The organism is Pseudoalteromonas sp. APC 3893, from assembly GCF_030408095.1.
GTDB lineage: Bacteria > Pseudomonadota > Gammaproteobacteria > Enterobacterales > Alteromonadaceae > Pseudoalteromonas.
On sequence record NZ_JASDCD010000009.1, the window covers coordinates 57,672 to 115,342 of the forward strand.

General features: G+C 43.6%; 13 protein-coding genes (2 of these 13 cut by a window edge). All 13 read left to right on the plus strand.

Annotation, left to right across the window (positions count from 1 at the left end):
* A protein-coding gene (locus QMA12_RS12115) for an SDR family NAD(P)-dependent oxidoreductase (RefSeq protein ID WP_290210252.1) crosses the window boundary here: on the plus strand, window positions 1–7,557 show its 3' portion. It extends 5,679 nt beyond the left edge of the window; only the last 7,557 of its 13,236 coding nucleotides appear in the window; the start codon falls outside the window, past its left edge; its stop codon occupies window positions 7,555–7,557.
* A 4-nt stretch (window positions 7,558–7,561) separates the two neighbouring features.
* Window positions 7,562–24,016: an SDR family NAD(P)-dependent oxidoreductase gene (locus tag QMA12_RS12120; RefSeq protein ID WP_290210253.1), complete on the plus strand. Its 16,455-nt coding sequence runs from the start codon at window positions 7,562–7,564 to the stop codon at window positions 24,014–24,016.
* 49 nt (window positions 24,017–24,065) lie between these two features.
* Window positions 24,066–24,332, plus strand: a complete 267-nt coding sequence (locus QMA12_RS12125; protein ID WP_290210254.1) for an acyl carrier protein — start codon at window positions 24,066–24,068, stop codon at window positions 24,330–24,332.
* Window positions 24,333–24,344: 12 nt separating this feature from the next.
* Window positions 24,345–25,511: a cupin-like domain-containing protein gene (locus QMA12_RS12130; RefSeq protein ID WP_290210255.1), complete on the plus strand. Its 1,167-nt coding sequence runs from the start codon at window positions 24,345–24,347 to the stop codon at window positions 25,509–25,511.
* Window positions 25,512–25,523: 12 nt separating this feature from the next.
* Window positions 25,524–25,880, plus strand: coding sequence for a hypothetical protein (locus QMA12_RS12135; protein ID WP_290210256.1), 357 nt, complete (start codon window positions 25,524–25,526; stop codon window positions 25,878–25,880).
* A gap of 44 nt (window positions 25,881–25,924) precedes the next feature.
* A complete protein-coding gene (locus tag QMA12_RS12140) occupies window positions 25,925–29,506 on the plus strand; it encodes a hypothetical protein (RefSeq protein WP_290210257.1) in 3,582 nt (1,193 codons plus the stop codon).
* 9 nt (window positions 29,507–29,515) lie between these two features.
* Window positions 29,516–30,913, plus strand: a complete 1,398-nt coding sequence (locus QMA12_RS12145; RefSeq protein ID WP_290210258.1) for a PfaD family polyunsaturated fatty acid/polyketide biosynthesis protein — start codon at window positions 29,516–29,518, stop codon at window positions 30,911–30,913.
* A 98-nt stretch (window positions 30,914–31,011) separates the two neighbouring features.
* Complete coding sequence (locus tag QMA12_RS12150; protein ID WP_290210259.1) at window positions 31,012–32,001, plus strand: acyltransferase domain-containing protein; 990 nt, start codon at window positions 31,012–31,014, stop codon at window positions 31,999–32,001.
* 369 nt (window positions 32,002–32,370) lie between these two features.
* The gene (locus QMA12_RS12155) at window positions 32,371–33,078 is read left to right on the plus strand and encodes an ABC transporter ATP-binding protein (RefSeq protein ID WP_290210260.1); all 708 of its coding nucleotides are present in this window, start codon (window positions 32,371–32,373) and stop codon (window positions 33,076–33,078) included.
* Window positions 33,075–34,238 carry an FtsX-like permease family protein gene (locus tag QMA12_RS12160; protein ID WP_290210261.1) on the plus strand — a complete coding sequence of 388 codons (1,164 nt, stop codon included), beginning with the start codon at window positions 33,075–33,077 and terminating at the stop codon, window positions 34,236–34,238. The genes QMA12_RS12155 and QMA12_RS12160 overlap by 4 nt, the downstream gene beginning before the upstream one ends.
* 1 nt (window position 34,239) lies before the next feature.
* Window positions 34,240–35,427: an ABC transporter permease gene (locus tag QMA12_RS12165; RefSeq protein ID WP_290210262.1), complete on the plus strand. Its 1,188-nt coding sequence runs from the start codon at window positions 34,240–34,242 to the stop codon at window positions 35,425–35,427.
* Between the two features lie 451 nt (window positions 35,428–35,878).
* A complete protein-coding gene (locus tag QMA12_RS12170) occupies window positions 35,879–47,134 on the plus strand; it encodes an SDR family NAD(P)-dependent oxidoreductase (protein WP_290210263.1) in 11,256 nt (3,751 codons plus the stop codon).
* On the plus strand, window positions 47,106–57,671 hold the start of the coding sequence (locus QMA12_RS12175) for an amino acid adenylation domain-containing protein (RefSeq protein WP_290210264.1). Its footprint extends 10,659 nt past the window's final position; 10,566 of the gene's 21,225 nt are visible here — the first part of the coding sequence; it begins with the start codon at window positions 47,106–47,108; the stop codon falls past the right edge of the window. Before QMA12_RS12170 ends, QMA12_RS12175 begins: the two co-directional genes overlap by 29 nt.

Below are 57,671 nucleotides of genomic sequence, written 5' to 3' on the forward strand. Positions count from 1 at the left end.
ACCGGCTATGAACTTTACTTGCCTGAACTTTGGAGATCTGGATCAGACTCGATCCCAAGAACCTCGTTTAGCTCAGTTGCAAATCGAGTTTCTTACTTGTTTAACTTGAATGGTCCAAGTTTTAGTGTTGACACTATGTGTTCCTCGTCGCTACTCGCGATACATTTAGCCGTTCAAAGTATTCGCAGTAACGAATGCGATATGGCCCTTGCCGGCGGTGTGAACTTGTATTTACATCCTTCTTGCTATGCGGTGATGAGTGCACAGCAAATGTTATCCAGTGACGGTCGATGCCATACCTTTGCTGATAGTGCCAATGGTTTTGTTCCAGGAGAGGGGGTAGGCAGTTTATTGCTGAAGCCAAAACAGCAGGCCATTCAAGATAATGACAATATCTATGGGATCATTGTTGGTTCGGCCACCAGTCATAATGGCAAAACCAATGGTTACACGGTACCCAGCCCAACAGCGCAAGCGGCGTTGGTCAGTGAAGCATTAAGGCAAGCGAGTTTAGCACCCTCAGACATCTCTTATATTGAAGCTCATGGTACGGGTACTCGATTGGGCGATCCGATCGAAGTGAATGGTCTGAAGCAATCATTTAGACAGTTTGCTAAACAATCGTCAGAAAGAAGATTGTCTGATAACCGAACACAGTTACATGCGTGCGCCTTAGGCAGTGTAAAATCCAATATTGGGCATTTAGAAGCCGCCGCTGGCATTGCTGGAATCACTAAAGTGTTGTTGCAGTTGAAGCACCAGAAATTAGTGCCTAGCGTTGGAGCAGAACCGCTGAATAGTCATATTGATTTTGCTGATAGTCCTTTTTATGTGCAAACTCATTTGAGTGACTGGCAGGTGCATCAAGGACAGCCTTTGCGGGCAGGTATTTCGTCGTTTGGTGCCGGTGGTAGCAATGTACATATGATCATTGAGCAATGGTCACCTGCAACACAAGCTTTGTCGGCCAGCTTTGAAATGCCGCCAAGCAAGACAGAAAATCTATTTGTCCTATCGGCGAAATCAGAATCACAATTGAAAGAATTAGTTCAATCTCTGCTGGTTGCGCTGGAATCCTTACCAGATACTCCTGACATGCTCGACCGAGTGGCCTTCACGCTTCAAGTAGGACGTCAACATCAAGTTTGGCGGCTTGCTGTTACCGCTTCGAGTTTAACCGAATTATCGGATAAAATGAGCCGGGTGAGCGGTGACCGTGAATGGAAGCAGCAGATTTTTTGGCTTAACCAATCGTTAGAAGCCATTGATGAGCTAACGAAACAGATTGGTGCTGAACAAATAAAGCAACACTTAACTCAGCAAAATTTCCAAGCTTTGAGTCGTTTTTGGTGCCAAGGTGTTGAACTAGATTGGCAAAAACTTTATGCCTATAGAGGATCGACACGAGTACCTCAAGTTATCAGTTTACCACTTTACCCATTTAGTAAAGAAAAATACAGGATTAAGACTGAAGGTATTACAAACAACGAATTAGAAAAAAAGGAACAAGAGTCTGACCGACTGAGCACTTACTTAGTGACGGACGATTGGGTGGATGTTCCCGCTACAACTCACTCGGAAGTCTCGTCAGTAAAATTTCAGGTTTTGGCGCTCGGTCTGGGCGAGTTAGAAATACAAAAATTAGAAGCTAAAAACACCGGCAATTCTATTGTAGTTCAGTCTCTCTGCAATAATAAGTTTAGTCAAGAGGTGTTGCCAGAAGAATGGTTTAGCGAAATATTTATTCGTTGCTTTAGACTCATTAAATCACTTGCGGAAAATAATCAACCACAACTTGATAGTGTGCTCTTGCTACATAAGTATCCTGAGGGCAGTTTACAACGCTTAGGCGTTCAAGCGGTTACTGCGTTACTTCGTTCTGCAAGCTTAGAAACTGGCTCACTTCAATTTCGCAGTGTCGAGCTGGATGATAAATCACAGCTTTCAATAGAGCAGCAGATTCATGAAAATCTGTTTGACTTGAATAATGATGAAGTCAGATACACTCATGGTAAACGTCAAGTAAGACAGTTTTTTCAACAAAACCTACCCACTAAAAATCGCGATATCACTTATCCTTGGCAAGATAGCGGCGTCTATTTAATTACCGGTGGTTCAGGTCAAATTGCGCAGCATTTTGCACGAGAGATTGCTAAGCAATGTCATGATGCAAAAATTATTCTGGCCTCTCGAAGCACACCTGAAAATACTGAGCGGTTAGCGAAAGAGTGTCAAGGATGTCAATTAATCTTTGAAACTCTGGACGTCGGCGACGAAGCACAGGTATTTCAAACCATCCGAAAAATTGTGCAGAACTTAGGGAAGCTTACTGGAATTATTCACTGTGCTGGTACCTTAAATGACAGCTACGCGATTAAAAAGAGCGAGCAAGAGTTTTTAACGACCCTAAAACCCAAAGTTCATGGGTTAACTTTTTTGGACAATGCGACTTGGAATTTGCCTTTAGAGCTTTTTGTGACTTGCTCATCAATTTCTGCAACTTTAGGTAACGTCGGTCAAACGGATTACGCTACCGCAAATGCTTTTATGGATCAGTTTTGTAGTTATCGGCAAAACTTAACCGCGCGCGGATTGCGTTCCGGTCGTACCTTGTCATTGGCGTGGCCGTTATGGGAATCCGGTGGCATGTCAGTGGATTATTCAGTTCAGTCGCAATTGCAAGATGCTGGACTAGGAATGTTGTCGCTTAAATCAGCTTGGCAATTCTTTTATCATGCGTGGACCCAGGACAAACCTGTGTGTCGTGCACTGGTGGCAAGAGACGAGGTGCTTGAAACTCTGATGAATCAGCAGCCAGGTTTAAAACTTGATGCTGCCATTGATTCTGACTTAACCTCGATGACCGAGTTTCAAGATCATTTGGTTGACCTATTTTGTGAAGAAACAGGGATAAACCCAGCGGACTTTTCCGTTGACCATGACTTCTCTCAAATCGGTTTAGACTCAATTGTCATCAACCTATTGAACAGCAAGCTCGAAGCCTGGTTAGGCGTTACCGATAAAACACTATTTTACAAACATAAAACCTTGGCTTCATTAGTCAGTGCTTTGTGGCCTAACTATTCTGAAAACCATCGAGAAAAAGTGGCCGGTCGCTTGAGTCAAAGTATGAGTCACAAAATTCGCCAAGATCACCGGAAAGACCCTGCGGTCAACTCCAAACAAAGCGGCTCTAAGATTGCAGTTATTGGTATGACTGGACGATTTCCCGGTGCGAAGAATATTGAGGAATACTGGAATAATCTACTTAATGCTAGGAATTCCATTGGCGAAATCCCCGTATCACGGTGGGACGTCGCAGCATTCTTTAATTCTGATCGAGACAAGGCGGTATTAGAAAGAAAAAGTTATTCCAAATGGGGAGGCTTTTTAGAGGGCTTTGCTCAGTTTGACACCGAGTTTTTTGGCATTTCTCCTTGGGAAGCTGAAAATATGGATCCCCAGGAACGATTATTTATCGAATGTTGTTGGAATGTTTTAGAAGACGCTGGTTATACTCCAAGCTCATTAAATCAGTCATGCGATCATCGCGTTGCTGTGTTTGCCGGTATCACTAAAACTGGATTCAATCTTTATTGCAATGATTATTGGGCCAAGGGTGAAGACGCGCGCTTCTATACCTCCTTTAGTTCGGTCGCCAATCGGATTTCTTATCTGTTCGATTTTCATGGCACCAGTATGCCGATTGACACCATGTGTTCATCTTCGTTGGTTGCCATTCATATGGCAGCGGATCAATTGCGTGCAAGAGAGTGTAACGCCGCCATTGCGGGAGGTGTGAATTTATATTTGCATCCATCGAGTTACGTGTTGTTAAGTGCGCAGCAAATGTTATCCAGTGATGGCATTTGTCGTAGCTTTGGTGTCGGCGGTGATGGTTTTGTTCCAGGTGAAGGTTGTGGCGCTATTTTATTGAAGCGACTCACTGACGCTGAGGCCGATAATGATGCCATCCTAGGTACTATTTTAGGGAGTCATGTCAATCATGGCGGTCGAACGCACGGTTATACTGTTCCTGATCCGGTCGCCCAATCGAAACTCATGGTGGAGGCCATTCGCAAAGCCAAGGTTCCGGCCAGTTCAATTTCCTACATAGAAGCCCATGGTACCGGTACCGATTTGGGCGATCCCATCGAAATTGAGGGAATAAACCTCGCATTTGCCGAGTTTGAAACTCAAGGCGACAAACGCAAGAGACCTTGTGTTATAGGATCCGTCAAAGCTAATATCGGACACTTAGAGTCAGCTGCGGGGATCGCTTCCGTCATCAAAGTATTATGTCAATTCCAAAATAGAATGTTGGTGCCGAGTATTAATAGCCAACAGCTAAATCCTAAAATTGATTTTAAAGCGGGTAACTTGATTGTCCAACAAAATTCTGAGCCTTGGTTTGGCACCGTGGAGGGGGGCAGTTCAACCCCATTAAGAGCCGGTGTATCGTCTTTTGGGGCGGCTGGGGTTAATGCGCATCTTATTTTAGAAGAGTATAGTCAACCAGAACTCTCTAGTAATCCAAACACTGCGGGTCTAAACATAATTGATCAAGACACAATTTATCGTAAGCAAATTGATCGGAACCAAACTGATCGAAATACCGAGGAAGCAACCACTCGCTTGATTATTTTATCGGCTAAGACTTTATCCGACTTATTTAGCCGAGTTAACAACTTGCAGCAGTGGATCTCGGAAAATAATCCAAGCGATCAGCAATTGGCTCGTTTGGCATACACCTTACAAACTGGCCGCGAGTCTTTTGATTATCGCCTGGTGTGTCAAGCGGCTACCTTTGCCCAATTGAATAAACGGTTATTCGACATAGTGACGGCTGGAGAAGATTCTCTTGTCGATAATCCTAATGTTTCTCGGACGCGTCAAGCAAAACAACAAACGGTCGCTATGGATAAATTATCCAGCGAGCTCACCATCACTGACCTTAATAAGTTAGCAGAGTATTGGCTGTCTGGAGGGCAAGTTGCGTGGCACAATTTATATAGTGCTCCTCAACAAAAGATAAGATTGCCAAGTTATCCATTTGCTGGCGATTCCTACTGGGTGAGTGATTTATCGTCAGCAGGCGTTGAAAACGATAACGTTAAGTTGTTTCAGGATGTTGGATTTAAAGTGAAAAAATCCAACCCGTTAGCGGACAATTCTCTGATACCAATGTCACTCAATCCTAATGCTTTTTATCTCAGAGATCACCTAGTCAATGGTACTCCAGTACTACCTGGTGTGGCTCATTTGGAAATTGCCGTACAAGCAACATTCGCAGAGTTTAATCGAGATTCGAGAAGCTCTACTCAAGTGATCCTCAATGATTTGGTTTGGGCTAGAGCGGTAGCAGTCAATGACGAAAAAGTTATCGGATTAACCTGTGAATTAACCAACGATAAACTGCAGGTTTCGATTAATGATTTAGGGCAAAGCGATATTTATTTTCAGTGCAAGACGCAGCTTGAAGCAAGTTCGTCAGCACCGGTTTTAGCGCTCGATAAACTGAAAGCTCATATTAATCAATTGACTCTGAAACAAGCGGAGTTGTACCCGCTTTATGAGCAATATTTAATTCAGTACGGAACCAGTATGCGTGCCATTCAACGAATGCATTTGGGAGCCGATGCTAGGCAACAACCTCAGGTGTTGGCGCAACTGTCATTGCCGGAATGTGTTCAACTCAGCAAAGAGGAGTTTCATCAGCATCCTAGTTTGTTAGATGGTGCGTTACAAACCACACTCGGATTGGTTTATCACGAACTGCAAAGTGATGAGATCAGTGCTGTGCTACCCTTTGCCGTTGATCAAGTGCGCGTGTTGAAGCCACTTGAATCAGAACTTTGGGTGTGGACACGATACGCTCAAAGTCAATTGTCGGAAGGTGAAACACGTAAAGTGAATATGGATATTTGTGACTCTTCCGGTGAAGTGTTAGTGCAATTGATTGGATTGGCGATGCGTGCCCATCGACTCGACTTGCAACCGCCGAATTTCGATCAAGATATCAATGAAAATAATAAGCGGCCGAGTTTATTAGCGACGCGAGAATTGAACATGGTGCCCGTTTGGGAGCGAGTCGATCGATTACCCTCTGAGGTAGGCAGCAACACAAATATATCTGCGCTTGAGAGTGATTCTGGTATTAAGGCTTTTTGTATCGCATCTTCGATCGAAGTTCTTGATGAACTTAGCGACACATTTAAAACTGACAAAGGTATTTTGCTCAATCCTGAACAGACGGTTGAAGAGTTAACGCAGATATTAACTCAGTTGTTAGCTGGTAAGTCTATTGAACAACTCGTTTGGGCTTTAGAACCTGCCCGAGGTACAGAAGCTAAGACTGACGCAATGAGTCAATCATCCGACGCTTACTATGGGTTTAAACTGGTCAAAGCGTTATTGTCTTTAGGTTATGAGAATAAGCCAATGCAATGGTTGGTTTATAGTCGACACGCTTTCTCATACAAAAGCGATTTGACTAACGGAGACTCGCGCAGATTTATACGTCCGCCAGCAACGCCGGCTTTCCACGCTGCCCTGAGTGGATTTTTAGGTAGCGTTGCAAAAGAGTATCCTCGTTGGGATATAGTGCATTTAGATAGCGATGGTGATAACCCCTTGTCTTCGTTGAGTCGCGACTGGTCACTGAGCCGAACCGTTGCTTCGCAAACAGAAAACTATCGAATGTTTGCGATTAGAAAAGGTCATTGGTACCAACAAGAACTTAATCACTTTGAACCACCAGTTTCGGATTCATCGGTGGTCGTTGCTAACCCAGGATTCAAAGAAAACGGCGTATACCTGATTGTCGGAGGTGCCGGTGGCATAGGGATGGAATTTAGCCAATATTTGGTAGCGACGTATCGAGCTAAAATCATTTGGTTTGGCCGCCGACCAATGGATGCAGATATCAACCATCGACTCGATAAGTTAGCGGCTCTCGGCAGACGACCAACTTATTACTCGGTGGATGTTACCGATTTTCACGCTGCCGAAATTGCGGTACATCAAATGTTAGCGCACTATCCGTCGATTAACGGCATTATCCATAGTGCAGGGGTCATCAAAGATAAAAGTCTCGCGCGCATGACCGATGAAGAGTTTCTGTCGGTACTTGCCAGCAAATCCGATATCGCGATCAATATCGACCGATTGCTGCATGGAAAAGTCACCGATTTTGTGTTGTTTTTTTCTTCCATTCAAAGCTTTGGTAAAGAAGCGGGGCAAGCCAACTACGCAGCGGGTTGCCAGTTTCAAGATAACTTTGCTGCTCAAATAGCACCTTATTACCCATGCCCAGTGCGAGTGATTAACTGGGGGTTTTGGAGTGGTGTCGGTATGGGAGCTGACGAATACTTAAAAGATCGAATGGCTCAATTGGGCCTCGCATCCGTGACCATTGAGGATGCTGTTAAGGTTATTGAGCAGGCGCTGAGTCAACCTGCCAAACAAACCATTTATCTAAAAATTAACCGTGAAGATTTACACGCTGAATTAGTTAAGGCTAAGAAGTCGAGCTTGCCTGCACAAGTAGAGGAATAACAAGTTGGAAAATACAATTATTAACCATAATGAGCGACTTGAAAACGTCCTAGGGATGGTTGCAACAACCGCAGCAAAAATTTTGAAATTGCCCATACAACGATTGGATTTAGATACGCCACTGACTGAATATGGTATGGACTCCATTATCGTTGTTCGACTGACCAATGCGCTCAGTGAAGATTTTGATAGCGTGTCCAGTCCGATGATTTTTGAACATAAAACAGTAAGAGCGTTAGCTAACTATTTATCCGCTCACTTCAAAACAACCACAACTCAAGAAAATACGCCAGCGGTTACACCTGTATCGCGCTCAGAGGTTGATAATAGTGAAAATGAGGTGCCTGATGAGTCGGAGTTTTATTTAGATCAAGGTGATGGATTAGATCTTGCTGCCGAAAGCCAAACACCCACTTATCAAATCATCGATCAGCAGGCGGCGTCTCAGGATATGGCAATTGTTGGTGTCTCCGGTCGATTTCCAGGTGCAAACAATTTAGAGGAATTCTGGGATAATCTCAGTCGTGGTCAAAGCAGTATTACTCAAATACCGGAACAACGTTGGGATTGGCGGGACTATCATTCAGATAAGAAAGGGGAAAATGAAAAAATCTACACCAATGTCGGTGGGTTTATTGACGATGCGGATAAGTTTGATCCTCTGTTTTTTAAACTCTCGCCAAAAGAAGCGGCGTTTATGGATCCGCAAGAAAGATTATTTCTTGAAACCGCTTATCATACTTTAGAAGATGCAGGTTATACCGCTGAAAGACTCAACAAAAATCATCGGGTGGGGGTTTTTGTTGGCATGATGAACAGCACTTACTCTTTATTAACTAATTATTGGTGTACCGCGAATCGAGTTTCCTTTTACTTTGATTTTAAAGGGCCTAGTGTTGCCATTGACTCCGCTTGTTCTTCATCCTTAACGGCACTTCACTTAGCCATCGCAAGTATCGAAAAAGACGATTGTGATTGTGCAATCGTCGGGGGCGTGAGTATTATTGCTCGGCCCGTTCACATGCAAGGTTTGTGCGCCATGTTAATGCTGAGCGAAGACAATAAGTGCAAATCGTTTGGTGAGAACGCCGGTGGTACTATTGTTGGCGAAGGGGTCGCGGCTATTTTAATTCGTCCATTGGCAGACGCTCGCCGTCAGGGCGATCAAATTTACGGATTAATCAAAAGCACTGCGATTAATGCTGGCGGTCGAACTCAAGGATTTACTGCGCCAGATCCTGGCGCGCAAAAAACATTAGTAAGCCACGCGTTACAAAAATCCAATATTCCTGTAGAAACCATCAGTTATGTGGAGGCCCATGGTACCGGCACTTCATTAGGCGACCCAATAGAAATCACTGGATTAACCTCGGCATTCTTCGAGCAAGCGACATCGAAACGACTAAAGTCTGCCGATCAAAAGAAAGTAAAACACGCTTGTGCTATCGGTTCGGTTAAATCAAATATTGGACATCTTGAGTCTGCCGCTGGATTAGCAGGCATCATCAAAGTTTTGTTACAGTTCCAACATCGAATGCTGGTTCCTAGTTTACATTCAGAAAGAACTAATCCGGTGATAGACTTTTCTGACACCCCATTTACTGTTCAGCGAGAATTGACAGAATGGGTTTCGGATTATCCCCGTCGAGCGGCGGTCTCGTCGTTTGGTGCCGGCGGTGCGAATGGTCATGCGATTTTAGAAGAGTATGTTCATACGTCTTCACCTAAAATTGAATCTAAACCTTTACTATTTATTCTTTCAGCGAGAACGCCAGAGCAATTGAAAGCTTTGGCAGAAGGTTACGCAAGTTATTTACCTGAGGTTAGCTCTGATATCTTGCCGAACATTATGTTCACCTTACAAGTCGGCAGACCGGCGATGAAATGGCGCATGGCGATTGTCGCAGAAAACAAACAGTCACTCTGTGATTCGTTGAATGCCTACTTGCATGGGGATGATACCCAGAACCAAATATTTTTCAGCGATAAAAAACCCGATACCGAGTTCGTGTCCTTACTGAATAGTGTCGATGAACTTCATGCCGTTGCAATGCAACTGTTTCAAGCTGGACATTATGCCAAGTTACTTAACTTGTGGATGAGTGGACTCGACATAGATTGGCAAGGATTTTACCCCGAACCCAATCACAATCAACGTGTTGGCAGGTTGCCGAAATACCCGTTCCAGAGACAATCCTATTGGGTTCCCCAAGATCAACGATTTGGTTCTGACAAACTCGCTCTTCCAGCAACGGATCGGTTTAAGGCTTCCTTTGATCAATCGGGTATTTGTATACAAACGGTACTCTCACATTCAGAGTCGGCCATTGCGCAACATAAAGTGGCCGGCAAATATTTAGTCGCTGCTGCTTTCCAAGCGGAATTAATTGTTAAGGCATGTCTCAGTCACTTTAGTGCTATCGATGTCAAGAGGATTGCATTAAAGAACTTTGTGTTGTTACAAACCTTGGTTGTTGGGCAAGATAAGTTGCCGGTCGGTATTGCGGTGACCATAAAGTCAAACGATGAGTTATCCGTCGCGTTGCAATCTGCTGATGGTAAAACCATTTATAGTAGGGGAGTACTAAATTTACGGACGATACAAGGAGAGTCACAGCAAGCGGCGCAGATTGATATTATGCAACTAAGTGAGCGGCATCATCAAAGTCTTTTACAGCATAAAGAAATATATGAAGGTTATGGTAAAGCTGGTGTTGAATATGGCCAGTCTTATCAGTTGCTTAAGGAGATCAAAGGGGGAGATCGTCAGGAGCAAAGTTTATTCGCGTCTTTAAGCGATGCCGATTCATTCCAAGCAGATAAAACTCAAAAAAAATCTGTTAACAGCGATCATTTAGGAGATAGTTTTACTGACTTTGCTTTCGTGCTGGATGCTGCTTTACATAGCGCAATCGGCCTGTTAGCGGGCAGCCGTGAATCAAGTGAGTTGATGGTGCCTTTCTCTTGGCATGAGTTGATGATGGGGGCGGTGGAGGCTAAACCAGCTTATGTTTGGTTCCGAGCACTCAATCAACAAGAATACGATATTTCTTTGCTTGCTGAAAACGGTTTGGAAATTGCCAAGATTTCCCGATTTCGTTTTAGAGCAATAGAGAGTGTAACCACAGAAAGATCAAATTCAGTAGGATCGTTCTCAGAACATCAAAGTCTAGAAAAATCAAACAAAGCGTTAGTCACATTTTCTCGTCAATGGCGTCCTTTTGAGCTTACCACTAGTTTGGCAGGAGCTAACCAAAATACAACACAAGGCCGTTTAGAAGGTCATCTAGAAGATCGTGTAGATAATTCTAGAAGCAGTGCTGAACAACTCATATTGGTTGCGGCTCACGAAGTCAATTTATTTAAAGACGAGTTAGGTGTTTCCGGTATTTATCCGCTACCACTTTTCGGTCAGGATAACCAAAGCAATCGATTGCCTAATATTGCAACACTTAAACGCTTAACCATCATCCTCCCATTTGCCAGTCGCTCGGCGATATCCGACGATTTGATACAACAACAAAAGGACGGCGTTAGTGCGTTGTTTAAAGTTGTTAAAATCTTACTCGATCACGGCATCGACAAATTACCGCTAGAGCTGCGAGTTATCACGACGGGTAGCCAAAGTATTCACTCCCGCGACACGAATGACTCAACCCACAGCAGTGCGCATGGATTTTTAGGTGCACTGGCGCAAGAAATGACGAGTTGGCGTATCGGAATTTATGATGTCACAGCAGAAGCTAAGCCGCGACTGGCTGCCATTCATCAAGCTTTGACCAACGATATACCCAAGTCATTCGGATTATTGATTAACCGGCATCATCAATGGTATCGCTCGGTATTACAACCGATGGAGTTAAATAACCATTTACCCAGCGCGTTTAAACAGCAAGGCGTTTACCTAATTGTTGGCGGCGCGGGTGGCATTGGTGAGACACTCACAGAGCATTTACTACGTCATTACAATGCACAAGTTGTCTGGGTTGGTCGACGCCAGAAAGATGCCCCGATCCAGCAAAAAATTAATCGGCTGTCAGAATTGGGACCGGCGCCGGTTTATTTATCTGCTGATGCAACCAGTGTCGCAGCGATGGCTGAGGTAAGAACTCAAGTTATCGCGAAGTTTTCTAAGATCAATGGAGTAGTGAACTCCGCGTTGATTATGCACGATGCTCTTGTGAAAAATATGTCGCAACCAGACTTCGACCGGGTATTGCACGGCAAAGTCAATGCCTGTGTGGCTTTGGGCATGGTGTTTGCTCAAGATCCGTTAGATTTTATGCTGATGTTCTCATCAACTCAGAGTTTTTCACCTGCAGCAGGTTCATCCAATTACGCCGCCGGTTGTTCATTTAAAGATGCCTTTGCAGCGCAGCTCCAACAACAAGTTAACTTCCCAGTTAAAGTAGTTAACTGGGGCTATTGGGGAAGTGTGGGGATTGTGAGCGGCGACCAAACTACAAAGCGTATGGAAAGCCTTGGCCTGGGATCAATTCAGCCAAGTGAAGGTATGGCATTTTTAGAAACTTTCTTACCGTCTTCTCAACAACAGCTGAGCTTTTTAAAGCTACACGGAAAACAGCCTGACGAAATGGGGTTTGAAAATTCTAGGCTAGAGGAACAATTAAATGGTGTGATTTATAGTTTAGAGACGTTGCAAAAGTCTGCTAGCAATTGGTTTCAGCAAGTCGATAAAAAGGCTCTGAAACTCGACATTGAAGAGCGACTAGAACTCACCTTAGCGAAACGCTTGTATTTTACTTTGCTTCGTTCCGAACAACTTTATCCGTCGTCAACTCAGCTCGCCGGTTATCTACAACAATGGTTGCAAACGACTCGTCATGTATTAGCCAACTTAGGTTTAATTCACGCAACGACTCAAGCCAAGTTGTTTGCACAAAGTGAAGCAGAGGTTGCTGCAGAGTGGCAGTCACTGATCGAGTCTTCGGAAGGCTTTGCTAGCTTTTGTCATTTAATTGATCAGTTACTAACGAAGTTACCATCTATCTTAGAAGGCAAAGCGAACGCGGCTCAAGTTCTGTTCAGTAACAATGATTCAGCCAATTTATATAAGGGTAATGAAAAGTCGGATCTCTACAATGCGTTGTTAGTCAATAGTTTAGAGAACAGTATAAAACAACTTTTGCGACAATTTCCTGAACGCAAACTTCGATTTTTGGAGATTGGTGCGGGTACCGGAGGAACCAGCGAGGCGGTGTTGGCGAAACTTGCCGAGTACTCGGAGCATATTGAGTTATATCATTTTACCGATATATCTCCGGCGTTCACTGCGGCCGCAAACAAAAAATACCGCGCGCAATATCCGTTTGTGAAAACTCAGTTGTTGAATATTGAGAAAGAGTTAAGCGAACAGGATTTTCAACTGGCATCCTACGACTTTGTATTAGCAGCCAATGTGTTGCACGCCACAGCAAATATTCACACAACATTACAACAGGTGCGCGCAGCGTTAAAACCAGGCGGCGTATTGTTACTGAATGAGATTTCACAGTTTTCGCTATTGAATCATATTATTTTTGGTTTGTTTGAAGGTTGGTGGCTGCATAACGATACCGATCTAAGAATCGAAGGCACTCCTGCACTAACGGCGGATACTTGGTGTCGCTTATTAGAGCTAACCGGATTTGAACACCTTGTTCCTCTAGCAGATGACTCGGCAGCGATAGGTCAGCAGGTTTTTTGGGCGCAAGGAAATAACCAATTAACCCGAAATAATCGAGCGTCAGATCCATTGGCTGCCGAGAAAAAACAATTCCAGGCGAGTCAAAAGCAAATCTCCCGATCAATAACAAATGAAACGACTGAGACGCAAGCAAACCATAAAACCCGAAATTACACCGCTGCAGGACAAGATCTCTTAACCAAAAAATCCTCCGAAATACTGGACCTATCACAAATTGAATTGGCACTAGTGGAAGTATTATGCGAATCCTTGCATCTTGAAGAAGCGTCCTTTGAACTGGATGACCACTTTATCGATCTGGGTGTTGATTCTATTAATAGTGTAAACTTGATCGAAAAATTAAACGAACAACTGCACATTGAGTTGGAAGTTGCTGACGTATTTAGCCACACCACACCCACTGAACTTGCTCATCATATTCATTCTTTATCCCCAAAGGTTGTTGCTTCAATCAATTCTGAGCTAACACCTGAGACGGTCGATCACCACTTACAAAACACCGAGACTCTGTCAGATGATAGTGTTGAATTAGACAAGCGTGAATTAGAAAACCGTGAATTATTAGTGTCGGAATACTCAGCTTTAGTGTTGCAGGTATTAGCTGAAGACTTGGCACTACCACGACATGAAATCGAAGCTGACATCAGCTTTATGGATCTGGGTGTCGATTCGATCAATAGCGTGCAAATCGTTGAGCGACTGAATCAAGAATTATCGGCGGATTTACCGGCAACCTTGCTGTTCGACTTTGCTAACCTTGAACAATTGATTGATCACTTAGTCGATGAGTTAGGTAACACAATAATTAGTCAATCTGGCCGAGAAACTCAGGTTGCGGAACCTCAAGTTACCAAACCTCAAGTTGCCGAACCTTATAATGTGGAACCTCAGGTTGAGCTTGATGCTCCTGTTAGCCAAGACGTGGACTCATTGTTAAAAGTTGAACCGCTACCGGTATCTAACGAAATTGGGATACCTAATATTACAGATAGGGTACTAGCTGATGAAGCTCTGTCAGAAGGTAGTCGATCGAAAGATATCAGACCAAAACCAGATACTAGCCAAAACAATCATCAACCAATCGATGAAATTGCTGTCATAGGTATGTCCGGTCGTTTTGGCGGTACGGCAAACTATAACGATCTTTGGCAACAGTTAATCGCCGGAAACAGTTTAATAGAACCCGTCAGTCGCTGGGACTTAGCCAGTGTAGATAGTGGTTTTGCTCAACAAGCTGAAGGCTATTGTCGCTTTGGCAGTTTCGTCTCTGATATTAAAAGTTTTGATCCTTTGTTCTTTAATATTTCAGTTTCTGAAGCAACTTACATGGATCCACAACAAAGATTATTTTTGGAAGAGTGTTGGCATGCGTTAGAAGATGCGGGGTATGCTGGAGAAAATAATCGACAAAGCAAATGCGGCGTATTTGTGGGTAACGGCGGTAGTCAATATGTTAACTTATTCGATGGCAACCAACCGCCGCAAGCATTCTGGGGAAATTCAGCGGCGGTGCTTGCCTCTCGAATTTCCTACTATTTGGATCTGCAAGGTCCGGCGATAACCATTGATACGGCTTGCTCTAGTTCTCTCGTGGCAACCCACTTGGCCTGTCAAGCGATCCGTAATGGTGAAATCCAGTACGCGTTAGCCGGCGGTGCTTCGTTACATACCACAACGGATTTTTATGAGGTTGCTGCGAAAGCGAAAATGATGTCTAAAACTGGCCGCTGCAGTACTTTTGATGCGGCGGCTGATGGTTTTGTACCTGGAGAGGGGGTTGGTGTTCTGCTGTTAAAGGGATATCACCAAGCCGTGGCCGATGGCGATCGAATCCATGCAGTGATCACCGCTTCGGGCCTTAACCAAGACGGGGCCAGCAACGGCATCACGGCACCCAGTGCAAAAGCGCAAGAACAGTTGCTTGCCGATATATATCAGCGCTCAGGGGTTGATGTTGAGCGGATCAAATTTGTTGAAGCCCATGGTACCGGAACAGTGTTGGGCGATCCAATTGAGTTCTCTGCACTGAAAAAAGCATTTGGACAATTTACCGAGAAACAAAATTATTGTGCCTTAGGATCGGTTAAAACTAATATTGGCCATGCATTGGCTGCAGCGGGTGTTGCTGGCTTGATAAAGGCCATCATGGTGCTTGAGAAAAAGCAGATTCCAGGTAATTTAAACTTCAATCAAGTGAATCCAGCCATTCAACTCGATCGCAGCCCATTTTATATCAACAGAGCAGCGGTTGACTTACCTTATGAAACCGAAGCCAGTTATGCTGCGGTAAGTTCCTTTGGGTTTAGCGGCACTAACGCTCACGTTTTGTTACGCCAACATCGACCTGAAACTCACGAGCCAAACGAATCATTAGCGACGAATGTTAATCAAGCTTATCCAATATTTGTCAGTGCGCGCAGTGTTGGGCAATTGCAGCAAATCGTTGAAAGCTATTTAGTTCAACTCCGCCAAACACCAACATTGAATATTGCGCATGTGAGTTATACGCTTGCGGTTGGTCGACGATATATGGATTGTCGCTTGGCATTGGTCAGTTCTTCCATTGAACAGCTTTGTATCCAATTGGAAAGTTGGTTAGCCGATCCGCAAGCGACGGAGCATACATCGAATAATTATTTGTTCCGAAAAGTCGCGAAAAAGCAAGTCGGTGATGCCCAAATAAAGAGTGATAAAGTGTCGGAATTTAAAGCCGCTTATCACCTTCAAGGCCACGATTTATCAAAACGAACTGAGTTAATGTGGCGAGCAGCGGAATTATTCTGTGAAGGTATTAAAGAGGACTTTACATTTCTATTCGACCGTAAAGAACGACATCGAGTGGGCTTACCTGGGTATTCGTTTGAAAAGAAGAATTTTTGGATTGCAAGTGATGAGAATGATTTTACTCAAAATTCTGCGACTATTGTTGTGAATCACAGAACGAATGTTAAATCGACTGACGGTACAAGCCCTTCTAAAGGTTTTACTGACCAACCAACCTTTAAGCCATCGATTCAAGTGAACCAAGCGGATAGCTTGCTGAGAGATCATAAGGTTGGGGGACACCACTTATTACCTGGTGTTGCTCAGTTTGAAATCATTCGACAACTGGCTTCTCAATCTCAATTGATTAGCTCTTTTAGTTTGCGAAATTTTGTTTGGCGAAAGCCGGTTGAAGCGGGCGCTGAGTTAACGCTGAATCAACAAAAGATTTCAGAGATAACAAAGTTTGAATTAGTCGATCAGTCTAGAGATGTCACTGTTTCCACCGGTTCCCTTGAACAAGTGGCTATGGTTAAACCAGGCAATCTAAATCTTGAACTGTTGAAAAATCGTTGTGTGGCGACAACACTCGATCGCGATACCCTGTATCAGCATTTCTTAGCGTCTGGGTTAGAGTTTGGTCCTTCGTTACGGGGAATTGTTCAATTACATTGTGGTCACAATAGTCAAGTCGGATCCTTGGCACAAGTCGTTCTTCCTACTGAGCGTAATTCAGATTGGTTACTGGCACCGGCTATTTTAGATAGCGCAATTCAATCAATTTTGGGTTGTCACTATCACTCAAATGAGCAAAGTAAAGCGTCGGGATCGGTGCAATTTATTCAAGCGGGAATACCGTTCCAGCTAAAGCGCCTCAATGTGTTTTCTACTTGCCCTGAAAGTGTTTATTGTTGGGTGAGGCAAAAGCCAAAAACGAAGGTGGCTCAGCCGGATGAGTACGACATTGATATTTGCTCAGAAGCAGGAGAGATTTGCATCAGTTTGCGAGGACTAGTGCTCCTTCCCGTACCCAAAAAAGACCCGGGCAGTCAACTTTCGACGCCTGATAATACTCATGGCCCGTTACTTAAAACCTCTGGAAAAAATGATTCACTCAAAAATATTCAGGTGTTTCGACCTGAATGGCAGTTAGCTGAACGAAGCGAAGTAACGGCTCCTGCGATTACTGACTCGGTAGCCGCAGAAACTACAGCATTGCATTACATCATTTTAGCGGGAGATGCGACACAAAATGATATTGTTCATTTCCAGCGGGCAATGCCTGACTCGGTGATATTTCAGTTAAGCCAACCAGAAGCGAACATTGCCGCGACTTATGAACAAAACTGCGTTGAATTAGCCAGTGTTTGTCAGCAATTGATGAAACTCAATCGTCATTGCCATATCCAGCTATTGATCCTCAATCATGAAACGATGGCGTTAGAGTTGCTGCATGGTTTATCTGCATTTTTGAAAACCGCTGGTCAAGAAACATTAGGTTTACTGTCCTGCCAAGTTGCACTAATACAAGACGGTATCAGCGACACACTGGTTCAGAATATTGCGACCGATGCCAAACATCGTGAAGACACAGATATTTTTTATCAACACGGTAAGCGATATGTTCGACGGATTAATCCGGTTGGTATCGAACCACTCGTCACAACTCGTGCAACAGAAACCGCGCCTGCTAAGGTATATGTGATTACCGGTGGTTTAGGCAGTGTCGGTCAACAGGTGGCAAAAGGGTTACGGGAACAGTGCGATGACGCGGTGATCGTCTTGTGTGGTCGAAGTACTGCTGATGAGGACGTTAACAGTCATCAACAGCATGCCGAGTTTTTGCAGCAAATCAATGGTCATTACTGCCAATTAACCTTGACGTCCGAAGCAAGGGTGGATGATGTGTTTGCAGACATTCATCAGCGATTTGGTTCGATTGATACTGTGATGCACGTCGCGGGAATGGTAGACGATGGCTTACTTTTGAATAAGCAAAATGACTCAATCAAAGCCGTGCTACAGCCCAAGGTTTGGGGTTTAATTCATCTTGATACAGTACTGACAAAATGGAATGTGGGTCAGTTAATCTTATTTTCTTCACTGAGCGCGATCGATGGCAATCCTGGCCAGTCTGATTATGCGGCAGCGAATGCCTTTATGGACGCCTACTCCGATTATAGAAATGCCAGAGAACAGAAGAATGGTCGGCTAGGTAGTACCATTTCGATAAACTGGCCAGTGTGGGAGTTATCGGGTATGCCAGTGCCAGCAAAAACATTGCAGGCATTAGCAAATAATGGTTTAAGGCCAATCACGCAATTAGAAGCAACGGCATTGTTGCGACTGGCCACTGAAAACGCAAATGCGTCTGACAATATGGCTGGGCAGCGTTTGGTGTTTGCAATGCTACCCAAGACCATCGATGCTGAGATCATCGACGATCAAGATGAGGTGACTCAATCCAACATCGGAGAGTCTGATCTATCGGCATCGCCCAGTAATGAAGCATTGAATGATGATACACAATCCTCAGCTCGCCGCGTATTAGATGAGACTCAAATCCAGGTGATGTTACTTAACTTGGTCGCTGAAGTGCTTAAGTTTGATCCCGACGATTTGGATGTGTTTTCAGAGTTTACGGAGTTTGGCTTCGATTCACTGTCGTTTGCCGAATTTGCCCATGTGTTGTCGGCGAAAGTCGGCACCGAGGTATTACCGACCTTGTTTTTTGAGTATTCATCTATTAAAGCTTTGGCAAAATATCTGGCGCTCGAACACCCGGTTTATGTAGACGACTTAAATCATAAAGACGACTTAAATCACAAAGCCGAGTTAGAAAATAAGATCGAAGAAAATAAGACTGAAGAAAATTTCGAGCAACACAATAGGGCGGAAGTAAATACTTTGGAAATGCCGAATGAAGCAGATAACTTACCTGGGGCCGCAAAACGGTCAAGGGATCATCTTCAAACCGACAATCGTGCCACGACTGAAGTCAGTCATCGAGACATTGCCATTATTGGTGTGAGTGGCAGTTTTCCAAATGCCGAGGATCTTGACGCATTTTGGGAAAACCTAGTCAATGGCAAATTATGCAGCGAGGAAATTCCAGCCGATAGATGGGATTGGCAAGCAATCTTTGGTGATCCTCAAACGGAAAAAAATAAAACCAACATTAAGTGGATGGGAGTGCTTTCCCATGCCGATCGGTTTGATCCCTTTTACTTTGGCATTTCGCCTGCCGAAGCTCGGCGAATGGACCCTCAGCATCGACTCATTATGATGCATACCATCAGCGCAATAGAAAGTGCTGGCTATGCACCGCAGAGTTTGTCAGGAACCGACACCGGGGTGTTTTTCGGTGTCGGTATTGGCGGTTACAGCCAATTGTTGGCAGACGATAGCAATGCGATTGAAGGTAACAGCTCGACCGGGATCACTGCGTCAATGTGTCCAAACCGCATCAGTTATTTTCTAAATCTTACGGGTCCAAGTGAACCCATAGAAACCGCTTGTTCCAGTTCGTTAGTTTCGGTTCATAAAGGTGTCGAAGCGATTCGCAGCGGACGTTGTCAGCTAGTCATTGCCGGAGGCGTCAATTTAATAGTGACGCCCGAACTTCATGTCAGCTTTAATAAAGCGGGCATGTTGGCAGAAGATGGTCAGTGCAAAACTTTTTCTGAGCGAGCCGATGGCTATCTTAGAGGCGAAGGGGTCGGCGTTATTTTAATGAAACCTTTGCAAACGGCATTGCGTGATGGTGATCCAGTCTTAGCCCATATAATTGGCAGTGCCATTAATCATGGTGGAAAAGCCAGTTCTTTGACCGCTCCAAGCCCTATCGCACAAGCGCAAGTGATCGCTGCTGCGCTTAAGGATGCGGATATCACTAGTGACCTTATTACTTATATTGAAGCTCACGGTACGGGAACATCATTAGGAGACCCCATTGAAATAAAAGGCATCATGGCAGCATTCGCTGAAACCAGCCGTGTGGAAGAACATGAAGGGATATTGGCTGACACAAAAATTGCGCCAGCAACCTGCTACATAGGCACTGCCAAATCAAATATAGGACACTTGGAGCTGGCTGCAGGTATCGCTGGTATTATTAAAGTTATGTTGCAATTTAAACACAACAAATTACCGAGAAGCGTCAATAGCCAACCGTTAAATCCTTACATAAAACTGCAAGATACGCGCTTTAAAATATTATCAGAAACGGAACATTGGCCTGACTTACCAGACGAAGATGGTCGGATGCAACCCAAGTATGCAGGCGTCAGTTCATTCGGCTATGGTGGTGTGAATGCCCATTTAATTTTGCGCAGTTGTTTGCCAGAAGTTAATGCGCCATTGACACAATCGATGAGGGATTTCCCTAGTAAACAAATGTTGATCCTATCAGCGAAAAATAAATCTCAATTGAAAACAATCGCTGAACAACTTCTTGGGTTTATTCGTCAAGTAGCAGTCACTAACGCGGTTAAGTTGAGAGATTTAATTTACACATTGCTAACCGGTCGAGATCAACTCTCTCACAGGTTTGTTTCGCAAGTGAGTTCTATGCAAGAAGCCGGCCTTGCCTTAGAGAGCTTTATATCTGATCAGTCATCGCCCAGCTATCAATATTCAGCAGTGAATGTTCGCGTTGAGGAAGATTATCAACAGGAGCAGCAACAAGCTATCACTTTGGCTAAGCAGGGCAATTGGGACAAGCTCGAAAACTTATGGTTAAGTAAACGCACCCTTGCTTTTGCTGCTTTATATGATGGCCCACAACGGCCTCAAAGATTATCGCTGCCTACTTATCCGTTTTCCCAAGACAGTTATTGGTTAACTGTGGCGGCTAATTCGGCAACGGATTCAATAGCAGATTCAGCAAAGGAACAAAAAACAAAAAAGCACGGGCTAAATCTGGTTGATCATTCCATCGGCAAGATGACATTTAACTGTACACCAGAGCCAAGTTATGGCATGGGTGGGTACGCGTTTGTGCTGGATTACCTAATTGCGTCACTATTAGAATCAAGCAAGCAGAGATCAAAATTCTTGGTGGAGAACCTGTCATTCGATAATCTGTCCGAGATGTCAGCACAACCGCTGACGATAGACCTAACAGCTCATGGTGAAGGCCAGGGCGTGGAAGTGTTTCTTGACCAGACCGAATCAAATTCTAGTGCTGCTAAAGTATGTATTGCTAATGGTTGGTTTAAACCATTGGACGAAAATTGGGTCAAGCGTCGAGTCAGTTCTAGTCACCACACTAATCGAACCAATCTGCCTGCTGAAAATTTATCAGGCAGTGAAAGCATTGCAAATGTTGAACTAGGTAAGAGCGAAATTATCCTTACATTTAAAGACAGTCAGTCTTTATCGTCTTCTTCAATCCATTCCCCAATTAACCGAGCAATGATTGCTGAAGCCTTACAAAGTGCTTGTTGGTTGCTCGATGAACAAGCGCCATTTTCTGCGCAGTGTTTATCAATGACTAGTGTGGACAAAATGGAATGTGGCTTGATGAATGTGGCGGAGCAAAGGTATCACAGTGCCAGTTTAGTTGCTCGCCAAACCCAAGGAAATTTCTTATTGTTTGATCTGATCTTGTTTAGTGATTCAGAGCAGCCTGCCATGAGCTTTTATGGAATAACAGGTGAGGTTAAGCCATCGTTTCCCGCTAATACGACGCTCCAAGCAACAGAAGAACAATCGATTGCAAGATTAGTTCGAGATAATATCGAAAAAGTGTTAGAGGTAGAGCCGGGTGTCATTGCCGATAGTGATGAGCTAGAACCTTATGGTATCGACTCTATTACCTCTAAAGCAGTCTTCGCAGAACTCCAAAAACATTTCCCTGAGATTAAATCGAGCCTGTTTTTAGAATGTCGCACCATGGATGAGATTGTTCAACATATTTTATCGGCCACGCCTAGCCATATTGTTGCGCAACCGATCCTTGGGATTGACAAGCTCCAAGCCACACCACCAAAAGCCATTGCAAAAGATGGGCGTTGTTCGGTTATCGGACTGGCCGGTCGCTTCCCTAATGCTGACTCGGTCGAGGACTTTTGGCAACAACTGGCGGTTGGCGAACCTGTGTCGGCACCTTTGTCAGACAAAAGAAAGCAACTGATGGGGCTGAATGGTGAACAATTATTACCCAGAAATTATTTAGATAATGTCGAACTATTTGACCATACATTGTTTAAAATGACTCATGAAGAAGCCTGCGTTACGGATCCTCAGTTAAGAATATTATTGGAGGTTTGCTGGGAAGCGATTCAAAATGCAGGTTACAACTTAACCGATTTCAATCGGGTGAAAACTGGCGTGTTCGTTGCGACCAAAGGCAGCTCCGGATTTAATACTCTCATCGGAAATAACGACAAGCGCTCTGAAACGGCTGGATATTACCCTAATCGCATTTCTAATATTTTAAATTTACAGGGGCCTAGTGAGGCTAGAGAGACCGGTTGCTCGGGGTTTTTAATTGCGATAAAGTCGGCGATGGAAGCCATTTATGCTGGACGTTGCGCGCAAGCCATTGTTGCAACGGCGGAAATGTCTTTCTCTAAGGATGAGTTGTTGCAAACTGATGCAATGGGGTTGTTGTCAAGCAAGGGAGAAACTAAGAGTTTTGATCAAGCTTCAGATGGGTATTTAGCGTCTGAATGTGTTGGTGCTGTCATCATAAAGTCGAAACAACTTGCCACCGAACAAGGTGATAATCGTTATATTGATATTCTTTCCGTTGGTGGTTGTCATGGCGGTAAAGCACCGCTTAAATGGTACAGCCCAAATATAAAAGGACAAAAGTTAGCCATTTCAGAAGCTTTGGACATGGCCGGGATTGAAGATCTCAGTAGCGTCAGTTACATTGAGCCAGAGGCCAATGGATCTCTATTGGGTGATGTGTCAGAATTGATTGCGCTACAAGAAATGTATGCTGGAAAAGAGCAAACAGCGAATGATTCTGCTGCTTTTCTAAGTAATGCTTCGAGCAATGTTTCGAGTAATGGTTCAAGTACTAGTTCTAATAAAGGTTTTAATATAGCTGCTAGCAAGACTGCCAATCTTTTCATTGGCTCAATAAAGCCAATCGTGGGCCATGCGGATTGCGCTTCGACCTTTACAGTACTAATGCACATTATTTATGCGCTTCAAAATGATAAGCTAATGCCGGTTTATGGGTTGAAAGATTTAAATGAAGGAATTGAACTAAAAGAAGGTGTGGAACTGTTAAGAAAAAGCAAACCTTGGCCGGTCAAGCGTAATGAATCAAGCGAGCTTCCCCTTCCACGCAGAGCAGCGATCAACTCCCTGGCGATTGGTGGTATGAACGCACATATGATTGTTGAAGAAGCTATCCGAAACGAGTTGCTAGATAACCGGGTTAGGCGATACAATCGGGTTGGAGATAGCTGGGTGGGACAAGATAATTCGGTAGCACGAGGCGTTTCGGTGAATTCCGGTCGAGCGAGACTGTTTGTTTTCTCAGAAGACTCAGTCGAACAACTCATAACGCTATTAAATGAAAATTTGAATTACTTAAACGATTTACTAAAACAGCGAGGGGAGGCTGTCGCTTCTGCAGTAGAATACACTTTGAAGTTTGGACGTATGAATAGGCGCTGTAAGCTCGCTATCATTGCTCATTCGGTGTTTGAATTAGTTGACCAAATGAATTGCTGGTTAAGAAAACAGCAAAACACGGCGCAGGTGTTCTCTAATCTTTCAAGTAACACTAATCTTTCAGGTAACATTAATCTTTCAGATAAAGAAACGGTTGAAGTCAATGAAGGAGCTATTAATCCAGTGAAAGAAACCCTGGCGCCAGAAATTGAAACATTAAGAATACAGGCTATCCAGTGGCTGCAAAAGCCAAAAATGAAATGGGAGCCTTTAATGGAACCTGCGTCAAGAGTTCGGTTAGCGCACAACCGATTTAATCAAGTCAGCTGTTGGCCGAATGAAACGAAACATTAGAAATATTTTAAATTACTAATAATTTAAAAAGTCAAAAGGAAGTCAAGGCATGAATGAAATTAATGAATCTGTCATGGAGTTTTTACTGGAAATGACGGCAATTATTTTAGAGGTAGATAAGGATGATATAGACGAAGAGGCTGACTTAGATGAAATAGGATACGAGTCTATGTCGGTTAATCGTCTGTGTTTGGCTATTAATGAAAAACTAGATATTTCTTTGACGCCAGCTTTATTTCTTAGTGTGACTTCTTTATCGGCTCTTGCCGAGTACTTACTTGACAACCATTTCCAAAATGTCGACCAAAAACTATAAAGGTGATGGGATATGTACAATATCAATGAGGAAAAGTTAACTCAGGAACAGAGACAAGTACTCGAAGCCACCTCACTATTGTTGCTGGATGACAGCGAGATGGCAGACTTTTATTTTATGATGCACATGCGACTCAAACATAAGTCGAAAGATTTTATGTGGGAGTTTGAACAAGATTTGATAGCAAGCAAACTTGATAAGCTAAAAAAACACTTGGGTGATTTTTTTGAAGAAATGCATCAGCACTCATTTGTCCCCTTGCCGGAGTTTGACGGCTCCGATTGGACCAGCACCAGTTTTCAGAATTTCTTATGTCAGGACTCGACTCTGCCGGTGGTGGCAAAAGGCCTGATTGATGACTCCTCTGCGGTAAATCATTGGGACCATCAATATCTTATAGACCATTGTGGTGATGTCGAAATAGTCGCCATGGATTACAATCAAAAAAATAGTGATATTTTTGCTAGAATGCCGCTTAAGGAAATACTAGAGTCACAACTTGATCAAAAGAATAAGCAAAAGTTTTATATCAATAATTCGGCAGAAATTTTCAAAGACTACCCCGAAATTATTAATGAAGTCGGTGCACAAAAAATTCTAGAACTCTTCTCCGGCCAATGTGTGAATACCTTCAGCCAAATATTCGTCGGTAACCAAAATACTTGGGGAACTAACTGGCATCAGGGCAATGATATATCCTGTGCTTTAATGATAAATGGCATCAAGCGTTGGTATTTTCTTGACCCTCGACTGACCTATATCCTGACTCCCTTGATGAATGGCCCCAATGGCATGGTTAGTCCAATTGATGCGCGTTTTGATATTGAGTATCACAGAATTAACCATCCGTTATATGCCTGCGTCCCTAAGTTCTTTATCGATATACATCCAGGCGATGTTCTGTTTTTCACTAAGTATTGGCCGCACGCTGTTTTCAATCGCTCACCTTATCAAATTATGGTGAACATGCGTATGACAGAGGTCGATCTAGAAAATATGGCCAAAGAAGAAACGGTACCTTGTTTGTTGCCAGTTTACGATAATATCCTTAATTCAGATCCTGACTTTATCAATTTTAAGTTCTCAATTTTTAACAGTTTGAGTTCTGGCGGCGGGAAGATTAATGATGAATCCTATTTTTCTGGGATTAACACGGCTAAAGATGAACTTAGTGCTTAATAGGGAGCAAATATGAATTCCTTTATTATCAATTCTGGGGCATTTAACCTACTTATAACTGAATTAACTGGGCAGTATTATCTTCTGAGACAAGATCAGGTGTCACAGGATGTGGTTAAGCAATTTTTATCGGGTGAACCACTCGAAATCAATCGATTAGAACCCGGTAAGTTTTCGTTTACAGAAACAATGGAGTGGCATGATATGGATGACAACCGTCAGTCTTTGAGTGGCTCACAGGATGTCAGTGGTATGATGAAGTTGTTTACTCAGAAAGCTGAAAATTTTGGTGGCATTGTTGCCACCAGAAATGAAAGCAATGGCAAGGTGAAAGTATTTAAAAAACAAAAGTTGCCTGTCAGCGTATAGCGGCTGGTCGATATTTTTTTAGTTAGAAATAGAATGGAGTATTAATGTTGTTACGAATAGTGGATGCGGCTGCCAAAATTGATAATCCTCAAGACGAGGAAGTTTTTTACGTTCATGTGATTTATCAAGATGACGAACGGCAAGAGTCTTATCAAACGGAAGTTGATAAAGAATTCACTAAAAAGTGGACTTTAGACTCGGTATCTCAGTATGCCGGCGCTTATTTAAACGAGCAAGAAACCGCAACACCTAAAAATATCCTTCCCGCCTTAATCTGTTATGGTCAATCACTCGGTGAAGCCTTGCTCGGAGAAAACTACCGTCTAGAGAAATATATTCAATGGATAGAAGAAGCTGGCATTGAAAAACTGGATGTGCAAATTGAGTCGAGTAATCCAGAGTTTTTTACCATTTGCTGGGAAGCATTAATACTGCCAGAGTCAAAGTACACTTTGGCGACTCAATGTCGAACTTATAATCGATGTCGAATTGACAACTTAGAGCAATTAGCGGATGCATTTTCAGAGCCGGTATCCGATCCTTTCGCAAAGCGACGAGCCAAGCCGTTGGTTTATGATCTTTCAGTGCCAGTCAATGATCCCTTGGCTGCGTTACAGGTGGATACTGAGGCGCAAAGCCAGAACGAAAATCAGAGTTTGAACCAGAGCTCGAACCAAAATCTCAAAGAGCATCGACCGCTTCGGGTATTGCATATTCTTGCTCCGTTACAAAGTCTGCCTCAGGAATATCTATATGATACTCTGCGACAGCATGGGGCGGTGGTGCATGAGTTATTTATATCAGGTGAGTACCATAAACTAGAACAGCGATTAAATCAGCCTGACGATACCATTCATATCGTTCACTTTCACGGTCAATGTCGTCAATCGGGTGAACAACTTACCCTCGAAGTAGGGCAGCAGAGCTTTTTTCTGGAAGAGTTAGTGATTCTATTGGCAGAGTATAACATTCGCTTGTTGTGCGCCGATTTTCCGCCTGCATCAATTAACGATGGTTCGTCAGTTTTGTCAGCGAATCAAAAATTAGCAGAGCTAATGGCTGAGCAACGAAAAGTGAACTTGGTAGCGATGAGTTATGCAACCGATCACTACACAAGCATGAGATGTTTTCGACATCTCTATCAACAGTTGGCCAGTGGACGAACATTATTTGAAGCGCTGGTTCAAGTACGCGGGATCGCTCAAGCAGAAAGTGAATTTCAGCGTTATCGATTTACCCCGTCTGCTTTTCACTATTGGTTCCTTCCGGTCATTTACGCTGCGCAAGACGTGCTTTATTTTAAACAAAGTATTACACCCGTGGCGTTACATGAATCTCCTCAATTAGGTCAATTACGAGAACGACTGTTTGGCTTTAATGGCCGTCACCTTCCGCCAGAATTAGAAGCCATAAGTGGCCAGCAACTCTTGTCCATTTACGCCCTGTTAGAGTCGTCAGAATCATTAAAGTCGTCAACTATTGCCATCACTGGTGCCCGTCATGTGGGGAAAACTCAGCTAATGCATCAGGTCACATTACTGTCTTGTTACACTAATATCGTTGATAAAGCATTTTATTATGATTTAAGGCGAGAAGAACTCTCTATCGATGATATGAAGTCAATGTTGTTCCCTGTGCTGGGAATCGACTCTCCGAATCAAATTACTGAAGCATTATCCAAACCAATATCCAAGAAAAATTATTTATTTGTCTTTGACCATGTCGGTGCAAACTCTAATACTCAAGTCAGACAGTTTGCAACGGAATTGCTCAGTTTGGGACAGAAGGTACTGGTGAATTTTGATGGTGACTTGCCAGATGATGTGACTCACTTTGAAGTCTCTGGTCTTGCTACTCAAGCGCTAACAGCAATCACTGTCGAATTCATGCGGAAACAGGCTCAATTGCCTTCACAGGTGAGCGGGGAGTTACCGACAGCTCAACAAGAAAAGCTGGGGGAACTAGATAGCGTGGTCGAAAATTTACTGAGCCACACTCGCAGCCCTCTGCTGCTGAAGTATCTTGGCGGGTTTTGCGCTGAATTAGGCACTGACGAACTGCCTGCATTATGTCACTACCTATTTTCTGAAGCTAATGAAAACCATGAAGTGGCTTTCTTTCAATGGTGCTGGCAACGAATGTCTTCTCTTGAACAAGGATTGCTGTCGATCGTTTCTTCCTTTCAAGATCTTTATCTCGAAACCTTTATGGTAGGAACTAAACCTGCAGCCCAAGACGCTGGACTCAATGGCCCCAGTGCTCAGCAAAATGACGGGAAGACGACTTACGATAAGTTGTGTGCCCAATTGAGAGGTAAAGAGCTAGAAGGTGATGAGCTAGGGAAAGACCGGACAGAAGAAGAGGATAAACAAAGTGCTAGCCCCGACTTTGCTCAATTCTTAAAAAATTGGCGGGCCTGTGGTTTTATTTCGATAGTCAAGCAAGGACATTTGCTTACCGAGCGCGCGCGTCAGTTCTTAGCTGACCAGTCTGTAGAGCAACACCTTGAGCGGCAAGAAATAGAGCTGAAAAAGCTAGCACGGCAAGCGAGTGTCAGTAACGACAATAAAACCTCGACAATGGTCAGTGACATTTTGCTCAATGGGTTTGCGCGCATCAGCGCTAGTCTAAACAGCCAACCTAATCCGCATCTTTCCTACCATTTTTTGCTAAATCGCAAGGCGTTAGTTCCTCATTTGGAACGCGTTTGGTTCGATCGTGCTTTTAGTACTTTTTTTACCGCCAAGGCAGCGCTTGAGCAATTGATGTTACAAGAAGGACTGGGTGAAGAAATGGCTCAGTGGTCACTGGCGCTATTAGAGAAAACTGACACAAGTTGGTCATTTGCCACGCAACCTAAAGAAAATCAATACGCTTGGTTAACTCTTGCTGAAAGTTCGCTGACTCACGCGTCTGTCGAAAAGTTATCCGCAGCTCAAGCAGCCATTTTGGCGAAAGTTGCAAGTCTCTGGCTAACCTGGTTTGACGAGCTTGACAGCCTCGTATTAGAGCGCGATTCTGCGGTACACAAAGTGGGTCACTTTTTAGAGCTGTATTTCTTGTCGAATAAAAAATGGCAGGAGGTAATTAAAGTATCAACGGCGTTATTGGAGAGTTTTCAGTTAGCGGGCGCCTGGATGCATTATATCAAGTCAGCTAAATTTCTTGCGTCAGCTTACCGGGGGAACGGACAGGCGAATTTAGCCATTGCCACAGAAGACAAATTATTACTCGATGTTCCATTTGAAAAGGCTCCTCCTGGTTTCGAGCAAAAAGAATCGCTAGATATATTAGCAAATCGTTTGGCTCATGGTCAGCCAGAGGAAGCACTGAGATTGATCGAAAGCCTGGAGCAGAAAGATTGGGCAAATCAGACCACTGAATTGTTAAGCAACTTGAAGGCTGAGGCATTGTACGGTGCTAAGAACTATTTAAAGGCTTTGCCTCGATATTGCGAGTTATGGTCACAAGCAATTCAAACTGAACAAGTCGAATTCAAAAGAAGTATCGAGCAGGTGCTAGTCGATATTCGAGACAAAGTTACTGACGAAGAATTTGAACAAGTCTATCAGTCTTATGTACCAGCGAATTTACCGACTCCAGAAGCTAAGATGATTACTCATTAAGGAAACGATATGCTTAACGCGGCTCAAGCAACGGAATCAAACCAATGGTGGCACAGAATAACGGCAGAGAGTTTAGGCTCAGCAAGTTTTCGTAACAGCTATCACATAAAGTATGCCTATGTAGCGGGGGCTATGTACAAAGGGATAGCTTCTAAAGAAATGGTCGTTGCCTTAGGTAAAGCCAATTTACTGGGTTATCTTGGTACTGGCGGTATGTCTTTTGAAGAAATTTCTGACAGTATCGACTTTATCCGTTCAGAATTATCTGAGGGGCAAAGCTTCGGTCTGAACTTTTTAACCAACCAAGGCAGTGACTTAGAAACACAATTGGTGGATTTATATCTGCGCAAATCGGTTCGCTTTATCGAAGCATCATCATTTATGCAGTTAACGGAAAGCATCGTACGTTATCGTTTAAGTGGCGTTCATATTGTCAATGGGCGAGTTGTAGCGCCGAATAAAGTCATGGCTAAAATTTCTCGCCCTGAAGTGGCGAAAATGTTTATGTCTCCAGCCCCAATAAAAATTCTTAATAGCTTGGTCGCTAAAGGATTATTGAGTGAGCAAGAAGCTGACCTGGGTAAGTCGTTACCCGTGGCCAACGAGCTGGTTGTTGAAGGTGATTCAGGCGGTCATACTGACCGAGGTGTGTTATTAGCTCAGTTGCCAGCAATTTTAAGTCTGCGAGATCAGTTGGCTACTCAGTACGGTTTTCAGGACTCAATTCATATCGGAGCTGCCGGTGGTATCGGCAGCCCACAATCTGCGGTTGCCGCCTTTTTTATGGGCGCAGACTTCGTGATGACAGGTTCCATCAACCAATGCACTGTCGAGGCTGATACCAGTGATGCGGTTAAAGATATTTTACAAGGGCTAGATATTCAGGATACCGCCCATGCACCGGCCGGTGATTTATTTGAGTTAGGTTCCCAAGTTCAAGTCGTGCGTAAAGGTGGATTTTTTGCCACTCGGGCCAATAAACTGTTTGAGTTATATGCCCAATACGAGTCGATTGATGACATCCCACCAGTCATGTTAAAACAGCTCGAAGAAAAGTATTTTGGCCGAACCATCGAACAAGTATGGGACGAGACTAAACAACATATTCTTCGCACTGCACCGACCGGTTATGACGCCATTAGCTCGAACCCGAAAAAGAAAATGTTAGCTATTTTTAAATGGTACTTTTTCCATTCTAACCGTCTTGCAAGGGGAGGTAGTCAGAAAGAAAAAGTGAACTATCAAATTCAATGTGGTCCTGCGATGGGGGTTTTCAATCATTGGGTGAGAGGCACCGAATTGGAACCTTGGCGTAATCGGTTTGTCAGCGTAATTGGCGAACGTTTGATGCAGGGAGCTGCCGAATTGGTAAAAGCAAAAGTCGATCAACTCGCTAGGGTTTGTTAAGTTTCTGCATCGAAGATTGTGTAGCGTACTCAACGACAACCTAGCATAACCCCGATAGTGGTCGTTCCAATGTCGGTCATTAATAAAGTTATTAAACAATGAAGAATATTTTATTATTTTCGGGACAAGGTTCCCAATACTACGGGATGGGCAAAGGACTCTATCAGCAAAATGCCATTTTTCGGCAAGAAATTCAGACGCTGAACTCGCTTATTTACCGATTATCTTCGATAGATATTTGCGGTGAAGTGTTTGCTGAAGAAAAAAATATCGGCGATGCGTTTGATCAACCACTGGAGTCCAGCTTAGCGATCTATCTCTTTGAACGAGCGTTAGCCAAGTTAGTCATGCATTATTGCCCAATCGACGGCATTGCCAGTTCGAGTATGGGGATTTTGGCAGCCTCTGCAACCGTTGATGGGCTATCTGATGAAGCGAATATTCGCTTCATACTTGGTATGTCTAGCGCCTACGCGAGAGAAGCACCTAAAGGCACTATGATAGCTGTGTTAGCCAATGTCGAAAGCTATCATAAAAGTCCCATACTTAAAGAATACACTCAAATTGCTGGTATTAATTTTTCTGAAAGTTATATTGTTTCAGTACTGGACGACAATTTGGCCGTCGTTGAAGCTAATTTGCGTGAAGCCGGCCTAATTTATCAAAAGTTGCCAGTGAGGTACCCTTACCATTCAACCTGGTTAGCGCCAGCAAAACACTATGTTTTACAAGCGTTACAAAGCCAGGACTTTGCTCAACATTCGCTGCAACTTCCGCTCTACTGTGCGTCGCAGGTTAAAAGCACGATTACGCAATTGACGCCAGAAGATTATTGGCAAGCGTTTATTTGTCCGATGGAGCATTTAAGCATGGTCAAGCAATTAGAAGCGGTTGGTCCCAATCATTACATTGATTGCAGCCCATCTGGAACTCTAGCTAATATATTTAAGTACGCGGCCGGCAAGCAATCACAATCCATTTTCACCACTTTATTAAGTCCGTTTCAATCGAACCCCACTGCGGCCATTGAAAATATGGTGAAAATAACCCGTGAAAATTTAACCAGGAGTTACCGTATTGCTTATTAACCTGAAAATGGGATAAGAGGCCAAGGCGTTACTCGATGACTCTCGTGCCGTTATTTTTCGTGGTTACTAAGCCGACTTTGGCTAGAAAAGAAGACGTTAAAGAGACATTGAAAGAAATTGACACTGAATTGTAAATTACATTGAGAGATAGGTGCTTCGTGATTGGTTCACGGCCTTGATAGCCTTGATAACACCAGATCCTGCGATTTTTTACGGTTTAATGTGCCAAACACAGGCTAAAATTAGAACAATTATTGTTATTTTGATTCATTTAATCACTCATAAAAGTCTGGGCTAATTGACATGCGTTGTAAAATATTTGATGATAGCCTATCGATAATGAGTCTACTAAATGGAAGTTTATAGCAAATGGCTGAAAGTAATATCTTTGAACTGAAGAATGTCAATAAGGTTTTCGTTCGCTCAAAAGAGCAGGTTGGTATTTTCGATAACCTAAATCTAAATATCAAAAAAGGTGACTTTGTTGCTATTATGGGGCCCTCTGGCTCTGGTAAAACGACATTATTGAACTTGTTGGGCGGAGTCGATCAAGTAACGGGCGGGAGTATTCTTTTTAACGGAGATGAGATCTCTGGTTTGTCGGAATCTAGATTATCCGATTGGCGAGCCCAAAATGTGGGTTTTATTTTTCAGTTTTACAATCTAATGCCAATGCTAAGTGCTGAACAAAATGTTGAGCTTCCGTTATTGTTGAAAAATATGCCCGGAAAGGAAAGAAAGAGAAAGGTTTCAGCGGCGTTAGAGTTGGTTGGTTTAAAGGAAAGGGCTAAGCACAAACCGAGCGAACTTTCGGGTGGACAACAGCAACGTATTGCGATTGCCCGCGCCATTATCTCCGATCCAAACTTACTTTTGTGCGATGAGCCAACCGGAGATTTAGACCGAAAAACCGCAACCGCAATTCTCGGTCTACTGCAAACCTTAAATAAGGATTTTGGCAAAACCATCATCATGGTGACTCATGATCCTGAAGCCGCAGGATTTGCGAATAATACCCTACACCTTAACAAAGGTGTGTTTATGCAAGAGTCAGCCGAGATGGAGACTGCGTTATGACAGAGGTCGGCTTGCAGGCAAGTAACCTATTACGCAACAAAGTACGCTTAATCTTAAATTTAATCGCGATATTCACGGCGTTTTTTTTATTTTCAATGCTGAGCGCATTTGGTGGCTTTTTCAGTTCGGAGGTGGATCTTTCCTTAGAAGACCGACTAATTGTTACGAATCGAATAAATTTAACTCAACCTATGCCAATCGCTCACGTTGCCGCCATTAGAAATATGGAGAATGTTAAAAATACGACTTTTCTAAGTTGGTTCCCAGCCTATCATAAAGAGCGTAAGAACCAAATTGGGGTAGCGGCAGTTGATGCAGAAAGTTATTTTTCTATTTACACCGAACTGCAACTTAAAGATGAGCAGATGCAGCAGTGGTTGCGAGAGCGCGGCAGTGCAGTGGTTGGAGCAAGACTGGCTAACTCGAATCAATGGAAGGTCGGTGATCTTGTCCATATCGGCTCCAGTGTGTTCCACAACGCCGATGGCAGCAACGTATGGCCGGTGCGCATTGTTGGCATTTATGACTCGGAAGATCCTAGGGCTGATACCAACAAATTATTTATCCACCATCAATATTTTTCCGAGAGTCGTTTGACGGATAAAGATACTGTGTCAATGATCGTATTGCAGGGTAGTGATGCGAGTAAGAATGAAGAACTGGCGAAGCGAATCGACAAAAAATTCGCTAATTCGGCCAATGAAACCAAAACGTCATCCGAAAAAGAATTCACCAAAACGTTTATTAAGCAGGTCGCTGATATCAACGCTATTTTGGCCTACACAGTTTCGGCCACTTTCGCCACCATTATTCTGATTGTTGCCAACACCATGGCGCTCGCAGTTAACGAAAGAACCTCTGAAATAGCGGTGCTTAAGACCTTGGGTTTTAAGTCAAGCCGAATTTTTAGAATCGTATTAACTGAGTCACTGGTTATTGCAATTGTAGGAGGGTTGCTTGGCGTGCTCTGTGCGAAACTACTGTTGGATACCGTTAACTCATCGCCGGATTTCAGTAAGGTTATGCCGAATCTGATTTTGACCGGTGAAATCGCATTGCAGGCATTCTTCCTTATGGTATTACTCGGCTGCGTGGCGGGTTTGTTACCGGCAATCAGAGCGATGAAGCTTAATATCTCGACCGCATTTTCAAGGAGTTAATATGCCATCATTATTCAATCAGATTATCTCGGTTGTTCTTATGGGCATTAAAGGAATAAGAGCTCGGGTTTGGAGTTCTGTTTCTGCTTATGTGTCCGTTTCTGTGGTCGTGACGGTGTTATTGGTGTTTCAGGCCTTGAATCAAGGATTTCAGTACGCATTGACTGGGTCCGGTGCAGAAGACACGGCAATAATTCTGAGAAAAGACACGTCGATGGAAATGAACAGTGCATTGACTTCTGAAACCGTTAAGCTTATTTCGCTTGCTCCTGGGATTCGTAAGTCTACCTCAGGTCAACCGCTGGTTTCTAATGAGCTTTATGTTGTTGTTAATGCGTTTAGAAAATCCAGTCAATCGGAAGTCAACGTGCCGTTACGAGGTTTGAGTTCCGGGGGTGAAAAATTGCGTGGCCATTTTCAGCTGATTGCTGGTCGTATGTATAACGAAGGGGTTAACGAAATTATTGTTGGTCAGTCGGTACAACAACAAGTGCGAGGTTTGGAGCTTGGCAATGACATTGAGTTAGGCGGTGTTAAGTGGAAAGTTGTTGGTGTTTTTGCTGACGCTGGCGGTGTTTCAGAAAGTGAGCTCTGGTCGAGTTCATTAGCCATTCAAGCGCATTTTAATCGACAAGGTGTTTATCAAATAGTGCGCGCTAAGTTGGTGCAGCAGAATGGTATTGATGCGCTGGTGCAATACTTTGACTCTGACGCTCGTCTCAATTTAGATGTTATGACTGAAAAGCGATATTATGCAGGACAGGCTTCAGGCGTATCGACCATTATCAAGTTTGTAGGTTGGCCACTGGTGGTGATGATGTCATTGGGGGCGCTCGCCGGTGCTCTAAACACTATGTATACGTCGGTGCATCAACGTACCAGAGAGATTGCGACACTGCGTGCAATTGGGTTCAACGGCTCGGCTGCTTTTATCGGCACATTTATCGAAGCGTTGGGGCTGGCACTCGCTGGAGGCGTGTCGGGTGCGGCAATCGCCTATCTATTTTTTGATGGTGTCAGCGCATCCACTATGGGCGGCGGAAGTTTCTCGCAAGTATTTTTTAATTTTAGAATGTCAGCGGACATAGTGAAAGATGGATTGATTCTTGCGCTAATCATTGGATTTATTGGTGGATTATTTCCAGCGTGGAGAGCAACTCGAATACCGGTCATAAGCGCGTTTAAGTAGTTGGCCTTGGATGCCTGTGAATTTTTCTGACTTTTAAGCAGCTCGTATTAATGAAACATGAGCTAATGAAACTGGCTAATGAAACATAGGCATCCTAAAGTAATCTAAAATGTTGACTCTCGTTGGTTCCAGCTTGGAAAATTTGTAGGCTCATTGTTATTAACAAGGTCAAGTTAATAAGAGTTTCTCTAAATTTAAATGATTTTAACTTGGATCGACAAAGTAGATCGACAAAGTGGATCATTAATGCGGGGCTTTTTGATGAGTAATAAGAAGCCAGGATCTCTAATTTAAGAACTTTAAGCCGGTCCACTGAAGCAGAAGCCAATGGGGTTCAAAAATAATGATCGCAAAGCCCCGAGATTTTAACAGCATATTACAAACAGTATAATATTAGCAAAATAATACAAACAAAGTTAAGGGTAGTGGTTTACCTGGGGATTTACTCTATATGGATGCATTAGAAGGTGCTTTAGAAGATTTAGAAAATAAAGCTACAACTCACAAGCCAATCGCTATTATTGGAGTATCCGGCTTTTTCCCAAATGGACTCGACTTAGCAAGTTTCCAACAAGCTTTGATCCAACAACACGACTTCTTTAAACCTATCCCGAGTAGCCATTTACCCTCTGAGTCAATTAAGCAGCGTTACGGTTCGTTTATTGATGAACTGGGTCAGTTCGATAACGCATTATTTAATATCAGTGAAGCAGAAGCTAAATATATGGATCCTCGGCAGCATCTGTTATTGATGTCTGCATGGCGCACTATGGAAAGCGCGAGCCTTCATCCCTTTGCCCTTAAAGATAAAAAAGTGAACGTGTTTATTGCGGCTGAGGGTTCTCCTTTTGCTTCTTTAGCACAACAATTGCCGCTCTCGCCTTACAGTGCACTGGGCGTATCGTCATGGTCGATGGCCAACCGACTGTCTCACTTTTTTCAATTTTCGGGTAAAAGTTTGGTTATGGATACTGGTTGTACCGGCACTCTCACGGTGATTCATGAAGCCATGGATGCGTTACAAACGGGACAAGCAGATTATGCATTAATTGGAGCGGCAAACTTACTTTATGGTGAAGGCGCTGAAGGAGCCTATTTAACTCAAGAGTCTCTGGGAATTTTGGGAGACGCTAGAGGGTGTTTCCCGTTTCAACAACAAGCCGCTGGTTTTTTACCCGCAGAAGGCGCTGGCACCCTCTTGCTGAAGCCGCTTGATCGTGCGGTGACTGATGGCGATCCCATCTTTGGGGTTATGCTTGCGTCTGCGGTAGCTCATAGTTCAGGGTTTGGAAACTATGCCATGCCTTCTGCGCAAGCGCAGGCCGATGCGATTATTTTAGCGCATCAAAAAGCAGGCATTTATCCATCCAGCATGACTTATCTAGAAGCCCACGGAATTGCTTCAGCATTAGGCGACAGTGAAGAAATAAGAGCATTTAAAATAGCCGAAAGTAGCCTAGCGGCATCATGGGGTAAATCGAATGGAGACCTCAAGGTTTCGACCATTAAAGGCAATCTAGGCCATGGAAACTGCATGTCGGGCTTTTTTTCCATCGTAAGGACTTTGGCCGCGTTTTCAGCGCAAAAAAAACTGGGCATTAAAGATTTTAATAAACTCCACCCAGCTATTTCTATCGACAACACAAATATTCAACTTAATGGTGACAATGAACCTTGGGATGAGTTGCGCATTGACGGTGAAATAATTCCTCGCCGAGCCGGGATCAATAACTACAGCGCAGGAGGAACCAATGCATTCTTATTGCTTGAGGAATATTTGGAGCAAAATACTTCGACTCAACAAAGTTCAAAAGATGACATTGGAACGAGCAAGGACGGCTGTAAATCAAACCAAGACTTTTACCTAGCGCTGAGTGTTCCTGACCAAGAGAGATTTATCCCTTATGTAGAAAATCTGTGTACTTTTTTTAAAGAGAACACAGGACTTATTCCATCCGCCGTGGAGCATGCATTTTTGCATCACCGGATTCACTTTGCTCACCGAATGCTATTTCGATTTAAAAGCCTTAGCGAACTCACGGTTAAGCTCACTAAGTTTATTGAAAGCAATGGGCGTAAAGGGTATTTTAAGCAGGTTGATTTAAACTCCGACTCTTCCGTATCGAAATTATTTAAACGTTACTCCAGTTTAAAGAAAACCATCGAACAACTGATGCTAGAACAAGAAACGACGGTATTGTTTGAGTTATGGGCCGCGGGTGTTGACGATATTGTGAATTACACTGAGCAAAATCGGCCAAATAAAAGAACGTCATTACCAGCGTTTCCATTTTTATTGAATGATTTTTGGAGTGAACATAAAGCGGCGGATGCCTCAGAAAAAACTTGCCAAGAAAATTTTAATCAAGAGAAATTAGGGCAAACTAAATCCGGTCAAGAAAAATCTAATTTAGAAACACTCGGCTTAGAAAAATCAAACGCAAAACCATCAGAATCCAGGGTTATCACTGAGCAACAATTACAGACGCTTGCCGTGAATCAGTTAGGTCAATTAATTAAGCGATTTTTGCCGGACTATCCGCAAGCATTGGTGGCCGAGAGTAAAATAAGCTCATTGGCGCTCGACTCCATTACCATCATGTCTCTTAATGCTGAGTTGTCCCGCGTATTTACCGGAATCCCACAGTCTATTTTCTATGAAATGAACACCCTTGCAGACTTTGCGGAATATCTGATTGAGCAAAAAAAACCTTCTTTGCTACGTTGGTTAGAGAGTGACGGAGAGATAAATTGTGATGCATTTGATGTCTCCAAGCGGTCTCGCAGCGACGCGTCAATCACTGTAAACAGAAATCAGTCGGAGCACGCTGTTGATCATTTAAAAAACTATAACAAAGCCAACAATGATGACATGATAAAAGCTAACAACGAGCCAGTCGCTATTATTGGGATAGTAGGGCGTTATCCTCAAGCGTCGGATCTCGCGCAATTTTGGCACAATTTAGTGAATGGAAAAAACTGTGTCAGCGAAATTCCCACGGAGCGTTGGCCAATGGATGGCTTTTTTCAACACCTCGACGATCCAATGTCCGCCGCCTGGGACTGGACTAGCTATTCAAAATGGGGGGGATTTTTAGAGGAAGCCGTCGCTTTTGATCCAACGCTGTTCGGTATTTCTCCAGCGGAAGCCCGAGCCATGGATCCTCAGGAAAGACTATTCCTAGAAACTTGTTGGACACTCTTTGAAGATGCCGGATATAACCGTGACACGCTTTTAAAGCAGCACAACAATCGAGTCGCCGTGTTAGTCGGCGTCACGAAAAATGGCTATGAGCACTACACGCAAAGTCTTCATGCCGCCAATGCCAACTACATGCCGAGAACATCATTTAGCTCCATAGCCAATCGAGTGTCCTATATTTTTGACTTGAAAGGGTTAAGCATGGCCGTCGATACCATGTGCTCATCTTCGCTGACTGCGATCCATCTCGCATGTGAGCAAGTGCAATCGGGGATGGTTGATATGGCGATTGCCGGTGGAGTGAATCTCTATCTTCATCCCTACACTTATCTCACCATGAGTGGCGTAAGAATGTTGGCGAACGATGGCAAATGCAAAAGTTTCTCCGCCGCTGCCAATGGTATTGTACCGGGTGAAGGCGTTGGTGCGGTATTGTTAAAGTCACTCAGTCAGGCTGAGCGAGACGGTGATGCTATTCGGGCGGTCATTTTGGGTTCGGGTGTGAATCACGGGGGATACACGAATGGTTACACCGTCCCCAGTCAGACAAGCCAATGCCGTTTAATTCAAGAGGTTCTTAGTGGTCACGATATTGCACCCGAAAGTATTAGTTATGTAGAAGCTCACGGTACCGGCACTCGATTGGGTGATCCGATTGAAATAGCAGCCTTAACTGAGGCGTTATCACCAATTGATGATCGTCATGAACGGTCGACTTGCTACGTCGGTTCTGTAAAATCCAACATCGGCCATCTTGAAGCGGCGGCAGGCATCGCCGGACTTAGTAAAATTGTTTTGCAATTTGAGAATCAAGTGCTTGCGCCTACTTTACATTGTGAACCGATAAATCCAGCGATTGAATTTATGGGTAAACCGGTTGAGTTTGTAAAGAAAGCGATGCCCTGGAATATCAACAAAATTGATGAGAAGAGCATTTGTCATTCTCGACGTGCCGCTCTGTCCAGTTTTGGGGCCGGCGGTGCAAATGCACATTTGGTGGTAGAAGAATATCCAGGTGTTTCAACTCAGTCAGATGATTCCAATCAAGTTGCGCAATTGATTCCCTTATCAGCCCGTTCGCAAGCGGCATTGTATAAAACTTTGAACAATCTGCATGACTTTCTGATCAAGGCCGAAGACGGATTAAGAATGATAGACTTATCCGCGCTTGCATTCACCTTGCAGACTGGGCGAGAGAGCTTTTCTGAGCGAGCGTTACTGGTGGTATCTTCGGTATCTGAGTTACTTTCTTTACTTAAAGGATTAATAAATAAACGCCCTGATTTGGATCACAATAAGTGTTTTATGGGGAGCACTGAATTTAATCATCAAAAATGTACTTTAATTGATTCATTCGATATTAAAAAACAGGCGTTAACCGATTGGCTTGAGCAAGCTAACCCAAAACCCATCGCCAATTTATGGATGAGAGGTCGATGGGATAACTGGGAGTCATTAATTCAAGGGCAGTCGAATCCAGTCAGCCGACGTCGTATGCCACTGCCCGGAATGGTATTTAAGCGGCAAAATTTTCCCTTGCCAAATGAATTGATTAATCATTCAAGAGATCTGGCTCAGGTGAATTCAAAGAAATCGTCCGTGAATAGAACCGAGGCTAGTGGTTCAGAGTCCGGTAATTTAGAGTCCAGTAATATAGAGACCCGTAATTTAGAGAGCAAGCAATCGACTTTTGGTGTTAATTCTCCCGTTGCGTCACGTCGATGTGTCGAAGTCCTAGAGCAATGGTCTCCGCTTGACTTTTCAACAATGACGCAGAGCGAACAATTTTCTAACCGGGAGTTAACTTCAAGCGACTTGCTTGTTATTGATCTCTTATCAATCTCATTATGCGAACAGCAAAAACAAACTCTGGATGCGGACCAGATCTTAACCATTGATGAATTAGCCCAGAAAGATATCGCTCAGATATACAGTGAGTTGGTAGAGCTATTGATCAATCAGTTGCAGCAGTTTAATGGCAATCCACCTGAGTTATTTCAGTGCTTGCTATTAACCGGATCGAATCGTCAACTGGATTTGTTGGAAGGTCTTGGGGCTCTGTTTCAAACAGCAAGCCAGGAACTACCTGGTAGTCGCTTCCAATTCTTATTTTCTACGTCGACGGACCTCACTTTTATCAAAGAGTTATTGAATAAGATTGCCCCACTAGAAGAAATCCAAATTATTAAGCAGTACAACCAGTCACTGGCTTATCGCAAGTTATCCACACAAGAGAATTCCCTAGTTAATAAGGATTTTCTTGCAAACCAGAAATCTTATCAAAAAGGCACCTACATTATTACTGGTGGTTTAGGTGGTTTAGGTAAAATATTTGCCAAGCATATTTTGGTTCATGGTGAAGATGCACGGGTATTATTACTAGGTCGCTCACCCTTAGCAGATGCGCAACAAGCGATTGTTGATGAGTTATCCGTGTTAGGAAAGGTGATTTATTGCCAAGTAGATATTTCCAATAAGCTTCGCTTGCGACAAGTCATTGCAGAGTTCAGAGAAGCTGAACAGCCGATACGTGGCGTCATTCATAGTGCGGGTGTATTGCGAGATGGCTTAATTGCCAATTTAACAGGCAAAGATATTCAACAAGTATTACAACCCAAAGTTAATGGAACCTTAGTCTTAGATGAGGTGACTGCTGCAGACCCCCTCGATTTCTTTGTTTGTTTTTCCTCCCTCGCTAGTACTTTTGGTCACGCTGGGCAAGCAACCTATGCTGTGGCAAATAGTTTTATGGAAGCGTTATGTCGATCGCGGCATAAAAAACATCTTAAAGGGGAAAGACAAGGACACAGCCAAAGTATTTGTTGGCCACATTGGAACAGTGATGGGATGGCCATCAGTGCTGAGGTCACTAATAAACTTCGTGAGCAGCTTGGTATGTTAGCCATGGAAGCTGAAGAGGGTATTGCGTTATTTAATCAAGTTCGCCACCGATCCGGTTGCAGTGGCTTTTTCATTAAAGAAGATAAACCGGTAGAAACCACCAAGGCTGCGAAACCAACGCCAGCGATTCATCCTGTTGGAATTGCTGAAGTGACGGCAGATGTGCGTTTACGTATTAATGATATATTGGGTATTGAAGCGGAACAAATCGACGCGGATCAGTCCTTTTTTAAGTTGGGCATGAATTCTGTCTCGGCTATGCAGTTACAAACTGAATTGCTAAAATATTATCCTCAAGTGGGAAAAAAAGCGGTTTTTCAATACCAGACCTTGTCCTCGTTAAGTCAACACATTGTTAGTCAAACACTTACTGAGGCGGGTAACGCAGAAAAAGCTATCCCAAAAGAAAGAGCTATCACAGAAGGTAAAGCTGTCCCAGAAGAAAATCCAGGTCAGCAATCGGAAAACTTTTCTGCTCCATTTAAAACTGCTGCAGAGAAACCGGTTTTAAATGGAGCACATCTAAATAAAGAAACGGTAAATTCAATCAATTCGCTGAGTGCATTAAAAGCTCCCCGGGTCGAAAGCGAAGATACGGAAATCGCAATAATCGCCATCGCTGGCCTTTTTCCTAGTGCAAACTCGGTGGAGACATTTTGGCAAGCGTTAGAAACTCCATGCGATCTGATCTCCGGTTTACCTGACGCGAGAAAGTCCTGGTTTAATTTAGTCGATGGTGATGACCAAGCTGCGCTAGATCCGCAGGTCAGTGCGCCGACGGTATACGGCGGCTTTTTATCGGATATTGACAAATTTGATCCTGAATTCTTTTCGGTCACTCGCAATGAAGCTCGCATGATGGACCCGCAGCAGCGATTATTTCTCACCGTATGTCATCAACTGTTTGAAACGTCTGGTTATAGTCATGCTTATCGAGAGCAAAGTTGTCACCATCGAGTAGGGGTTTATGTCGGTGGGGCTAACAGTTTATACGCTAACTTGTTTACCGATCGTGAGGAGCGAGCGATTGTTTCGGCGATCAGTAATGCATCGATTGCCAATCGAGTATCTTACTTTTTTGGTTTAGAAGGTCCGTCGGTTGTTATCGACTCTATGTGTTCTTCGAGTATGAGCGCCATTGATGCAGCGGTACGAGATCTAGGTGATCGGCGCTGTGACATGGCAATTGCTGGCGGAACAAATCTGTCGTTGCATGGCGATAAATATTTAGGGCAGAGTATCACTCAATTAATTGGCTCTGACTTAACCAGTCGAAGTTTTAGTCAAGGCGATGGTTACTTACCCAGTGAAAGTGTGTGCGCCGTGTTGCTTAAGCCTCTAGCTGAGGCTGAAGCACATGCTGATGAAATTCTTGCAGTAATCCCAAGCATTCAAGTAAAACATACCGGAAACGGGGCGAGTTTCACCACACCTGAACTCGGTGCTATGTGCCAAGCCTTAAATGATACACTAGCCCAAGCAGGTGTGTCTATCGCCGATATTGGTTATGTTGAAGCGGCAGCCAATGGTGCTCCCCTGGTTGATAGCCTTGAGTTTGAAGCTCTATCGCAAGTCTTTCAACAAACCGATCGGCATGGATCGGTTGCTATTGGCGCAGTGAAAGGCATTGCCGGTCACGCTGAAGCGGCTTCAACCATGATTCAGTTAGCCAAAGTCATTCACCAATGCCAAACAGAAAGTTTGTTACCCAACTATGTACCCGACCATGGCAACGATGCTATCGACTGGGACGACAGTCCCTTCCAATTAGTGAAGTATCAAACCCCATGGAAAACGGACAGTCATGGTCAACGTCTTGCACTGATTAACTCTCTCGGGGCAGGTGGCACCTATGGTTGTATGTTGGTACGAGAGTATCAAGGCGTTAAACCATCCTTTATTGGAGAGGCCTCTGATAGTGTACAGTGGTTATTATTTTCTGCACCAAACCAAGACGCTTTACAACATTGGCTGCAGCAAATAGTCAAGATGTTACACCAACAACCCGATTTGAATTTGCAACACTTAGCCTCGGTTCTTCGATTGAGAAGAGAACACTACAAGGTACGAATCGTTGTTGTGGTGAAGGATGTGCATGAGTTATTGACCGTTCTAGATGAATATCTCAGCAATGCCGGCGAAAAGCAAAGCGGGCGAATATGGTTTGGTGAAAATTGTCGTGAGTGTTGTAGTGAAAGTAGTCGTGAAGGTAGTCGCGAAAGTTTTCATAAGACGCGGGAACAAATTAATGCGACGTCCCCAACTGAATCATTGGCTTTAAACCGCGAGCTGCTGGAGGCCACCAATCAATGGTGTCGCGGTAAACGTATCGACTGGACTCGTTACTTTTCACGGCCACTTTCTTTGCCCGGGATAGAGCTGCCATCGCTAAAACTGAATCCAATCTCTTGCTTCCCAAAACTTCCTGCTTCATTACAGTCTTTGCAAAAAAGCAAAATCAATAGAGAAAAAATTAATGGGCAAACAAGCGATCGACTTCAAAAAGATGTACCAAAACATAACGTCAGCTGTGTCGATTCAGAAAACTCATACGAAAATCAAATAAACCTAGAGCAGAATACAACTGACCAGTTGATGGTGTTTTTTAACCGCGCGATTGGTGAAGAGTTACCGAAAGAGAAGTGGTCCTTGGCATTAGGTGAGTTGGGAATCAACTCTTTAATGTTACAAGCATTAAGGAAGAAAGTAGAGCAGCAGTTTGCCATTAATCCTGAAAATCGATTATTTCAACCCTATGTCACTTTTCAGCAACTGTTTGACTCGCTGTCAAGTGAGTTGGCAAAAAGACAATCAGTCGAGAATTTCGATTCAATTTCAAACAAAAACCAGGTGGAAAAATCGCTAGAAAATTGGGTGTTAACATCCTCTGCTGATCAGATGTATGAACCATTCCCATTAACTGATCTACAAAACGCTATTTTGGCTGGTAAGCGATTACAGATTGGTAACGACCGAGCCGGTTGTCATATCTATTTGGAGTTTGAATTAACGGACCTAGATCATCTGTTACTAAATCAATGTTGGAATAGATTGATTTCGTTACACCCCATGTTAAGCGTTACTATTTTGAAAAGTGGTGAGCAAAAAATTGCTGAAAACCGCCACCTATATAAATTTAATCACTTTGACTTCAGTGCTTTTGATGATGTTTCTAAGCGCAATTGTTTAAAGCGTTTGCGCGATCAATACTCGCACTTTGAATATACCTATAAAGAAGATCAACTGTATAACATTGTGATAGTAAAACTGGATCAATATAAATCCCGGATTTTATTTAGCATAGATGAAGCCCTAGTCGACGCATTGTCATTGGAGTTATTGCTGCAACAATGGATGATGCTTTATCGTGAACCCAAACTCGAATTAATACCACCAAATCTATCATTTCGTGATGTCGTGCTGGCAACCAAGTCTTTTGAACAAACGGAACATTTTAAGCAGAAGCTATCCCAAGCGATAGAGGTGTTTGCAAACCGGATTAAGCCGTTAGAGTTACCTGTTCGTACTGAGCTAGTCAAGCAAGCGAGCTACCGAAGAGAAAAGTTGACTTTTACTTTGGAGTCATCACGGTGGCAAGGATTTAAACACTACGCGAATCGTATCTCTGCCACAGAGACAGAACTGTTACTTACTTTATTTTGTGATAGCTTAGCAAAATATGCTGGACAAGAGTTCACGCTGAATATGACTTATGTGAACCGTCCTCCGATACACGACGATATTTATCAGGTGGTGGGGCCGTTCATCAGTTCTCAGATGCTGCCCATCCGCTTGGCTCAAGAATCACTCGAAAGCAAAGTGGCGAGCATTTCCAGAGCTCTTGATCTAGCCATGACGTTTAGCGACGTTAATAGTGTCAGGTTACTCAGAGAGCTCAAGTCAGCAGGTAAATTGTCGGCGAATTTTTCGTTGCCTATCGTATTTTCTTCGATGTTGAATTTAACCTCATTGATTCCAACTGAAAGTCAAGCCGTGACTGAACAAGATACGTTTGAGATGGTTTATAAAAGCACTCAAACACCACAGATCTTCCTCGACCATCAACTGTTTGAAAGAGCTGGGAATTTACTGATTGTTTGGGATTACTCGCCAGATTACTTTGCTGATGGTTTTGTTGAGCAGCTATTTAGCGATTTTTGCCGCTCGATCGACAACTTGATAAACGAGACAGATTTAAACGATGCCGAATCTTCATTGTCGGCAGGTACTGATTTAATTGAATTTCCAAGTGAGCACTATGATTTCTTCCCGTTAACGGTTCAGCAACAGGCCTATGGCTTTACTCGCAGCCATTTACAGCAAGAAAACTTTGGTTGTTTATTTTATTGTGAAGTAAACCTCACTGATATTGATGTTACTCGGCTTGAAGCGAGTTGGAATAAACTGGTGTCAATTCATCCTGCGCTCAACATGGAAGTCGCCAAACACGGTCAGCAGCGTTTTTTAAAGGCGTGGAATGGTTACTCAATTAGGGTTCACGACTTACGTTCGCAGCCGCTTGACCGCGAAAATAAGTTGCAAGCTGTCAAACAGCGACTCATGCATAAAGTGACGCCCCTTGGAGAATTACCGTATTTCATCATTGAAGTTTCTCTACTGGGGCAAGGGCAGGGAACCGTTCACTTTGTTATCGACATGTTGATAGCCGACGGACGCAGTATTAAACTCATCTTGGAACAGTGGATGTCTTTGTATTTGCAGCCAGAGCAATGCATCAAACGACCGGCATTTAGCTTTAGAGATTACGTTATCACTCTAGAAGCAAAGAAAGATTCTCATGAGTACCAAATTGCGAAAGACTATTGGAATAATAAATTTGCTGCTTTTTGTGGTGGTCCAGAGTTACCCAAACCCAGCATTGCAAACGAAGATTGCCACGTAAGACTGAGTCATGAACTGAATTGTTGGTCAAATATTGAAAGTAGCGCGGAGCAGTGGGGGGTTAATACTAAATCCATCCTGCTGACTTGTTATCTGCAAGTTCTTGCTGAGTTTGCGAAGGAGCCAAGCTTTGAAGTTGTTATTCCCGGTTGGCAACGACTGCCATTGCATCCAGACGTTGATCAAATCATTGGTGATTTTACCAGTATGAGTTGGATTCAATACACTCCCATGTCTAGCTCATTTCTAGAGTCGGCCAAAGGTTATTCGCAACAATTGAAAAAAGATGAAGAGTTTTGCTTGGTGAATGGCATCGAAGCATTGCGCAGGTTCCGCAATAGCGATGGCGACATATTGGTTTACAATGTGGTCTTTAGTGAGCCAATGTGTAGCAGTGACAGCGCGAGCCAAACTTTTGATCAAATCGGATTAAACAATGTCTCATCCAAAACCGCCGGTGTCCATATCGATAATATCACTGATATTTTGCATGACCGAGTGTCGGTTCATTGGGATATTGCAACGGTTCTGGTTGATGTCAAACAAGCTGAGCAAATGTTTAACCAGTATATCAGTTTATTGGAATTATTAGGTAACGATGACCGCTGCTGGCAGGAACCTATTGAAATTTTGATGGATAAATTAAAGCGACAGAATAAAAGGCAACAATTGAATGTTGAACACACATCCCCAATCAATTAATAAAACGCTGATTGCATTGTTTGAAGAACAGGTTACTGCCACGCCAAATCACTTGGCGGTTAAATGTGGCGAGGAATATCTTACCTACCGTCAGCTTGATGAGCGTGCTAATCAGTTAGCTAATTACTTAGTCGAGTCTGGAGTGAGCCGCAACCATGTGGTGGGATTGTTGTTAGAGCGTTCCGTTGAAATGTCAGTCGCACTGCTCGGAGCCCTCAAAGCGGGTGCCTGTTACATGCCTATTGATAGCACCTCACCCATAGCGCGGATACGATTTATTACTCAAGATGCTGATGTGAAATTGATCATCTCAGCAAGCAAGTTTTCCTCGACCTTGATTGACTTACCAGGGGTAAGTTTTCTAAAAATTGATGATGAACAATCCTATCTCGAACAGTTTTCAACGCAGCGACCAAATAGTGATAGCCAATTAACCGACGCAGTGTATCTATTATATACCTCTGGCTCGTCTGGTGAACCTAAAGGCTGTATTTTGGAAAATGCTGCGGTAGTTAATCGAATTCTTTGGATGCAAAAAGAATATCCGATCACCCCAGAAGATCGAGTCATTCAAAAAACGCCCTATACGTTTGATGTGTCAGTTTGGGAATTGTTTTGGCCGTTATTGGTTGGCGCAAGCCTCATTTACGCGAAACCTAATGGGCATCGAGATAGTGTTTACCTTAGAACGTTTATGCGAGACGAACACATCACTGTCTGCCATTTTGTGCCTACTATGTTGAAGCTATTTCTTGAACGCTTCGATGGTGAGCATGCTGCTCCCCTCAAGTACACCTTTTTGAGTGGTGAAGCGCTGGACTACGAGTTGGTGGACCGTGCTTTAACTTTATTGCCAGGACAGGTCATTAATCTCTATGGACCCACCGAAGCGGCAATCGATGTCACCTATTGGTTGTGCCAGCGGCGCTCTGATAAAAAAATACCGATAGGTAAGCCGATCGATAATATTCGTATCTATATTGTTGATGAAGAGTTGAAGGCGGTACCCCAAGGTACTCGTGGAGAAATTTGTATTGCCGGTGTTGGTTTAGCCAAAGGCTACCTCAATCGAACAGAATTAACGCAGAAAGTATTTGTCGATGCACCTCGCTTTTTAGAGGAGGCGCGAATGTATCGCACCGGTGATTATGGACTCGTTAATGGTGACGGCGAAATAGAGTATCTAGGACGCATTGACTCCCAATATAAGTTACGCGGGCAACGCATTGAACTGGGTGAAATTGAACACCATCTGAGTGCTCATCCTGCCATTCAAAAAACGGCGGTTGCAATTAAGGATGACGATAGCATCGATCCTAAATTAGTCGCTTATATGGTGGCTGATGTTAAATCGATAAGCAGCCTTGAGCCAATAAACAGTCGTGATCTAAGAAACTTCTTATCCGAACGTTTGCCCGCTCATATGCTGCCAAACTTATTCCATTTTGTGGATGAGTTTCCAGTTTCTAAACATGGTAAATTAGATCTAGCGGCTTTGCCCTGGCCGCTGCCTATTTCTGGTTCATCAGAAAGCGCAGAGAGCGCTGTCACATCCTCCTCAAAAATGTCGAGCAAGGATGTTGGTCATTATGGGAGAGAGGTTGCAACTCTTGATAGCGAAAACAGTGCTGAAAGCGAAGGCTCGGTTGAGTTCAATCAAGTAATAACAAGCCTACGAACATTTTTATCCGAGCAATTAAATCATCACAACCTTGATATTGCCCGTGACTTATTTTCTCAGGGGGCGAGTTCGCTAACACTTGCCATGCTAGCTGAAGAAATCCAGCAGACGTTTGGCCTTGTGATACCCATTGATCAAGTCCTCCAACTACCCACTATTACAGAAGTTGCTCGGTTGGTTGTCGGAAACTCTGATAATGCTGCTTATCAAACTTTTGGGCTGCAACAACCTGTGACGAACACGACACAGTTAAAGCAAGAACCATCCAATAAATCTTTACCACAAAAAACTCAACCAACCGATCAAGTTCAAACCAGCTTAGAGAGTGAATTACGTAATTATCTATCAACCCAATTCAATGACACCGGATTTGGCTTGGATGACTCTTTATTTGAGCTAGGGGCAACCTCTTTAAGTATCATGAACATTATGGAGTGGTTGCAGCAAAACTATGGTGCTGCAGGAGATATTGAGGAAATCCTCGCTCGACCGACTTTGCGTACTCTATTGTTATTTTTAGAGTTGGACGAGGCGATGGTTAATAAACAGGTAGTAACGAATAAACAGAAAGTCATCAGTGAAAACGAAGTTGACAATCTAGGGCGTCAATCAGTAACCGACGATGCGACGACTCATGAAACCGTATGCTTACCGAAGGCTAAACTGTCATTACCCAAGCGGTCGAGGTCGACTAATACAACGGACAGCGCTTTACACAGTTCTCTACTTAGAAGATTAAGCAACTTACTAGAGCCTCTTGCGACGATTCAATTTCAAGGTGAAGAAAAGTATCACTACTCTTCGAGCGGTGGACTTAATAGTGTGCAATGTTATCTATGGGTAGCGGGTGATTCAGCGCAGGAGATCGCAGAAGGATACTATTATTACCATCCCGTTAAACATGCGCTATACGCAGTGAATAAAGGTACCCTGTTACCTGAGGCGGCTTTCCACCATCATAACTCTGCATTATTGTCGTCGAGTGACATAGCATTATTTTTTGTGGCAGAGTTCAAAGCCATTGCACCTTTGTATTATTCTGTGGCTGCCCCGTTAACAGCCCTTGAAACCGGCTACATGATGCAATTATTGCGACATAGGTTGTCGCAGCCACAATTTGACTTTGTTCCAGTGGCAATCGAACAGCCGGAAATTTTACAGCAAGACTTGAGGTTGTCTGCTAGTCAAAGCGTTATTGCGGCAGTGGCTTTTGGTTATGACAAGAAAATTGAACCGAGCTATCATAAGCCTCATTCGACCGACAATAACCGGCCCTCTTTTTGGAAGCTGCCTGCTGAATTGGTCGCGGAAAAAGATATTGTTTTAGATCCCAAAATCAGAAAACAAATTCAAGACGCACAGCACCAATTAAAGTATCAACAAAAAACGCCCAGTATCAAACTGACCCGGCTATCTGAGCAAGTTGAGTTATATCAAGTAAGAAAAAGTATTCGACAGTTTACCAGTCAACCATTGACCCTTGAACAGTTGGCCGGTTTATCGGCTATGATTCGATTGGCCGAATTGTCTTATCCAATGCTCAATAGTTTCGATCAAAAAGATCAAAAGGATGTCAACCAAGACCTAGGTTCAGCTTTCACCTACTACTTATACCTGAAGCAAAGCCACCTTGTGGGTGAGTCCGACGCTGGGATCTACCAACTGGATATCATTCATGGACGAATGTCATTGCAACGGGTGGATGAAGGTTCTATCGAACAACAATTTATCGAAGCTTATTCACCAGCTAATCGTGCTACTTTTAAAAATGCTTCTGCCGCTTTGTTTATGGTCGCTAATCCATCGCAGGCGCAACAAAAGTTGGGCGCCGATTATTTGATGGAACTCCATTTACGCGCCGGTTTCATTGGTCAGTTTTTACTACAGCATCTTGCTGAGTTCGGGTTAGGTGCATGTCCCATCGGGGGAATGATAGAAAAGCCATTACGTTACCTACTCCCAATGAATGAACCGGACATTTTAGTTCACAGTTTTATTTTGGGTGGACATAAAATTGCGCTGCCTGCGAGTTATCTACCACTCTCAACCAATCATAAGGAATGCTTTGCTAAGCGAGAGAACCTGCAGCCGGCAAACAATAATGACATCGCCATTATCGGTACTGCGATCAAATTGCCTGGAGCGGAATCGTTAACTGACTATTGGTGTCAATTAAGTTCCAGTGAACCGCTACCCATGGTCGAAAGAGATGGCGTTGAATCCTATTTGATTGCCGACGTATATCAGTTTGACAACTTACGGTTTGGCATTGCACCGGCTGAAGCGAGAGGGATGGATCCGCAGGAGCGAATGCTGTTACAATCGGCCTGGTCATGTGTAGAAGACGCTGGTTATTGTCCGGCGAAACTGGAGGAGCACTTTTCTGAAATCGGCGTTTTCATTGGTGCCATGTGGGATGACTACAAACTGTCTGGCGTAGAATTTTGGAATGCCACCAATCAAGTGACAGCCTTTTCGAGTCCGTCGTCGTTAGCCAACCGAATTTCCTATCACTTCAATTGTCGCGGACCAAGTATTACGGTTAATACCTCCTGCTCATCGGGGATTTCGGCGCTGCATATCGCGGCAGAATATTTAGTGAAATCTAACCACCAAAAAGCAGCGCTAGTCGGGGGTGTGAATCTGCTCACTCACCGTTATCACTACCAATTGCTAAATGATCTGCAGTTGCTCAGTCAGGATAACATAGCCAAACCCTTTAGTCAGGATGCCACCGGTTGGGTCGTTGGTGAAGGCGTTGGAACATTTTTGCTACGACCCTTGTCGGCGGCGATTAAAGCGAATGACAATATTTATGGTGTGATTGAGCAAACACGTATTAGTCATACAGGGAAAGTAACTCGATATACCGCGCCCAATGCCCAAGGTCAAAAACAAGACATTGAAGCGTTACTCGAAGCCGCTACGTTGACTTGCAAAGATGTCTCTTATGTCGAGGCCGGAGCCCCTGGGGCCAGCCTCGCCGACGCAAGTGAATTTAAGGCCATTCATGATGTTTTTGTAGAACACCAAGCAACCGGTTTGATAGGTTCGGTGAAAGGGAAAGTGGGGCATTTGGAATCCGCTTCGGTGATTGCCCAAGTGGCTAAGGTACTACTGCAGTTTAAGCACCAATGTATTTTTCAGAGTCACAATTCAGATCAAGTGAGTTCTTTGATAGACACTCGTCAAGATGTTCTTAAGATTGCTTCCGAAAGCCAACATTGGGGAGAACAAGACTTGGCCCATGAAACTCGGCGTGCATTAGTGTGCGCGCATGGTGCAACCGGTAGCAGTGGTTATTTATTACTTCGTAATTTTAACCAACCTTACCTTGCTGATCAGGCCGATGTGCCTGTGGTGCTATTGTATTCGGCGCCCACTCAAGAACTGTTAGCTGAGACACTTAAGTCACAGTTGAACTTTTTACAAACCGAACTGCAAACCGAGCGGCAACCAAACTTACTAAACTATGCATTTTCTGTGACTCAAATATTTACCGAGCAACCTGTCAGAATCGCGGTGGTTGCTGCAAATATGGACCAACTATGTCGAAAAATAGTTTTTTATTTATCTGGGGAGACCGAAGGACAAGTGATTAATCCGGAGCAAGTCATAAACAAGGATTTTAACTTAACTGAATTTGCTATGGCTTGGCAATCGTTACAAAAAAATAACGATGCACTGAAACACTATTTGCAACAGTTTGCGACGCGTCGAATCAGAATACCGGGAACTCGATTTGAACAGAATCAATTTAACTTACCGAAAGTTGAAATCACCGCCAAAAGCTCGGATGAATTCGTTCAAGCAAATACAATGCCTGAAACTCAGCTAAAAACCGCGTCGTTCAATAAAGCAGCCGATAATGAAGCTAATTATAAGGTCATAAAAGAAACTGGCATGTTTGACACCGTCTTAGCTAAAAAATTGCTCGACTTGTATTCCTTTGTATCTGAGATACCTAGAGATAGGATAAGTTTAGATACAAGCTTCTCAATGTTAGGTTTGAACTCCATTTTAATTAAGCAAATGTGTGTGGAAATCAAACATAAGTTCGGTTTGGCGGTACCTACCACACTGTTTTACGAGTGTGATACCTTAGCCGAAATTGCGGCGTATCTTGAAAGGTTACCCAAGGCAAATGAGCCATCGATAACTCAAGCTTCGACATCGAGCTTAGGCAATGCAGCAGATCTTCATCAAACAGAGGCGCACCAAATAGAACCTCGATCTTTGCAGAATAATATAGCAACTGATCCGCTCACAGCCGGTACCTCAGAATCGAATGTATCAAGCCGTGACATCGCAGTGGTTGGGGTCGCCGGACGTTATCCCAAGTCTCAGGATGTTTATGATTTTTGGGATAACTTGCTGAAAGGAAATGATTGTATCAGTCGAATATCTGCGCATCGACTCAATCTATTTGCTACTGCCCACGGAACAGAATTTGCGGATTGGCTTGCTAAAAATAGAAAGATAGAAGCGGGCTTTTTAGATCAAGTGGAATGTTTTGACCCGATGTTTTTTGGTATTGCGCCGAGCGCTGCCGCCAGTATGGATCCGCAATCTCGACAATTCTTGCAAGTTGCTTGGGCCACGTTAGAAGATGCTGGTTATACCCCAGAAAATGTCGCGATTAAACGTGATGATCAAGTGGGTGTTTTTGTGGGTGTAATGTATGGCGAATATCAACTCTACCATACCCAAGATCCAGATTTTGGTTTTATGCAGGGACAGGCCTCGCTAGGGAGTTTAGCGCATCACGTTTCCTACTATTTAAATTTCAATGGTCCGAGTATCGCGATTGATACTATGTGCTCGTCATCGTTAACCGCTATTCACCTTGCTTGCCAAAGTTTAAACGATGGCGATTGTCAGGCGGCGATCTGCGGTGGGGTTAACTTGTCGCTGCATCCTTCCAAATTCATTATTCAAAAAAATCTGGGCATGACAGCCAGTGATTTCCGCTGTAAGGCATTCGCTGACGCCGGCGACGGATTTGTTTCTAGTGAAGGTGTCGGGGCCGTATTGTTAAAACGACGGGATCGTGCGGTGGAAGATAAAGATCAAATTTACGCCGTGATTAAAGCTTCGTCGATTAATTCCGCAGGCAAAACTGCTGGTTACACGGTGCCTAATCCCAATGCACAAGCCGAGCTAGTCATTGCTGCTTTGAAGCGGGCAAACCTATCATCACAACAGATCAATTATATTGAAGCGCATGGAACTGGCACCGAATTGGGTGACCCAATTGAAATTAGCGGATTGAATAAGGCATTTGCAGCAACGCAGCCAAAAGAAGCATCGCACGTATATTGTGATATCGGCTCGGTAAAATCAAATATTGGTCATTGCGAAGGTGCTGCAGGTATTGCTGGATTGACCAAGATATTGTTGCAACTGAAGTATCAGCAACTCGTCCCAAGTATTCATAGTCAACCACAAAACAAGAATATAGATTTTTCGTCTTCTTTCTTTCAAGTGAAGCAACAGCTGGAACATTGGTCGCTGCATTCACATCAAGATAAACGACGCGCGTTGTTGTTATCTTTTGGCGCGGGTGGTGCCAATGGATGTTTAGTGATCGAAGAATACCCACAACCTGACTATCAACAACAAGAAGGACCACATAAAATCCGTTTGTCAGCAGACTCTGAAGCTCAGCTCAAATACCTGGCCAAAAAATTATTGGTTCATATTAATAGAGAAAATCTTGATGACCGACATTTGTCTTCGATCGCGTTTACTCTAATGACGGGACGACAACTCAGAGCGTATCACTGGGAAATTGAGGTTAATCATATTACAGAACTTAAAAATGGCTTAACTCAAGTTATCGAGGCAAATAATTCTCCCTTAATTTTAACTAGAGACCAAGCCAAAGCTGTGCATCTTGATGAGAATCGCTATCTAAGCTCAATGGGTGTCTATCGTATCAATTTGCCAACCTACCCATTTAGTGAAGAAGCTTACTGGCTTAGTTTTGCTGCATCGGCATTTAATGAAAACACCCAAATCATGGAGCACCATCCAAGTGCTGCCGAGGGTGATAGGGACAGTCACTTGAATTGCTCGAATAACATGAGTCCATTGCAACAGAAAACGTTAACCAACGGTCATTTTGTGATTCAGATATCGGAAACACACCCCATTGTTGCCGCCCATAAAGTACAGGGAAATGCTGTGGTGCCGGCAACTTTGTTAATGGAAGTGATTGGCTCTGTGTTAACCACCCAAGCTATCCTTAAAGCTGAACCTTCCGAAAATCCTGATCATCTTGGTCGGTCGATTGAGTTGTCTAATGTCGTTTTTGTCAGACCTCTGAGTGCTAAGGGTAATCTAGATATTCAAGTCCTATGTCAACCGATAAAAGATGGGTTGTTTACCGTCAGTTTAACGGTTGAGCAAGACAACCAGTCAAATTTGCATATGCAATGTCTTGCCAAGCTAAGCGATGGGGCCATTTATGGCGATGTATCTACTCAAGGCAAAGAACCGCTGAATATTCAGGCTTTCAAGTTGGGATGCAATAGACAAATAAACGCAGATGAACACTATCAGTTATATACGGCTTTAGGCATCGATTATGGAAAGCCACTGCAAGGCGTCAAAGAAATATATCTGGGACAAGGTGCAAATGGGGAAGCCATTGGACTCGCAACCTTGACGTTACCGGAAAATACGACAGCCCCGAAGCAAGCCAATTATCGATTGAATCCTGCATTGCTTGACTCTGCATTACAATGTGTTGTCGCGCTCCTTGAATCGTCAAATTCTAGTGGGTTGGTGGAGCCGCGATTAGCACTGCCGTATGAGGTAGGTTGTTTGCAAGTTCATAAACCTATGCCAGATCAAGCTTACGCTTTGATATCAAAAAATAGGGTCATGAACAAGGGTAGCGCCGATACGGAGCAGTTAAATTTCACTATCGAGATTCTTGACTCTCAAGGTTATCCCTGTGTCACCATAAGAGACTTTATTTGCCGCTGCATTTCACCATCGCAGCAACAACAGCAAAAAAAAGCGCAGCAGCATGAATTACGCCATAAGCAAGAGCCACTAGCAGAAACGTCCACTATCAACAACCAAACAGCGACACAAGAACATGTTGCTCTCAACACCTCCGCTAATATCGAGGAACGCAACCACTATGAACTAACTCCTTTGTGGCAGCCAATAAGTCCAGAAGAAAATCACCTAGCAGCAACAACACTCGTGCTTCACTTTGGCGAGCCCAGAACAACTTGCCATTATCAAAGAGATAGTGAAAGTTGGTTGGATTTACAGGCTTTTCACTCCGTTGGCGAGCTCGTTTCAGCTATAGGTCAGTTACCCGAGTTTAATACGCTTGTCCTACTTCCTGTGACCATGAGTATAAGTATCTCCGAACTAGCACGCCGCGAGCAAAGACTGGTTGCCGCAATGCTTGACTTGGTTAAAGCATTAGTCGAAGCCGGACGCGCCAGTCAAGAATTAAACTGGAAAGTGTTTACCACCCTTACGCAAAAGATCCAGAGCAACGATATCATTAGCAGCCAAGGCTCAGCTCTTTGGGGATTCTTGGGTTCAGTGATGCACGAATATCCTCATTGGAACGGTTTGTTTATTGATTTATCTGCCAATACAGATGACTTATCTAAGGGTGACTGGAATCGAATCGTGGGCTTATCGACTGGACAAGTGGGGTGGCGAAATCAAGTCATTTATCAGCGACAACTTTGTCCTGTAAACTTATCTGAACCGACTTTACCATCACTGGCACCGGGAGAAGTCTGCCTAGTCATTGGTGGAGCAGGGGGGCTTGGTCAAGTATTTACCGACTATATAATTCAGCGCTACGACGCGCAAATTGTTTGGTTAGGTCGTCGTAAAGTAGATAGCGACATTGATCAAAAGCTAGAGCGCTATTCTACGGCAAATAACAAACCTATTTATATTCAAGCGGACGGTTCTGATCCGGTTCAATTAAAAGCAGCCACTAACGAAATACAAAATCGTTTTAACCTGCCAGTCAAAGGTGTGGTTCACTCCGCGATAACCTTGAAAGATAAATCCGTTGAGCAATTGCAAAGACAAGAGTTAATAGAAGTTTTCTCTTCCAAAGTAGGCGTTTCTACCGCAATTGCAGAAGTATTTGGTCAATGGCCACTTAATTTTGTGCTGTTCTTCTCTTCAACGCAAAGTTTTCTTACCGCGCCGGGTCAAGCAAACTATGCTGCTGGATGCACTTTTAAAGATGCTTTGGCCTATCAACTGCATTCTGAGTTTGGCACGCCCGTTAAGATAATCAATTGGGGTTACTGGGGAAATATAGGCATTGTTTCTGGTGATCATTATCGCGATCGAATGCAGAAGATGGGAATTTTGCCACTCATATCTGACGCTAGTATGAAGGTGATGGATTCACTGATCGGTTCATCTTGTCAACAATTGCTCGTTATGGATGTAGCCAAGTCCATTCGTTTTCCGGGTGTAGTTCAGCACCTAAATGCAGTCGCTCAACCACTAACCGGTGCGCACCAAAACACTTATGATTGGCGAGCAATGCTCGAAAAATTCGACACAAAATTTGTCCCTGAGCAATCAGTGTCTTCATCTGATACAAAATTAGTTGTTCAATTAATTTGTCAAATCGTTGCTCGAAAACTTTGCGACTTAGGCCCTAATAAAGAGCATCGCTTAAAAGTCATTGCTCCCAAAAAACTGCCTATGATGCCCAAGTTTCAGGCTTGGTTGACAGAAACGCTACGTCAATTAGTGATGCACGAGGTCATTGTTGAACAAGCGAACGGCGAGTATCACCTCTCCGGTGATAATCACTCATGGTCTGAGTCCGAGGTTTGGCAAAAAATT

Coding starts and splice junctions, on each gene's coding strand:
- QMA12_RS12145 (WP_290210258.1), top strand. CDS start 29,516: ATGCTTAACGCGGCTCAAGCAACGGAATCAAACCAATGGTGGCACAGA.
- QMA12_RS12165 (WP_290210262.1), top strand. CDS start 34,240: ATGCCATCATTATTCAATCAGATTATCTCGGTTGTTCTTATGGGCATT.
- QMA12_RS12160 (WP_290210261.1), top strand. CDS start 33,075: ATGACAGAGGTCGGCTTGCAGGCAAGTAACCTATTACGCAACAAAGTA.
- QMA12_RS12170 (WP_290210263.1), top strand. CDS start 35,879: ATGGATGCATTAGAAGGTGCTTTAGAAGATTTAGAAAATAAAGCTACA.
- QMA12_RS12140 (WP_290210257.1), top strand. CDS start 25,925: ATGTTGTTACGAATAGTGGATGCGGCTGCCAAAATTGATAATCCTCAA.
- QMA12_RS12125 (WP_290210254.1), top strand. CDS start 24,066: ATGAATGAAATTAATGAATCTGTCATGGAGTTTTTACTGGAAATGACG.
- QMA12_RS12150 (WP_290210259.1), top strand. CDS start 31,012: ATGAAGAATATTTTATTATTTTCGGGACAAGGTTCCCAATACTACGGG.
- QMA12_RS12155 (WP_290210260.1), top strand. CDS start 32,371: ATGGCTGAAAGTAATATCTTTGAACTGAAGAATGTCAATAAGGTTTTC.
- QMA12_RS12130 (WP_290210255.1), top strand. CDS start 24,345: ATGTACAATATCAATGAGGAAAAGTTAACTCAGGAACAGAGACAAGTA.
- QMA12_RS12135 (WP_290210256.1), top strand. CDS start 25,524: ATGAATTCCTTTATTATCAATTCTGGGGCATTTAACCTACTTATAACT.